We start from the raw sequence: 57,671 nt of genomic DNA on the forward strand, positions 1-57,671 counted from the left end.
TATTATTTAGCCAATAAAAGACAGCTATCCTAACAGTACTTAAAAGCTATTAGCCATATATACTCAGTATGAGGTCGTAGTGTTCAATCGAGAAAAATAGTTCTTGTTTTGTTCAGTAATTAGAAGTTTTAGATTCTATTATTTCGTCGCTGTAATTGTATCTACTAGTGTCTGTACAATTTAGGGTCTATAAACGTTTTGACGTATCCATCCTTATAAAAAATGAAAAAGCCAGCAGTGTAGTGCTGGCCAAGATCTACTTAATAGAAATTTGTATTCACTTACGCTTTCGCAAACAGGTAAGTACGGTAACCACCAAGTAGGTTACGTGCTTTGTAACCGTTGTTTACTAACTGACGATACGCCACGTTTCCGCGCAGACCTACCTGACAGTAGATGATGATCTCTTTGTCTTTTGGCAGCTCATTCATGCGTTGACGAAGTTGGTCAACAGGAATGTTAACTGCACCTGGTAGGTAACCGTTTTGTAGTTCACCTGGGTTGCGAACGTCCAGCAACAATTGGTCTTCTGTAAGGTTATCAATCTCATCAAAGTGAATCGCAGTTGAATCGCCTTTGATTAGGTTGTTTGCCACGAATGCCGCTTGGTTGATGACGTCTTTCGCACTGCCGTATGGTGGAGCATAGGTCAGCTCTAAGTGCTGTAGCTGCTCTACTGTCATACCTGCACGTTGAGCAACAGCCATCACGTCGATACGTTTGTCGATGCCATCTTTACCCACCGCTTGCGCACCGAAGATTTTGCCTGATTTAGGATCGAACAACATTTTGAACGAAACCACTTCAGCACCTGGGTAGTAGCTCGCGTGGCTGGCCGTGTGTACATACACTTTTTCGTATTCAACGCCTTCACGTTTTAGCTGCTTCTCGTTCTTACCGGTTGAAGCGACTGCCAAATCGAAGATCTTACAAATCGCAGTACCTTGAGTACCTTGGTAAGTTTCTTTACGACCTAACATGTTGTCTGCTGCCATACGACCTTGACGGTTTGCAGGTCCTGCAAGAGGAACCATAGTTTGTTTGCCCGTCACAAAGTCTTTCTCTTCGATAGCATCACCCACAGCGTAGATAGATGGGTCGCTGGTTTGCATGTAATCGTTAGTGTAAATACCACCAAGCTCACCGATTTGCAGACCCGCTTCTGACGCCAGTTTGGTTTCAGGACGCACACCAATCGCCATAATTAAGATATCAGTAGTGAGAGTTTCACCATCGCTCAGTGTTAGCTCAAGCGAGCCATTTATGTGTTGGTGTTCTTTCTGACCTGAGTCCATGCTCGCTAGTGAAGTTGTTGGTTTGAATTCAACCGCTTTCAATGCCGTGCCTAAACGTAAATCGATACCTTTAGCGCGGATTTCTGCGTGAGCAAAACCCGCCATTTCACGATCTACAGGTGTCATCACTTGGTCTGCCATTTCTAGCAACGTGGTTTTAATACCAAGCTGATGGAACGCTTCCATCATTTCCAAACCGATAAAACCGCCACCGACAACTGTTGCGTGGTCAACTTGGTTGGTATTAATCGTTTGGATAATTCTATCCATATCTGGAATATTGCGCAGTGAATGCGTCAATGGGTTATCTAACCCCGGAATTGGCGGAACAATCGGACCCGCACCTGGGCTTAGAAGCAGAAAATCATAGCTTTCTGTGTATTCAGTTTGATCGAGAAGATTACGCACAGTAATGGTTTTTTCTGCGCGATTAATGCGGAGCACTTCATTCATTACGCGAACATCAACGTTAAAGCGAGCTAAGAAACTCTCTGGCGTTTGAAGCAGAAGATTGCCGCGTTCTTTGATGTCTCCACCGATGTGATATGGCAATCCGCAGTTGGCGAAAGAGACGAACGGCCCACGTTCAAACATAATAATTTGTGCATCTTCGCTTAAACGACGAGCACGAGCCGCGGCAGAAGCACCACCTGCAACACCACCAATGATCACGATCTTAGTCATAATTTACTCCAAGTTTTGTTCTGGCTCGAAAGGCTAACAAAGCAATTTGTCAGTCTTATGACGAGCAACTAACGTAAGCCTAATTTTTTCAGAAAATAAACTGCTGGACATATCCCTGTGAAGGCACTTTGAATCAGGTTGGCACCAACAAATACCGTCAACCAAACAAAGTTAGGGTGGACGAATGCAGTCAAAATTACTGAGATCAGTATCATACTGCCCGCTAATACTCTTACACCGTTTTCAATAGTCATATTATTACCCTCCGTTGGATTAATGAGCTCACTATAGAATCTTTAATTAGAAATGTCTAATGTTAATTTAACTAATTTTATAATTGCTAAATAAGAATTGACTAATGTAGTTTTGTTAGTAGAATCTAATTCATCGAGTTAAATGAGGGTAAGACGATGGAAGCTGTCAACATTAATACAATGAAGCAAAATGCAGCGGAAGTGTCTGAACTGCTAAGAATTATGGCGCATCCAGAGCGCTTAATGGTTTTATGCCAACTGACGAAAGGTGAAGTCGGTGTGGGTATGTTGCAACAAGGCTCAGCATTGAGTCAGTCTGCTTTTTCTCAACACTTAACCGTGTTACGTAAACATGGTCTTATTAAGGCTCGTAAAGAGTCGCAACAAGTGTTTTATTCGCTCGCAGACAATCGTGTAACACAACTGATTCAAAGTCTACAAACGACATTTTGTGGATAATAATTTTAAATTAAAAACTTTAACTTATAGAGGTAGTTATGGCGTTTTCCATTCCATGGGAATCTTTGGCAGGAGGCATTCTATTAGGTATTTCAGCGACATTGATGTTGCTAATGAACGGGAAAGTAGCAGGTATCAGCGGTATTTTAACTGGCTTGATGACACCAAAAACGAAGGATTTCGCGTGGCGACTATTGTTTGCTTTGGGGATGATTTCTGGTGGTGTACTGGCTGCGTTGATGCTCGGTGGTGAAGCTCCGGTTCAGTTCGAAACAAGTAGTGCGATGCTCGCAATTGCGGGTCTATTAGTTGGCGTTGGTACCCGTTTAGGTAACGGATGTACTAGCGGACATGGTATCTGTGGCATCGGGCGTTTATCTAAACGTTCTATTGTCGCTACCTGCGTATTTATGGCAGTAGCAGCAGCAACGGTGTTTGTCCGTTTCCATGTTCTTTAATTTTAGCTTTTAGAGTTAAAAATAAGCTTAAAACTCAGTGAGTTAAAAACCAGATTGGTTTAAGGACTGGGTTTGTTTAAAACTGATAGGTGCATTCAAATGAATAATATGTTGTTTCGATTAACGTCTCTGTTGGCGGGTGTGTTGTTTGGTATTGGTATGATCATTTCTGGCATGGCAGACCCTGCAAAAGTGTTGGGTTTCCTTGATGTCGCTGGAAATTGGGATCCGAGTTTGATGTTTGTCATGGGTGGCGCACTGATGGTGTTTATGCCTGCTTACTTCTTACTGATTAAACCAAAACAAAAGCCAGTGAATGCTGAAACATTCTGTTTAGCCACGAACAAAACAGTAGATGGTCGTTTACTTAGCGGTGCGGCGATCTTCGGCTTGGGCTGGGGTATTGCGGGTATTTGTCCGGGACCTGTGGTTTCAAGCCTAGCACTGGGTAACTCTGGTGCTTGGATTTTCTTCGCTTGCATGATGGTTGGTCTAGGTGCAACGAACTTATTGATCTGTATTAATAATAGTAAACATGCTGAATCACAAACAGCTTAATCACACTATGCTATTAGTGGTATAGGAATCGAGTATAGGTAGCGACTTATACAAACGAAACTTAGATAAATGAAATAGTAGCGAGCGGTATCTAAGCACTAAGGAGAGTGACTTATGAGATGGTTAACTTTGAGTATTGCTGCGGCACTCGCAAGCACTGGCTATGCGAACGCAGAACAAGCCAGTGAACGTTACATCGTAAAGAGTGAGTCACTCGCGCAAGTTGTGCAACTTGATGGCGTGGTTCAGCCCATTAATCAGGGTACGGTAGCTTCACAAACATCGGGCCGCATTGTTGGCTTAAATGTCGATGTGAATGACTATGTGAAAAAAGGAACAGTGCTGTTGGAAATCAGCGCTGTTCAGCAATCCGCTTCTTTAGATGCTGCTCAGGCTCAGTTGGCAAGTGCGATTGCACAAGACAGGGAAGCTCAAGCGCAAGTGAAACGCTATCGTCAACTTTTCCCCAAAGGTGCTATTTCACAAGACGTGATGGATTCTGCTGAAGCAAGAGCTCGCAGTGCATCTGCAGCGGTGAAGTCTGCTCAAGCAGCGGTTGCTCAGGCCAAAGAATCTCTTGGTTATACCAGTGTGACCGCGCCTTATGACGGTGTCGTAACTCAAAGACACGTTGAACTGGGTGAAACCGTCGCTCCGGGAACCCCGCTTGTCAGTGGCTTCTCGATTGACAAACTTCGTGTTGAGACTGAAATTCCTCAACGCTATCAACCCGCAGTGTCTGACGTTGCTCAATTTGAAGTCGTTTCGCCTCAAGGTGAACGTATACTTCCAACGCAGTACAGCTTGTTCAGCTATGCGGACCCGCAATCTCACACCTTTAAAATCCGTCTGAATTTACCCGAAGATATCTCGACTTTTGTTCCGGGCATGTGGGTGAAGACTGAATTCCATTACGGCAACAGAGACACGATTCTGATTCCGAACAGTTCAGTGGTTCGCAGAGCCGAGCTGAGTTCTGTATACCGAATTCAGGATGACAGCCGAGTGCTTAATCCAGTGCGATTAGGACAAACCTATGGCGATTACACCGAAGTGTTGTCTGGCCTTGAAGAAGGCGATGTCATTTCGACTACCGCTCTAAACGCAGAAGGTAAGTAATTATGGACAAACGACTCGGCATTTCGGGTCGCATTGCCGCGGCCTTCCAAAATTCTGCTATGACACCTTTGCTCGCTTTAGTCGGGCTGTTGATGGGGCTTTTCGCGGTCATTGTGACGCCGAAAGAAGAAGAGCCTCAAATAGATGTAACATTTGCAGACGTTTATATTCCATTCCCCGGCGCTTCTCCTGCTGAGGTTGAAAGCTTAGTAACCACGCCTGCGGAGCAAGTGATCTCTGAAATTCAGGGTATAGACAAGATTTATTCGTTCTCTCAGCCTGACGGCACGATGATTGTTGCCATATTTGATGTTGGTGTAACGCGCAATGACGCTGTGGTTCGTATCTACAATAAACTGTATTCCAACAAGGATTGGATGCCTCAAGGTGTTGGGGTAGGTGAACCTATTATTAAACCCAAGGGCATTGAAGATGTGCCTATTGTGACCATCACTTTGGCGGATAAGAGCGGTGAGTTTGATCAGCAACAGCTGACTCAAGTCGCCCACGGTTTAGAAACCGAACTGAAGCGCATTGATGGTACTCGCGATATTTACACTGTGGGTGGGCACAACACCATCGTTGATGTGCGTCTTGACCCGGTGAAAATGAACAGCTTTGGTATCACGCTTGATCAACTGAATCAGCATCTGCCTTCAGCGAATTCAAGTTCGACCATGCTGTCACTCACTCATGATAACCAACAATTTCCGGTTCAAGTCGGTCAGTTTCTCACTCGTGTGGAAGAAGTCAAACAACTGGTTGTTGGCTTACACAACAATACTCCTGTGTATCTGGAAGATATCGCGACTGTGAAATTTGGGGTCAACACACCAACGCAAAATGTTTGGACCAGTGATAAGCAAGGTATTTATCCAGCGGTGACGTTGGCGATCGCCAAAAAAGGTGGTGAAAACGCGGTAAATGTAGCGAACGCTATCGAGTCTCGCTTGGTTGAGTTAGAAAACCAACTTATTCCTCAAGGTATTGATGTTGATATTACCCGTGACTACGGTAAAACCGCCGCGGATAAAAGTAACACTCTGATTGGTAAACTTGCGTTTGCGACCACTGCGGTGGTTATCTTGGTGGTACTAACCATGGGTTGGCGCGAAGCAGCAGTTGTAGGCTTAGCAATTGTGGTTACTTTGATGATCACGCTATTTGCTTCATGGGCATGGGGTTTTACACTCAACCGAGTCTCATTGTTCGCTCTGATATTCTCAATCGGTATTCTGGTCGATGATGCGATTGTGGTGGTGGAAAACATTCACCGACATATGGCAATGGGTAAGCAAAAGCTGAGCGAGTTGATCCCACCAGCGGTTGATGAAGTTGGTGGGCCAACCATTCTCGCGACATTAACGGTCATCGCGGCACTCTTACCTATGGCATTTGTGTCTGGCTTGATGGGGCCATATATGAGCCCAATTCCAATTAATGCATCAATGGGCATGCTGATTTCATTAGCGGTGGCATTTATTGTTTCGCCATGGCTGGCTGGGCATTTCTTAAAACCCGCGGCGCATGGTCATCAAGAAGGTGGCGCAACCAACTCTATATTCCATCGCATCATGACTCCGTTTGTGACGGCGAAAAATCAGGGTCGTAATCGTTTTATGCTGCTGTTGGCTATTCTGGCTTTGATTGCGGGATCTATTCTGCTACCTGTGTTCCAAGCGGTTGTACTGAAGATGCTGCCGTTTGATAACAAATCAGAGTTTCAAGTTGTGCTGGATATGCCGGAAGGTACGTCTCTGGAGAGAACTCAGCGCGTATTGTTCGAAATGGGAGCAGAGCTGAACAAAGTGCCAGAGATGGAAAGCTACCAAATCTATGCAGGTACTGCCGCGCCGATCAACTTCAACGGTTTGGTTCGTCACTACTTTATGCGCAATCAGGCGAATCAGGGCGATATTCAGGTTAACCTTGCCGGACGCAAAGAGCGTGATCGAGACAGTCATGAAATCGCCAGCTCCATTCGCCCTGTATTAAAAGCTGTTGCAGATAAATTTGGTGGTAAGGTGAAAGTGGTTGAAGTACCACCGGGTCCTCCTGTCTGGTCTCCGATATTGGCGGAAGTTTATGGCCCAACACCGGAGATTCGTAATGCAGCCGCAAGACAAGTCAGAGAAGTGTTCCGCACTACTCAAGATATTGTCGATGTTGACATGTACCTGCCAGAGCTGCATCAGAAATGGCAAGTAGTGATCGACAGAAGCAAAGCGTCTCACTACCAAGTGCCTTATGCTTCGATTGTTGATGCCTTGGCAACGTCGATTGGCGGAAAACCTGTGACTTATCTGCACAGTGAGCACAGCAAGTACCCGATTCCAATTCAGATTCAGGCGAGTGAAACAGCAAAAGTGCGTTTAGAACAAGTGCTGAATATGAAAGTGGGCAGCATGACGGGTAGCGCTTATCCACTGTCTGATTTGGTAACGGTTCGTCAAACGCCTATGGAAGATTACATTGTGCATAAGAACTTAGTGCCTATGGTCATGGTTGTTGGTGATATGGCGGGAAGCGTAGATAGCCCACTGTACGGTATGTTTAACGTGGGCAGTGAACTGGACAAAGCAATGGCTGTTGATCAGTACTACATCAATCAGCCAGATGGTTTAAACGGCATTTCTATTCTGTGGGATGGTGAGTGGACAATCACTTATGAAACCTTCCGCGATATGGGTATCGCTTACGCTGTCGGTATGATTTTGATTTACCTATTAGTTGTAGCGCAGTTTAAGTCGTATTTAGTGCCGTTGATCATCATGGCGCCAATCCCGCTAACCATTATTGGTGTGATGCCGGGGCACGCCCTATTAGGCGCACAGTTCACGGCAACTTCAATGATCGGCATGATTGCCTTAGCCGGTATTATCGTGCGTAACTCGATTTTGCTGGTGGACTTTATCAATCAACAAGTGGAAGAGGGTATCGAGTTCTCAGAAGCGGTGATTCAGTCGGCGGCGGTACGTGCCAAACCTATTATGTTGACGGCGCTGGCTGCGATGATAGGCGCGGTATTTATTCTAGATGACCCGATCTTTAACGGCTTGGCTATTAGTTTGATTTTCGGGATATTTGTATCAACAATTTTGACCTTGTTGGTTATCCCTGTCCTATACTACGTAGTGATGAGAAAACGCTTCGAAAAAAGTCCTGTTTAGGTATAGGGATTTGTAGTCAGTAAGCTTGTGTTAATGCCTCACAATGTAAGCCAATACAGAGTGAGGCATTTTTGTGTTTATCACTTTTGAATCGCCGTATCTGCTATTACTGTCTCTGTCATCACCAGTTATCCATTACCAGTTGAGCTGAGACACAATAGGGCAGTGATCACTTAAGTGGTAGTTGAGCGCATCTTGGTCTTTATAGACCATTTGTTTGGGCGGCGTTGCGTTCAGTTTAGGGCTGACAATCATGTGGTCAATCACCGAGCGAAACTGATGCAGCTGTGAAGCATCATTACGTTTGCGAACCTTGCATGAAGCCTGAGTATTGAGGGTTGCCAGTTCAGGTTTCTGTTTCAAACCCTGAGTAAACTCTTGCCACAACCAGTCGCCTTTAAAGCTCAGGTTGTGATTGAAATCCCCCATAATCACATATTCCTGTCCCTGTTTTTCACGCTCTTTAATCCAACGGTTCAGACTTTTTCCTTGTGCTAACAGAGTCTGACAAGTCTCTTTCTGAGAATAGAATTTCCCTACACAACCCGCTTTGAGGTGTAATGAAAGCGCATGAACAGGTGTGGCACTATCGGGGTAGAGAATGACATAAGAAGCAAATCTTAGTTTGTGATTCGCTTTGCCGTACAAGTCTATGTCTTTGGGATCAGAAAAAGGCACGTTATTACGAATGGCAAAGCCCGTGTATTGATTGATGTCTGAAAACTGGTGGCTAGCATATTTCGGCATCTTTCTGTCAGACAGAACGATAGTGTATTCGGGTTGGCTTACTCGCTTAAAAGCGTCGATGCTATCGACTTCCTGAAAAGCAATTACATCCGCATTGAGTTTCTCAAAATAGCCTTTCAGAGCAGAAAAATCGTCACTGTTTCGCTTCCCTTCATAGACATTATGGTTTGGATTGACGGTGAGCCATTCCATATTCCAAGTGCTCATGGTTAATTTTTCAGCATGCGCAGTGAGTGGTATCACTAAGGAAATCACACTTACAAATAGAGCATAAAATAGGCGCATTTTTTCAATCCTTGTGTCGTGTCTTTTATCGAGATTTTGGCAGCGCTTAATCTATCAGGCTTCCTAAAAAATCAACAACGGATATCACAATTTTTGCGGTTTGCAGCATTTCTTACAAGTTTGAGATCTTGAGCTGTAAGTTTGAATCAATTCTGCTCGGTGGTCCAAATCCATTGATCTATATCAATACTCCAACTTGATGTCGGAGGTTAAATACGCCACAACATATAGTGTCAGTTGGATAATAAAAAGCCCTATATAGTGTGTTTGTGGATAAGTCTGTGAGTATGCTGGGGTAAGGAGAAATTTTGAAACCTATCGTGATCAAACGTGATGGCTCTAAAGCCCCGTTTAACAGGGATCGTATTCAATCTGCAGTTGAAAGTGCCGCAGATCATGTGGATAAAGAGTTGGCTATTTACGCTCTTAATGTAGCACTTGCTGTTGAACTGAAATTGAAAGATTACGAAGAAGTTCACATCGCCGAAATTCAGACGATGGTAGAGAACGAGCTAATGCAAGGTCCGTACAAAGCATTAGCTCGTTCATACATTGAGTATCGCCATGACCGCGATATTTCTCGTGAAAAGCAAAGCGCATTGACCAGAGAAATTGAAGGCTTAATTCAAGAAAGCAACGCCGATCTGCTAAACGAAAATGCCAACAAAGATGGCAAAGTGATTCCAACACAGCGTGACCTGTTAGCAGGTATCGTTGCTAAGCACTATGCGAAAACTCGCATCCTGCCTCGTGACATCGTTCAGGCTCATGAAGAAGGTGATATTCACTATCATGACCTTGACTACGCACCATTCTTCCCGATGTTTAACTGTATGCTGATAGATTTGCAGGGCATGCTGACACACGGCTTTAAAATGGGTAATGCGGAAATTGATACACCAAAATCAATTTCGACTGCGACAGCGGTAACGGCTCAAATCATCGCTCAGGTTGCAAGCCATATCTACGGTGGTACTACAATCAACCGTATCGATGAAATTCTTGCGCCTTACGTAGCCGCGAGCTACGAGAAACATTTAGAAATCGCTAAAGAGTGGGACATTCACAGCCCTGAAGAGTTTGCTAAAGCTCGTACCGAGAAAGAGTGTTATGACGCATTCCAGTCTCTCGAATACGAAGTAAACACACTTCACACGGCGAATGGACAAACACCATTTGTAACGTTTGGTTTTGGCTTAGGCACTTGTTGGGAATCGCGTTTAATTCAGAAGTCTATTTTGAAAAACCGTATAGCGGGCTTGGGTAAAAACCGCAAAACAGCGGTGTTCCCTAAACTGGTATTCGCGATTAAAGACGGCTTGAACCACAAGAAAGCCGATCCAAACTACGACATCAAACAGCTTGCGCTGGAATGTGCGTCTAAACGTATGTACCCAGACATTCTCAACTACGACAAAGTAGTAGAGGTTACGGGATCATTTAAAACTCCAATGGGCTGCCGTAGCTTCCTGAATACATACGAAGAAAATGGTGAGCTTGTTCACGAAGGTCGTAACAACCTTGGTGTAGTGAGCTTGAACCTGCCTCGTATTGCTTTGAAAGCGAATGGTGACTTAGATAAGTTCTACGAACTGTTGGACGGTAAACTGAAACTGGCTCGCCGTGCGCTTGAAACTCGTATCAGCCGTTTAGAGAAAGTGAAAGCTCGTGTTGCTCCAATTCTGTATATGGAAGGCGCGTGTGGTGTTCGTCTAAAAGCTAACGACTCCATTACTGAGATTTTCAAAAACGGTCGCGCATCCATCTCTCTTGGTTATATCGGTGTGCATGAAACGATCACTGCACTGTTTGGTGCGGACGAGCATGTGTATGACGATGCAACTCTGCGTCAACACGCAATTGATATTATCCAACGCTTGCGTGAAGCCGTTGACCAATGGAAAGAAGAAACAGGTTATGCATTTAGTCTGTACGGTACACCTAGCGAAAACTTATGTAGCCGCTTCTGCCGTATCGATGCAAAAGAGTTTGGTGTTATTGAAGGTGTCACTGACAAAGGTTATTACACCAACAGCTTCCACTTGGATGTGCAAAAAACAGTAAACCCATACGATAAGATCGATTTTGAGATGCCTTACCCAGAAATTTCGAGCGGTGGCTTTATCTGTTACGGTGAGTTCCCGAACATGCAACGCAATATTGAAGCGTTAGAAAACGTCTGGGATTACAGCTACTCTCGAGTGCCTTATTACGGCACAAACACACCGATTGATGAGTGTTACGACTGTGGCTTTAATGGCGAATTTGAATGTACCAGCAAGGGCTTTGTATGTCCGAAGTGCGGCAACCATGATTCGTCTAAAGTATCAGTCACTCGTCGTGTATGTGGTTATTTGGGTAGCCCTGATGCTCGTCCGTTCAACTTCGGTAAACAAGAAGAAGTTAAACGTCGCGTTAAGCACCTATAAACGAAATACGATTGAGCAATGAACTACCACCAATATCATCCTATTGATGTGGTCAACGGACCGGGGACACGCAGTACACTGTTTGTCTCCGGCTGCGAACACAACTGTAAAGGTTGCTATAACCAGAGCACATGGTCTTTGCGCTCTGGTCATCCCTATACTCAAGATTTAGAAGATCGCATCATTGCGGACTTGAACGATACCCGCATACCGAAACGTGGTTTGTCGTTGTCCGGTGGTGATCCTCTGCATCCGCAAAACGTTTCTGCCATTCTTCATTTGGTGAAACGTGTTAAGCAAGAATGCAGCGGTAAAGATATCTGGCTATGGACGGGTTATCTGCTCTCGGAACTGAGCGAAGCGCAAAAACAGGTATTGGAATACATTGATGTGCTGATAGATGGCAAATTTATCAAAGATCTTGCCGACCCGAGCCTAGATTGGCGAGGCAGCAGTAATCAAGTTATCCACTACCTCAAATCTTAAGCATAGTTTTAATGATTAGCTCCGGTTTAGGAGCTAATAACTTGCCAATAAACAAGTATCTTGAGCCGTTTCAGCGATAGTGTTACTTTGAAACTCATCACTTGAATTTCAAAAGGCTGTGACTTTCATGTTCTCTCATTTAACTGCTCCAACTCTTGACCCAATCATTTCTCTGTCGGCGGCTTTCCGCGAAGATCCTCGCGCTGAAAAAGTCGATTTAGGCATTGGTGTTTATAAAAATAGCTCGGGCGAAACGCCAATCATGCAAGCAATTTTGCAAGCTCAAGATATTGTGGCGAAAACACAGAAGTCAAAGTCGTACGTTGGCCTTGCAGGATGCGAAGAGTTCAACCAGTGCATGGTTGATTTGGTGTTGGGTGATACGCCTGTGCGTGATCGACTCTCTGTAATTCAGACTCCGGGTGCCAGTGGGGCATTGCGTATGCTTGCTGATCTCATGCATTTTGCTCAGCCAGAAACAACGGTTTGGCTAACAGACCCTAGCTATGTCAACCACAAACCAATCATGGAAGCTGCAGGGCTTAAAGTGAAGTTTTACAGCTACTTTAGCCAAAAGACCAAAATGGTGAACGCTGATCGCATGCTTGCGGACTTGGCGCATGCTGGGCCAAAAGATGTAGTTGTTGTGCATGGTTGTTGTCACAACCCAACGGGAGCCGATATTGATTTTTCGGCTTGGCAGGCGATAACGGAACTGGCACAGAAAAATGGTTTTATGCCTTTTGTAGACATTGCCTATCAAGGCTTTGGTGATGGTCTACAGGAAGATGCAAAAGGTATTCGCTACATGGCAGAGCGTGTAGAAGAGATGCTGATTACGACCTCATGTTCAAAAAACTTTGGCCTTTATCGCGAACGTACTGGGGCTGCAATGGTGCTGGGAAAAAATGCGACAGAAGCAACCAATGCTAGGGGGAAACTGCTGACTTTAGCGCGCACCACCTACACGATGCCGCCTGACCACGGTGCAGCTTTAGTAAAAACTGTATTACAAAGCGATTCATTAACCATAATTTGGAAGAATGAGTTGGTTGAAATGCAACAGCGTCTGTTAAGTCTTCGTAAAAGTTTATGTAACCAGTTGAGAAATCAACACAATACTTCACAATTTGATTTCATAGAAAGCCACAAAGGTATGTTTACTATGCTAGGCTTAACAGCAGAGCAAATGTTACGACTACGCGAAGACTTCGGTATCTATGGGGTTGCTGATAGTCGTATTAACATTGCTGGTTTAACAGAAAAAGACATCCCTTATGTGGCGGATGCGATAATGAAAGTTTTATAGATATTTTTCAGTTTGAGTAGGTGAACGAATGAAACAACAGTGGAAATTTTTAATTCCTTTGATGCTGAGTGGCGGATTAATGGCTTGCTCTACAACGCCTAACGAAGGTGATGCAAAGGATCAAGCTGTTCAAGTTGAAGAACCTAAACAAGAGGTTTCTCAACCAGAAAGAGACCTTAGTAAATATGAAACCGTAACGCCAAAGGTTGAGCCTATTGCTGAACCTAAGCCGGAAGTAAGACCTGAACAACAACCAAAGCCGGATCCTAAGCCACCGGTAGTGGTTGACGCCAAGAAGACAGCGGATGGTCGTTTGATTCTTGGGGAGCAAGAGTGGGTTTATGTTACGGGCTTAAAAGAGAACTTCCGTGCACGTATTGATACAGGTGCGACAACTTCTTCAGTGAGTGCTGTCGACGTTGTACCATTCGAGCGTGACGGCAAAGACTGGGTAAAATTCAAGATTGCACACGACGATGTGATGAGCAAAGAGTTTGCTTTACCTGTTGAGCGTTGGGTTGATATCCGTCAGTCAAGTGCAGAAGGCACACAACGTCGTGCTGTTGTTATGGCGTGGATCCAAATCGGTGATTTGAAAGAATATACTGAATTTACTCTTACAGACAGAAGCCACCTGACTTTCCCTGTGTTGCTAGGTCGCAGCTTCTTTAAAGATGTTGCGCTGGTGGATGTAAGCCGTAAGTACATTCAGCCAAAACATAAGTAAGTTTTCGTATAACTTTTAACTTTTGAAGAGCCAGCGAAAGCTGGCTTTTTTGTGAATCACTGAAAGGGTATAGCTGGAGTTAATATCCTTTTCAGCTCGGTCACTTTTATTTCAGTAATGATGGTTACTAGAGAGCCTAATATTGTTAAACCTGAGAATAAAACAGCACTAACCAGTTCGCCATTTGTGATGTTATACATGGAAATCATTGCCCAAAGCATGGTCAGTGAAGGTGTAAGTATTTGTCCATATGAGTAGTTGAGGCACTCGCGACTTAAGTCCCAGGATACAGTCACTTTATTGGCTATACCGCCTAGCTTCACTTTGTACTTACCTTGATCAAATTGAAAATTGTATCCATGAATGGTTAATATTTCAGTAAGCGAAGAGATTTGCATTGTTACATCCTTGGTTAGTCGGGGTGGGTAAAACCATAATTGCTTGAGCACCACTCTTCCCAGCTTATAGCTCCTAGCTTCTTATGTGCCATATGTATCCGGCAAGGGTGATACAGTCCCAATATTGCTCCAAATAGCAAAGAACTGACAATATAGGTTATCCATTCTTCAGGGGAATTAGACCATGAGGTAAACCACATTAGTGAGCCCCACGTTAGACTATAAAGGGGCATCTGTTTAAAGAAGGTTTTGATTGGTGACTGGAAAACTAATGGTTTACTTGAATTGGCGAACCATCGAGAAAAAATATCGATATGTGGTTTGGTGAGATCCCGAGGAACACCTTTCTCTATTAAATACAGTTTAATAAATTCTGAAATTTCCATATTTACCTCTTCAAGTAGGTACTTATTTAGGCAGATTGGATGAGCATTGATTAAAAAGAAACGTCCAATCCTTTGGCGCTATTTCGTGTTGTTTGATATTAAGTCTGTGATACCCCGATTCCGTGAGTGAGGTAATCTGGATGTAGGGCTTGCCAAATATAGAGCTTTTGTATTTTAACGTTGCGGGAAGTTGATAAAGATATACTTGTCTATCGGAAACGGATAAATGGCTTTTTCTGAATCTTGCTGAAATGCTATAAACCGCGATCATAATGACTGAGGTGATGACTAATGATTCTATCGACGTGTAAGTATCAAAAATAAAGTTAAGAACAACAGTGAGCGTAATATATCCAGCTAGCATAGTTAATATATCTTTCAAACTCCATACGTCATTGGAAAACGGTATTTCTCGTTTCATTTTGGGTTCCTACTGTTGAGTGAATAGATAAACAACCTGAAATGACAAACAACCATGTTATTTCTATGGACTGACGGTAGGTTCGCTGGATTCAATATGCCGTTCAAGAGACGATTTCGTTTTCAAAAGAAATGTCCGATGCATCTCCCGAATATATGTAGAGTTACTTAGGTTGGTTATTACTAATTGCTGTTGTAAGGGAAACTATCTTGAAAACAAAAAAGCCAGTGAACAATGTCACTGGCAATAGCCTTCGGGGGGCAAAGACTTGGATACTTATAAGAAGCTAAGCTTAGAGCTTAGCTTCGAGTTTTCGCTTAAGAAGCAGTTACCGCAGTTTTGTCAGTAGCGCGAGCCTTAAAGAAAGCGTAGCCAAAGCCAGTTACTGCTGTACCTGCTGCGATAGCGACTAGGTACATAAACACAGGAGTAATAGCACCAGGAATTGCTAGTACGAATAAACCGCCGTGTGGAGCCATCAGTTTTGCACCGAACAGCATTGATAGAGCACCAGTCAACGCACCACCTGCCATACAAGCCGGGATAACACGCATTGGGTCTTTCGCTGCGAATGGAATAGCACCTTCAGAGATGAAACATAGGCCAAGTACGAATGATGCTTTACCTGCTTCACGCTCACTAGGTTCAAATTTGTTCTTAGCAAGGAAAGTCGCTAAGCCCATGCCTAGAGCTGGTACCATACCTGCTGCCATGATAGCTGCCATTGGTGCGTAAGTTTGTGAAGCCAACAGACCAACACCAAATGTGTAAGCCGCTTTGTTGACAGGACCACCAAGGTCGAAACACATCATTGCGCCAAGAATAATACCAAGCAGTACTGCGTTTGCTGAACCCATGTCGTTAAGGAAGGTTGTCATCGCAGTCATGATGCCCGATACAGGTCCACCAACGATGTAGATCATGATCAAACCAGTTACTAAGCTAGCAATAAATGGAATGATAAGAATTGGTTTCAATGCTTCCATTGACTGAGGAAGAGAAACTTTGTCAGCAATGAACTTCGCAGAGTAACCCGCTATGAAACCAGCAGCGATACCACCTAGGAAACCTGCGCCAGTAGAGCTTGCTAACATACCGCCAATCAAGCCCGGTGCAAGTCCAGGACGGTCAGCAATTGAAAACGCGATGAAACCAGCAAGTACAGGGATCATAAGAGCAAATGCTGAACCACCACCGATAGTCATCAATGCCGCAGCCAGAGTGCCTTCTTCTTTAAACGCTTCGATACCGAATACGAAAGAAAGCGCGATGATCAAACCACCTGCAACTACCACTGGTAGCATGTGAGAAACACCTGTCATTAAGTGTTTGTACACACCTTTCTTCTCACCAGTGCTTTCAGCATTTTTTGAAGCTTCAGCTTGGGTATAAACCGTTGCCTTTTCGAATGCGTTGTTGATCTCTTGTTCTGTTTTCTTCAGAGCAAGACCCGTACTGGTTTTGTAAAGTTTTTTGCCGTTGAAGCGGTCAAGCGGAACGTCGATGTCTGCAGCAATGATAACAAGATCAGCTTCAGCAATCTCTTGAGCAGTCAGTTGGTTTTTCGCACCAACAGAACCGCGAGTTTCTACTTTGACTTTGTGGCCAAGACGAGAACCCGTCTCTTCCAACGCTTCAGCAGCCATGAAAGTGTGTGCAACACCAGTAGGGCATGCAGTGATAGCAACAATTTTCTTCGCGCTTGCAGCAGGAGCAGCAGGTGCTTGGTAAGTGGTTGCCGCGCTTGCGCTAAGCTCAGACGCTTGCTCAACCGCTGTTTTTAAGTAAGCCGCTGGGTTACTTGTGCATGCAGAGATATCACTTTGGTAGACTTTTTTACCAACAAAGCGAGTAGTATCAACAGGTGTATTGGCTGCGATAATTACGACTTCAGCGTTGCTGATGTCTGAATCGGTAAGCTTGTAGCCTTCAATCACAGAAGAGTGACATTCCACAACGGAAGTCCAGTTTAGTGATTTTGCGGCTTGTTCAAGCAGTCCTGCAGCAATAATGCTGTTTGCAACGCCGCTAGGGCATGCAGTGATAATAGCAATATTCATAGTACGACCTTCTGTCCTTAATCGTTAGATACTGTAAAAGTATCAACTGGTTGTAATTGGATTTCTTTTTGTAGGGTGATTAGTTGAGTTTCTGAAGTCACACCCACACCTACCTGCGTAACTGCAAGGGCAGATAATGCTGTAGCGAATGTGATTAAAGATTCTTTGTCCATATTTTGCATATGACCCCAGCAAAGACCGGCAACTAGGGTGTCACCAGCACCGACCGTGCTGACAACCTCCATACGCGGTGGTTTTGCATGAAGCCATTGGCCTTGGTTTAGCCACATGGTTCCGTTGGCTCCCATTGAGACAACAATGTTTTCGATACCTTTTTCTGCTAGTTCAGCCGCCGCTGTACGGCACTCTTCAGGCGTCACCAACTCACGACCAACAAATTGAGACAGCTCTTCATCGTTTGGCTTAATCAGCCAAGGGTGAGCGTTCAAGCCTGCTGCCAATGCATCACGACTGCTATCGAACAGAACGCGTTTGCCTAGTGAGTGAAGTTTTTCAATCCAAGAAGCACATAAGCTTGGCGAAACACCAGCAGGCAGACTGCCTGCAAGAACGAAATAATCATGGTCTTGCGCAAGGCGAAGCAGAGTCGCTTCAAAAGCCGCGATATCTTCGTTGGTTACCTTGATGCCTGGGAAGTTGATGTCGCTCACTTCACCGTTCGCTTCAACGAGTTTGACGTTGATGCGAGTTGAGCCCTGAATGCGGATGAATTCGTCATGCGCACCCATCTCTTCAAACAGCTGGCAGAACATCTCTTGATTGTCTCTGCCGAGAAAGCCCGTCACAGTAACATCTGCACCGAGGTCACTCAGTACTTTCGCTACATTCACACCTTTGCCTGCCGCGTGCAGTGAACCTTTGTTTACAAGGCTTACTGTGCCCACGTTGAGCGTGTCCAAGCTACCAGTAAGATCCAGCGCTGGATTTAGGGTGATGGTGACGACTTTCGTTGTTATGGCGTTATTCTGCATAAGTCGCCCCTTAACCTTCACCTAGGCCAGCGTTAATAGCAGCACCGATAGACTCCAGCGCTTTAGCCGCATCTGGACCTTCAGCAGTGAACTGAAGTTGGTGACCGTGTTTAACACCCAGAGCAATCACTTTCATCAAGCTCTTAGCATTAACAACTTTGCCATCGCCGTCTAAGTTAGACACTTTGATTGAAGATTCGAATTTCTTCGCTTCAGCAACCAGCATCGCGCCCGGACGAGCATGAAGACCGTGTGAGTTCTTAATCTTGAATACAGCAACATTGTCGCCAGAAGCTTCTGTTGGTTTGTCTTCTTCCGCTTCGTTGCTGAATATAGCCAGCAGTTGTTCAGTGTTTGCTTTCAGGAATACATCTTGTTCGCCAGCAAAGACTTTTTGCGACAGTGTGTTAAGCATGTTTTCGTGTGCGTTGTTGCATGCAGCGAACGCGACAAGTGCTTTAACTGGTAAAGCGTCACATTCACAATGATTAGCAGTGGAAACGAAAGACATACCTGTGCGTTTTACGGCTTTGTCACTGCTCACAACCCATAGACCTTTACCAAGGTGAGTTGGTTTCTTAGTCACTAAGTCAGCAACGAATTCAGCGTCAGCGCAGCCACTGTTTTTTAACAGACCGCCTGCCACAGCGCTCATTTGCACCATGTCGCTTGCCGGGAAAAGAAGTTGAATCAGTGATGCGTCGAAATCGGCTTCAAACTGAACTTCACCATTAAGCAGAGCAATGATGTCATTTGCAGATTTTGCATTTTTCAGTTTCTCTTCCACGCCGTCAGCTGAAAGCACTTTAGTTAACTGTTTCAAGATACCTAAGTGCTCATCTGACTTCGCAGCGATACCTATAGCAACATAAACCGTATTGTCGTCACCCCAGTTCACACCGTTAGGGAAGTGGTGAACAGCAACACCTGTTTGTTTCACTAAATCACGTGTGTCAGTTGTACCGTGTGGAATAGCAATACCGTTACCTAGGAACGTAGAGTTCTGAGCTTCACGGTTTAACATGCCTTCAACATAGCCACTGTCGACTAAACCTTTTTGAGTGAGGTCGGCAGCGATAGCGCGAATAGCGTCCAACTTGTTCGCGTGAGCTTGAGCAAGTTGAATGTTTTGAGTAGTTAATTGCAGCATTGTTTGCCCCTTCTTCTGTCGTAGTTCGACAGGATGATTTTTTAATTCTTTTTTATTGTAGTAACGTTTACTTAACCTTGGCTGAAACGATTCAGCATTTGGTCCAAAAAAATTCAGCAAAGTTGCCAAATAGCTTTCAAATAGTCACTTGGCACATCTACCGATTATTAAGAATTTACCGTAAACATTGACATTGGTATCAATTCCTAACTTTGCTGAATCCTTTCAGCTTTTATACTGAATCGATTCAGCGTATAATTCAACACCAATGAGGATCGAAAAATTGTTTCTATGATCCGACGCACATAAATAGAGCAGTTGATATGACACTAGATGAAATAGCAAAATTAGCTGGAGTTTCGAAAACGACTGCAAGCTATGTGATCAATGGAAAAGCCCAGAAGTATCGTATTAGTGAAAAGACGCAGCAAAAAGTGATGGCTGTGGTCAATGAATACAACTATCGACCTGACCATGCTGCCTCTGCTTTACGAGCAGGGAACAGCCGTTCATTTGGTTTGATTATTCCGGATCTAGAGAACACCAGTTACGCAAGACTGGCAAAACTGATTGAGCAAAACTCTCGTCAAGCGGGTTACCAAATTCTGATCGCCTGTTCCGATGATGATCCGGAAACCGAAATCAGTGCAGCAGAAGCGTTGGTATCAAGACGAATTGATGCACTTTTTGTCGCAAGTTCAATTCCAAACGCCAGTGACTACTATCTAAAAATGCAAAACATGGGTACGCCAGTTATTGCGATTGACCGTCCGTTGGATGACGAATACTTCGCCTGTGTGATCAGTGAAGATTACGGCGCAGCTTACGACTTAACCTCTTCACTTTTGACGGACAATGTAAAAACGGTCGGCTTAATTGGCGCGTTACCCGAGCTGAATATTTCTCAAGAGCGTCAGCTTGGTTTTGAGTCTGCTGTTAAATCAAACCAGCGCGAATTTATGCTCGGTTATGGAGAGCACTTTAACCGTGAAGAAGGGCGCCGAGTGTTTGAACAGTGGGTGAAAAAGGAACGTCTGCCAGATGCGATTGTGACGACGTCGTATACTCTTCTGGAAGGCATATTAGATGTGCTGATGGAGCATCCAGACCTGTTGAAAAAAATTCGTTTAGCAACGTTTGGTGACAACCGCTTATTGGATTTTCTTCCAGTGAAAATCAATTCGCTGCCGCAACAGTTTGAAGTGATTGCCGACAGTGCGTTGGCGCTTGCGCTCAATGCTTCAGCAAAACGCTATCAATCCGGTGTTGAGTTGGTTCCACGCCGTTTGAAAGTGAGAGCGTAAGTTACGCGCGCAAAGAATTATCGATCCTGATTGCCCTTTGATTTCATTGATGAAATACAAAGGGTAATCATTCCTGCATCATCACTCACTCTTTGCCTTTTCAGCGTCGCATTTGCTCGTAAAACGGGTATCATATTCGGCAACTATTTTAAAAAGTGTTCGTTGCACAGGAAAGGCATGAAGTTTCTTCACACCTCAGATTGGCACTTAGGCCGTCAGTTTCATAACGTGTCGCTACTTGAAGATCAAAGGCACGTATTATCTCAAATCGTTGATTACATTAAACACAACTCGGTTGATGCTTTAGTGCTCGCCGGTGATGTGTATGATCGCTCTGTTCCTCCAACACTTGCCATTGAGTTGTTGGATGACTTTGTCACTAAGATTTGTGGTGAGCTTGGCGTACCTATGCTTGTCATACCGGGCAACCATGACGGAGCAAAGCGATTAGGCTTTGCGGCGAAGCAGATGAAGCAATCCGGTTTGCACATCATTGCAGATTTCGAACATATGCTTGAGCCAGTGGTTCTTAACAGTGAACAAGCCGGTGAAGTTGCTTTTTACGGCATGCCTTATAACGATCCTGAGCTGGTGCGTCACTACTATCAAACTGCGGTTAGCACTCATGATGAAGCGCATCAGCATCTTTGCGGGTTAATTGCCGAGCAGTTTAAGCCTTCTCAGAAGAACGTATTGATCAGCCACTGTTTTGTTGATGGCGCTATTGAGTCTGAATCAGAACGTCCGTTATCCATCGGAGGTTCTGACAGAGTCAGTCACGAACACTTTTTAGCCTTTGATTATGTGGCTCTTGGTCATTTGCATCAGCCGCAAATGAAAGGCAGTGATTATATTCGCTATTCCGGTTCACCTATGAAGTACAGCTTCAGTGAGCAGCACCACAAGAAAGCGATGACTTTGGTTGAGCTTAATAAAGAAGGTTTTGTCTCTGCCAACCAAATTCCACTCAATGCGCCTCATAACATGCGAATTGTTGAAGGTGAGTTAGACCAGATTTTAGAGCAAGGCCGAACGGACCCCAATAGCCATGACTACCTGCTGGTGCGTCTGCAAGACAAACATGCCATTCTCGACCCAATGGAAAAGCTGCGTAAGGTCTACCCAAATGTGTTGCACCTTGAAAAGCCGGGAATGTTAATTGGTGTCGATCAGGAAATGGGCAAAGCTCGTCTTGCTCGCGGAGAAATGGAGATGTTTAAAGACTTCTTCTTAGAAGCCAAGCAGGAAGCATTAACAGAAGCTCAGGAGCAAGCTGTTAGCGCTGTTATCCAGTCATTGAAGCAAGGGGAATAGAATGCGCCCGCTAAGATTATCGATTCAAGCATTTGGTCCTTTTGCTGGCAAAGAGGTGGTGGATTTCACCAGCCTTGGTGCATCTCCGCTGTTTCTGATTAATGGTCCTACGGGAGCTGGAAAAAGCTCAATCTTAGATGCGATCTGTTTTGCGCTTTATGGTGAAACCACTGGCAGCGAACGCACCGGCGATCAGATGCGCTGCGATTATGCAGACACTGAACTTGTAACGGAAATTGAGTTTGAGTTTGAACTTGCAGGCCGAGTGTACCTTGTGACTCGCAGCCCAGATCAGGAAACACCGAAAAAGCGGGGCGAGGGCACAACCAAAAAAGCTCACTCCGCTACCTTGGTGGAAATCGTAGACGGTGAACATAAGCTACTGGCAAACCGTCCCAATCCCGTTGCAAAAGCGATGGTGGATTTAATCGGCCTAGATGTGAAGCAGTTCCGTCAGGTGATGGTGATTCCACAAGGTAAGTTTCGGGAGCTTTTAGTCGCTAACTCAAAAGAACGTGAACAAATCTTTGGTCAGTTATTTCAAACACAAATTTATACTCAGATAGAGCGCGCTCTGTTTGAAAAAGCAGCGGGAATTCGTAAAGAAAAAGATGAGTTCGATAACCAGATCAAAGGTGCGCTGAATGTTGTTTCTGTGGCTTCGGAAGATGAGTTGAAAGAAGAACAGGAAAAACTTCAGCCTGAACTAAAGCAAAGCGAACAGAGCTATCAATCACTACAACAGCAACTGGATGAAGCGAAAAAACAACGCAGCGCAGCTCAGGATCTGAAGCATAAATTTGTACAAAAGGCTGAGATTGAGAAAGCGGTAACCGAGCATCAATCTGAGTTGCCGGATATTGAACAACTGCGCCAGAAAAGAGCCAAAGCAAGGCAAGCGCTGACGCTCGATCTGCCATTTAACCAATGGGTCAGTGCCACGAAGCAATCTGAACAGACAGAAAAAAGCGTTATCGAAAAACAACAGCTGGTAGTGCAAACTAAAGCAAAAGTTGTACAAGCGGAATCCTTGTGGCAGCAAGCGGTTAAGAACGTGCAAGTGGTTCCTGAGTTGTCACAACAGCTTTATCAACTCGAAGAGATAGGTAAAAAATACCGCATACTCGACGACAAACAAAAAGCGCTTGAGACGGCTAAGCAAGCCTTCGCCAAAGCGAAAGTGGAAGAAGAGTCGTTTGAGAAACAGCTAAAAGAGCTGGATACAGAAATTCAAAGCAAACGAGCTGAATACGAACAAACTACTCATGCAGTATCGAGTTTAGATGCTAAACGTTTGTCGCTCGCGAATGTGGTTGAACAGATCAAAGTTCGTCAAAGCAGTGAACAGCTAACCGAACAACAAAGCAAACTTAAGCAAGCCGTGGCTCAGGCGGAAAAAAGATATGCCGACGCACAAGCCGCCACCGCTAATGCTAAGAAAGATGCTGACAGACTGGAAATGATCTGGCACACCAACCAAGCGGCTGAATTGGCGAAGTCGCTGAGCGAGGGTGATGCTTGTCCTGTCTGTGGCAGTTTGGAACATCCTCAGTTAGCAAGTTTTACCGGTGACGTGGTTACGCGTGCGGAAGTGAAAGTTGCCCGAGATGCGCAGCAGTTGTGCGCGTCAAATGAGTTGGAAGCGCTGAAAAATCATCAGTCTGTGGTATCAAATCTAGGTCAAATTGAACGTGAACTGAACCAGTTGTTAGCCAAAATTGCAGAGCAATCGATAGCCGAACTCGCGGTGCTTGGGCAAAGCAAAGAAACGTTAGAGAAAGAGATTCAAACTCTGGCATCAATGCAGCCTCAAGTATTGAAAGCTCAGTTGGAAGCTCTGGAAGGTCGTCATTTACAAACCAAGGCTAATCTTGAAAAGTCTATTGCAGGCACAGCGGACAGCAAACATGCAATGACGGTTTTAGAAACGGAAGTGGCTTCACTATTCGAAGGTGTTTCATCTGGTTTCGATAATGTTGAGCAGGTAAGAGCCCAATATGTTGCGGTTAAAAAGCAGATCGAAGAGCTGCAAAAAACCGAGCAGCAAATGCAGCAACAGTTTGCTGAAACGCAGAAGCAGCTTTCCGCGATAGAATCATCATTAAATGATGCTCTGGTGCTACAAAAGCAGTGGTCTGATGAAAAGCAGAGCACCGAAAAAGCTTGGTTAGAAGCGCTGTCTGAAAGCTCGTTTGAAAACCAAGACGCCTATTTAAGCGCCAAACTGGCAGAAGCGGCGATAGCCGAACTGGAATCGTCAATTCGCCAATACGAAGATAAAGGGGCATCACTGAAAACTCAACTTGAATCAATTAATGGTGAGTTGAAAGACAAACAACAACCCGAGTTAGAGCCTTTAGAACAAGCCTTGACGGCAAAACAGCAACAAGTCGAACAAGCGTTGCAAAGCTATACGCAACTTCGTTCGAGGATGGATAGCCTTAATCAGGTTCAACAGAAACTCAGCGCTCTTTATGCGAAGAATGAAGAGTTGGAAAAAGCCTATCAGGTGTTTGGTACATTAAGTGATATTGCTAACGGAAGAACGGGAGCAAAAGTCAGCTTGCATCGTTTTGTACTTGGCGTGCTACTGGATGATGTTTTGATTCAGGCATCCCAGCGTTTGCAATTGATGAGCAAAGGCCGTTATCTGCTGAAACGTAAAGAAGAGCGTGCAAAGGGTAACAGTGGTTCAGGCTTAGATTTGATGGTTGAAGACGGCTACACAGGAAAATGGCGTGATGTCGCGACCCTTTCCGGTGGTGAATCGTTTATGGCTGCGCTCTCTCTGGCGCTTGGTTTGTCGGATGTCGTTCAGTCATACAGTGGTGGCATCCGTCTCGATACTCTGTTTATTGATGAAGGTTTTGGTAGCTTAGATCCAGAGTCACTCGATTTGGCAATTCAAACCTTAATTGATTTACAGCAGGGGGGCAGAACGATTGGCATTATTTCACACGTCAGTGAGCTCAAAGAACAGATTTCGCTAAGGCTGGATGTTGAAGCTGCGAGAACTGGCAGTTCAATTAAACTGGTTGCTTAACAATCTGAAAATTCGTCTTAAAGAGGGCGGTTTGATAAACGGCTCGCTTTTCTGTTGCGTGTAAAAATCTTCAAAATCATTAAACAGTTCTCTATTTTGCTCGAACTATCAGTTTAGCTCTTTCATTACTTGTAACTAGTTAAAATTGACTATTCTTAATGAGTAACCACATCCTTAAGTAGGCAGCGATGACTCCATTAAATGATAGAAAATTGCTGAATATTATCCGATATGCACCAGCAGTGTTCATCACAATATTTGCTGTCGTGGTTAACGTTATTCTGATTCAAAGCAATCAGGTGGAATCGGAAGAGAAGATAGAATTCATTCGCGAAAACCTTATCGAACAACAAAAGCAGGCAGTTCGAGAACAAATCCAACAAGTCTCCAATCAAATTGAAAAACAAAAGAGCCTCACAGTTAAAACTCTGGAAGATCAGTTGCGAAGCCGTGTGTATGAAGCGTACAACATAGCCACCAATATTTATCAGCAGCACAGAGACAAACCGAAAGAAGATGTTGTTCGTATGATAAGAGAAGCTCTGCGCCCCATTCGTTTCAACTCTGGGCGTGGTTACTTCTTTATATTCGATCGTGAAGGCATGAATGTCCTGCACAGTTATATCCCACAGTTAGAAGGGCAGTCAGTCTGGGAAACCAAAGACGTTAAAGGTTCCTTGATTGTTCAGGAGCACATTGAGAAAGTGAACAACTCTGGTGGTGAAGCTTTTTATCGCTGGTGGTACAGCAAGTCTGATGAAGCTCCTGATAAACATTTCGAAAAAATAGGTTTTGGTAAATATTTTGAGCCATATGGCTGGTATATCGGCACGGGTGAGTACATTGTTGACGTACAAGCTGACATACAAAAACAGGTTATAGATTGGCTGAGTGATTACCGATATGGCAACAACGATTATGTGTTTGTGATTGATAACCAAGGGATAATTATCTCACACCCTGAAGCGTCAATGGTGAATACAGCCGTCTCTGACGAGCTTGGCGTACAGATAGACGAAATTCGAGCAAAAGATAGCGATCGTTCCGGCTTTACTCATTACATGGCCAAGTACATGCCCGGTGCGCTTAACGGTGGAGAAAAAATCAGCTATCTCAAAATGATTGATGGCTGGGATTGGACAATCGGCACCGGCTTTTATGTACAGCGTTTTGAAGCTTATCTGGCCGAAAATATTCGTGCTCTGGAGGCCAGTAACAATGACGAGCTAAAACGCGTCTTGTATGCAAGTTTGATTTCCACGCTCATTATCATTGCGCTTTCACTGAAACTTGGGCGAGTGATTGGTGAGCGATTCAACCGTTTTCAGGAGCGGATAACTAAAGATTTTAATGAACTCAACCAAGTCAAAGACAAGCTTAAATATTTGGCGGAGCATGACTCTTTAACCGACTTACCCAATCGACTTCTTCTCAACGGCATTATCCACACTGGGGTTGATTATGCTCATCACAACCAAAGTTGTGGCGCGGTAATACTGCTGGATGTGGATGATTTTAAGAAGATCAATGATCTTCACGGTCACTCTTCAGGGGATAAACTTCTCAAGACCATCAGCCGAAAATTTGAAAGCATTCTTGGCCCTCACGATACCGTGTCACGTTTTGGCGGCGATGAGTTTATTTTCTGTTTCCCTGCTCTGACGGATGAAGTGGCTGCCCAAGAAAAAGTGATGCTGATACAGCAAGTCTTTGAAGATAAGTTCATCATTGATGGCAAGGTATTGACCACCAATTGCAGTATCGGTGTGGCTATGTTCCCGCGTGATGACACTGAACCAGAAGCCTTGATTCGCAAGGCGGATGTGGTTTTGTATAAATCAAAAGCGCAGCGAAAAGGCAGCGCCATGTTTTATAACTCTGACGTCAATGAAGAAATACAGCTTGATTACATGATAGAGGAAGAGCTGCGAAAAGCCCTCAAAGGTGATGAGTTCAAAGTGCTTTACCAACCACAAGTTAACGTAGAGAGTGGCAAAATCATGGGTGTTGAAGCTTTGGCTCGATGGAACAGTCCACGATTAGGTCCAATATCGCCTGTGAAATTTATCGCTTTGGCAGAAGACATAGGGGTGATACATGAGCTGGGTAGCTTTGTCTTTCGTAAAGCTTGTGAAGACATTCTTTCGATCAGCCCTAATGGCCCTGAGGCTTTGGGTGTTTCAATCAATATATCGCCTAAACAACTCATGGAACCAAGCTTTCCTGAAACCTTAGTTGCAATTACCCAAGAAGTGGAGATTGATATTTCTCGCGTAATACTAGAGATCACCGAGAACGTTTTATTGGAAGATTTAGATACCGTTGCCGAACGTCTCAATAGCATGAAAAGTTTTGGCTTTGGACTCTCGTTAGACGACTTCGGTACGGGATATTCTTCACTGAGCTACCTCAATACCCTTCCAATTACTGAGATTAAAATCGATCGCTCTTTTATTGAGAAGCTGTTAATCAGTGAGCAGACCAAGACTTTGGTAAAAGCGATCATTGCCATCGGTGAATCGTGTCAAATGACCGTGGTTGCTGAAGGGGTGGAGACGATGGAACAGTATAATGAATTGGCTGAATATGGTTGTAATGCCGTTCAGGGCTACTATTTTGCGCCGCCTTTGACCATCAATTCTATCGGTGAGCTTTTGTGTTCTAAGCTTCAGTCGGGTTCAGAGTCGAGCTAGTCTTAAACATAGAATTCATAGCGGAACTTCTCTAAAATGGTGGCTCATTCTTTACCTTTGAACATAATGTCATGCTTAAAATATCAAACACTGTAGAACTGGCGGACTGGGAAATCGAGTTGTCAGCCATTCGCGCGATGGGCAGTGGCGGGCAGAATGTGAACAAAGTATCGAGTGCGATTCATTTGCGATTTGATGTCCAACGCTCCACCTTACCTCCCGTCTATAAAGAAAAACTGCTTGCGCTTTCAGACAGCAGAATCACCAAAGAAGGGGTGATTATCATTAAAGCGCAAACATATCGAACCCAAGAGCAAAACCGAGAAGATGCGTTGAATCGTCTGCGCGAGATGATTGTTGCAGCTATGGTGGTGGTGAAAAAACGCCGACCAACCAAGCCCACCAAAGCATCGCAACATCGCCGAGTCGAGGCAAAGAAACGCAATGGAGCGAACAAGTCTTTACGAGGGAAAGTTACCTATTAAGCTTTTGAAGTTTCAGGGGTAACTGTTCTTTTCATCATGTGATCTCAGTGACACCTTTTTTCTGCATAAAGACTATGCTCTCAACAGTCATATTGGCATGAGGGCAGAGTGATGAAATACCAACATATTTTGGTCGCGTTAGAGCTGACCGAAGAAAACAAAGTTTTGATCAATAAAGCGATCGCAATGGCGGAGACGTTTAACGCTGATGTCTCATTGATCCATGTTGATGGTGCGGTTGGTGAGGTTTATACCCAGTTAATTGATATTCAACAGGACCCAACGCAAAAGCCGCTCAACCAGCATGCCAACGAGCTTCTTCTTAAGTTCCAGAACTATACCAAAGAACAGTTTCCTGATTTTCCAATCAAGCATTTCTGGGTTGGGACGGGCAGTTTGGGTAGCAAACTTAAAAAAGTTATCGAGCAACATGAGTACGACCTGCTGATCTGTGGTCATCATCATGACTTCTGGAGCAATATGGTTTCCTACTCAAGAGATCTGATTAACAAGTCACCGATTGATATTTTGGTTGTGCCTATCGAATCGTAACGGTTCAAGTTAGTGTCAACTCAAGTGGTATGGTGAGGACGAGAAGACAGGATTGAAGAGTAAGGATGCGGAATGAAGCGGAATGAAAAAGAGTGTGGCTTTGGGACCACACTCTTTTTTAGGAATCGATATTATGCCGATGGCTTAGTATTGTTTTGATTGCGGTTTTGGTTTGAACCGCGATTCGGCTTTCTGTTTCCGCTTGGTTTGCCGTTTGCACTTGGCTTACCGTTTGTCGCTGGTTTGCCATTTGAGCCAGGTTTACCATTTCTGTTTGGTTTACCGTTGCCACTCGGTTTGTTGGCATTTGGCTTGTTATCCGAACTTGGTTTGTCACCAAATCCCTTGCTGCGATGTTTATTCTCGCCATTTGCTTTCGGCTTACCATGTTGATTGCCATCACGACGTCCTTCACCACTTGGTTTAGCACGCTTAGGTTTTGAGGTGTTTTTAGCCGCAGGTTTGCCATCTTTTGAAGCCCCTTGAGCCGATGGATTACCCTCTGCGTTAGGCGCTTTTGGCTTTTTCGGTTTTTTAGGCTTCTTCGCTTTAATAGGGCGAGTATCTAAAACAGATTCAGGAACTTTGTTGCTTGGTGCAAATCCTTGCAGTTCCATGCGTGGAAGCACTTGCTGAATAAGACGCTCAATAGCAAAAAGTTCAGGTGCTTCAATCGCTGACACCAAAGTAATCGCTTTACCCACTTCGCCAGCACGACCTGTGCGACCAATACGGTGCACATAATCTTCAGCAACTTTAGGCAGTTCAAAGTTCACCACTTGTGGTAGCTGAGGGATATCAATACCACGAGCAGCAATATCTGTTGCAACTAGAACGCGAACTTCACCAGATTTAAAATCGGCCAACGCTTTGGTACGTGCGCCTTGGCTCTTGTTGCCATGAATCGGTGCTGAGCTGATCCCTTCCTCATTCAGAAACGCTGAAAGCTTGTTTGCACCGTGTTTAGTTTTGGTGAAAACCAATACTTGTTGCCAGTTACCATCTTTGATCAGCTTCACCAGCATCGGTGCTTTCTTTTTCACATCCGCTGGGTAAATGCATTGCTCTACGGTTCTTGCTGTTGAGTTAGCAGGACTTACTGATATCTCAACTGGGTTGTTGACCATCGTTTTGGCTAAGGCTCGAATTTCGTCAGAAAACGTTGCTGAGAACAGCAAGTTCTGGCGTTTCTTCGGTAACAAATCAAGGATCTTACGGATGTCTCGAATGAAGCCCATATCAAGCATGCGGTCTGCTTCATCAAGAACCAGAACTTCCAGTTGGTTAAACTTAACGGCATTTTGGTTGTACAGATCCAACAGACGGCCCGGTGTTGCTACCAGCACGTCTGCGCCTTTACGTAAACGCAGCATTTGTGGGTTTATCTTCACACCACCAAAAACCACAGCACTTGTCAGAGGTAAGTGACTGCCATAAGTGTTGACATTGTCTTCAACCTGAGCGGCAAGCTCACGGGTTGGAGTGAGGACCAGAGCACGAACCTGATTGCCACGAACTTTTGGACCGCGTGACAGAAGCTCCAAAATAGGCAGAGTAAAGCCAGCAGTTTTACCTGTACCAGTCTGTGCCGCTGCCATTACATCTTTGCCTTCTAATACAGCCGGAATCGCCTGCATCTGAATAGGTGAAGGAGTGGTATATCCTTTTTCTTCGATGGCTTTAAGGATTGGAGCAGATAGACCTAACGAGGTAAAACCCATATTTAATTCTCAATTTTGTACTTAATTAATACTCGCCAAAGAGAAAAGATTCTTGATGGCGAAAAGTGCGACATTCTGAGGCTTTAGCCCCACAGTAGCAACAGATAATTTCTTTTCGGCGCTTTTGATTGATGGACTGAAGTTGCGTTTTGCAAGCAAATCATAATTTAAGTCTATTGATATGGTGCTAAACTATATGCTTTCAAATGTTAGACGCACTACAAGTACTGGAACTCATGGACGATTATTTAAAACGAATTAATCAGCTAGAGCAGCAGGTAGAAAAACTGACTCGTGAAAACCAACGTTTGGAAGAAAAGCTTAATGTCGCGCTCGATGGCAACGGTTTGTGTTTGTGGGAGAATCATTTACCCACTGGCAAACTCACCATATTTAATATGGAGTGGGGCAAGATGCTGGGCTTTCAGCCTCAGGAGCTGGAAGCAAATGTCGAGATTTGGAAAAGCCGACTTCATCCGGATGATTATGATTTGGCCGTCGGTGCGTTCGAAGACCACATCAATGGCAAAGTCGATACTTATCAGGTGATTCATCGCATGATTCACAATGACGGCAGCTCGAGTTGGGTATCTGATCGGGGCCGGATTGTCGAATATGACCAAGATGGTAAACCGCTGCGAATGATGGGTACTCACATCGATATCACTAAAGAGAAGCGATATGAACTCGAACTTGCAAGGCTGGCAACGTTAGATCCTTTAACCAATCTACTTAACCGTAAAGTGCTGGTCGAAAAGTGCAATGAAATTTGTCGCGGTTTATTGAACCAACCTGCCTCTCTAATATTTATCGACCTTGATAACTTCAAAACAGTGAATGATCACTCGGGTCATAAAGCGGGTGACTCAGTATTGATAAAGGTTGCAGAATGGCTCAACCAGTACGCTCCGAGCGAGTCGATTATTGCGCGCTTAGGTGGTGACGAATTTGTTGTGCTGTGTGTTGATCACCCGAGAGAAGTCATCAGCCGTTATATCGATCAGTTGCTGACGAATGTCAGTGAACCGATGAAAGTGGATAACGGTTCGGCTCAAATCGGTTTTAGTATTGGCGTGTGTGAGTTCACCACTTCCAATTACACGTTCGAAGAGCTGTATGAACTGGCGGATAAGGCAATGTACCAAGTAAAACACAGCGGCAAAAACGGTGTGGCCTACATCAATGCCGACGAAAATTAATGGTTACCACTCTTTTTAGGGAAAAATTCTGGCCAGTACATTTTGATATAACCGGCTGAAACCCATATCACCAATACGGTTGCAATGGTGAGTTCAAGAAATCCGAAATTGTGTAACCAGTGCCAGTGCGGAAAATCTGACTCAAAAAAGGTGGTCAGTCTGTGCATTGCGATAGCGCTGATCACGGATGGGAAAGTGACAGCCGCGATCGAAGGCTGAAATTTCAACTGCAATAAGCGTAAATAGCAAAGGTAGATCAGCAATGTCATGGTGATAGCAATACCCGCCAGTGCTCCGGTTAGTATTGGGTCTGGGTCAGGAAAATTGACCAGATAGGTGGCGAGAGTTAAGTTAATCGGTGCCGCCATAATAGCCAGAGTTGGTCTTGCTCTGCGTGGCAACGAGCCAAAGAATACCAAGCGATAAAGCACCACTGGCAACATAATAAAGTAGATAGCGACACAAACTTGTACGAGTGTTTCTGAAAACAAGTTGTGCCCAAACTGCGTTCCCGCCAACGAGCTACTGATCATTCCCACCGGATATAAAAACCAGCTAGGTACGATGTTCGACATCTTGAAATTCATGAGTTGAAAGCCAAAGAACAATATCATCATCGTAAAATGCAGCATGAGCGCTAATGCCCACAGCGGGTAGGCAATCAGTGGCGAGATCACCACTAGATAATCACAAAGAATCAACAATGCCATGCTCATAGGAGCCATAAGGCTGCCAGAAAGCGGGTGTTTAATATCAGCAATAAAGGTTTTGTAACTGGTGAGGTACTTTGCCAGAACTGGCAACAACAATATCGCGCCCATCGCAACCAGATAAGGACGTACAGCGAGGCCAAACGTTGGCAGATACAGCGCCCACGCTTGACCTAAGCCAATCATGCCTAATGCAAGGGCTGCCTGAGAAGGTGGCACAGCTTGTACTTGAAGAAACCTTTTCCAGTTCAACGAAAACTCCGCATTCCATCGCCATACAGTGGTGTTATGCAGTTTTGGTGTCCGAGATAAGGCACATCGCTACCACTGTCTTTTGGGTGGCGATATTAACAAGTTTCGCTACTTTCTGTACGACAATAATGTGTGCGATTGTCACAAAATACGTAGCAAATTCATAACATTTAGGAGGAAGACTAAATATTAATCCTCTTTTTACTCCTGCTGCGGCAGATCTTGCTGACGAAGTTTCTCGTTCTTCAATGTACGGTTTAGAAGCTGACTGTAGATAGGTTGTCCGCCAAACATCTGCGCAAATATCACTGCGCCTAAGCCTGTGATGATCAGTGGCAGAATCAGGTTGTAGTTCCCCGTCATTTCAATAACCAGCAGGATGCCCGTAATCGGTGCCCGTACTGTGGCACAAAACAGAGCGCCCATTCCCGCAATCGCAAACATGCCCGGTTCGATATCCAGCTCAGGGAACAGGCTTTTCGCGATCAGGCCAAAGGCATAACCAAACAGTGTACCCAGAGCCAGCATTGGGGCGAAGATGCCGCCCGGAGCACCTGAACCAAAACAGATCACTGTGGTAAAGATGCGTCCAATAAACAACATCAGCAAGATCGTAGCGCTATAACCGCCATTTGTGACGTCTGGGATAAAGTTGATACCACCACCCGTCAGTTCAGGAACATAAAGCAGAGTCAAACCAAAAAAGCCACCAAGCAATGAGCCAGTGATCAAATAGCGTTTACGTTGGTTCTTGTGAATACGTACGAAGATGTCTTGAGACAAGGTGATCAGGCGATTGAATATCACGCCGAAAATGCCGAATAACATACCCAAAAACAGGAATAAGCCGAGAGCTTTCAGTTCAGGCGCATCATATTCCGGCATGGTGATAACGGCTTCCTGACCATTAATCATACGGAACACGATATTGGCGGATACCGCAGAAATAATGACCGCACGAATAGAGATAAGCGAGTAACGAAACTGAGGGCGCATTTCCTCTACAACAAACATGATGCCAGCAAGAGGCGCATTAAACGCCGCTGCCAAACCACCCGCTGCACCTGATGCAAGCAGAGAGTGACGAGTGTCCTCATTCTTAACTCGAAACACATCTGAAATCATGCGGCCGATAGCGCCGCCCATTTGTACGGTTGGTCCTTCACGTCCTAGCACCATACCTGAACCCAATGCACCCATGCCGCCAAAAAACTTCACTGGAATCACTCGCCACCAACGAACAGGTCGAATTCCGTCCATGGCACCTTCAATTTCAGGAATACCAGAGCCTGCCGCTTCAGGTGCAAAACGGTGAACAAGGTAGTAACCCACAAACGCCAGTGCCGCACTGATAATAAACGCCGCCAGCCACAGTGGGAGTAAATTACCAATCTCACTTCTCAGCCATTCTGTACGGGTTTCTGAGACGAAATGAACGGCTTTTTCAAAGTAAGTCCCAACAATGCCAGCCAATATACCCACAGCAAGGGAGAGGAAGAGAACAGAGATGGGCGTTTTGTCTTTAGAGAGAAATTGGTTGATAGCATCTTTTGGAACTTTTGCTAGAAGACTGTGCGTAAACTTCTCTCTGTTGGTCATTTAAAACGGGTCTCATGGTTGGCGTTATGTGAGGAATGTCAGATTATACTTACCATTACCATCAACTATAGCTGCAAAGTTGCAAATTAGATTTTCATATATGACTTTGATAAGAAAACAGATGTGTTTTTACCACTTTTCAAAAAGGTGATTTAGCTAAAAATTTTGTAAGTAAAATTGGCTGGGAAACTTGTATTTCAAGGGATATGAGCCATATTTAAATCGTAAGGCGTTTATCGATATTTCTTACGGAGGATGTGAAAAGAGCCTTACTTACAATTTGGAAGGAATCAAAATTCTATTCGATTGACCTCGTATTTGATTCAATAACATCTATCTACAGATGACAGAATCCGCCCACTCACGATTGAGTAACGAGGAATAAGGCGCGCTCCCGCAGTGCGCCTTTATACTGTCTGCTTTCTGCTCATTGTATTTATTCTGCATCCTCGCTTACCTAGCCAATTGAACTGTAGAAAGTGATCATATAGAAAGCTTTTAACCTCCTATGTATACTCCTTGCAAAAGGAGTATGACCATGACGAATAAAGTCCCAACCAATATCATCACGGGTTTCCTCGGGGTAGGGAAAACGACAACGATATTGAATCTGCTAAAGAACAAGCCTGAAAACGAAAAGTGGGCGGTACTTGTTAATGAGTTCGGTGAAATTGGCATTGATGGCGCGATGATGACTGACCAAGGGGCTTTGATTAAAGAAGTTCCGGGTGGTTGTATGTGTTGTACGGCAGGCGTGCCAATGTCTGTGGGTATTAATGCCTTGTTACGCCAGAAACCTGACCGTTTGATCATCGAACCAACAGGGCTTGGACATCCTAAACAAGTGATTGCCACGTTAACTTCTGACCAATACACGCCGTATGTTGACCTTAAAGCGACGATTGGTCTGGTTGATCCGCGAAACTTGAGTAATGAAAAATACACCAGCAACCAAAATTTCAACGACCAATTGCAAACGGCAGATGTGATCATTGGCAACAAGGTGGATGAGTGTACCGCTCATGATATCGATGTATTCAACGACTGGGTAACGGACCAAACGCCAGCAAAAGTGTTTCATAAACTGGTCACACGCGGTCAACTACCGATTGAAGTATTAGATATTGAACGTGTCCACGGTGGTGCGTCGTCGCATATTGAATCTCACCATCATCACCATGCGGAGATGGAACCTGAGTTTCAGTTAAATCCAAACCAAGCTTTTGCTCGTAAAGAGAACAAAGGGCAGGGTTATTACAGCTGTGGTTGGTTATTTGGTGCTGAGTACCGTTTTAACTTCGATGAGCTTTTCTCAGTGATCAGCGATTTAACCGCAGAGCGTGTAAAAGCGGTAGTGAACACAGACCGTGGCTGCTATGCGTTTAACTCAGCTAATGGTGTGGTTTCCGTGAATGAGTTGAGTCTTGAAGGTTTTGAGTCGCGACTTGAAGTGATTGATTCTCAGCTAATGCCGTGGGATCAGCTGGAAAGCATTCTGTTAAAACTGGCTGGAATTTCCAAGTAACTTCTAAGTTGCTGAAGAAGTCATAAACAGTGGATACGACAAGGGCGACATCAGTCGCCCTTAATTTTATATTTGTAACGAGAAGATTAACGCTTGTTACGCAGGTAGCGCTTACGGCGCTCTTCTTTGTTTTTCGCTTTCTCTTCCGCTTTACGCGCTTCTTCGATTTCCACTTCAATCAGCTCCTGAGTAATCATCTCAGGGTGCTCAAGGGTAATTTGCCCCAGAATACCTTGACGCAATTCATGCAGAAGAATCTCAGACGCTTTGTGCAAATCAACACGACCACCGGCACGCAGCGCACCACGTTTGCGACCAATCTCTTCCATCCACTCAAGATCAGATTCAGGTGATTCGTCGATGTTGTAACGTGCTTTCAATAGGTCTGGGTAACGCTCTGCGAGGTATTCTACGGTATAGAATGCCACTTCCTCATATTCCATTGCCGTATCTTTGATAGCGCCTGTTGCCGCTAAACGGAAACCACTGTGCGGGTTTTCCACTTTCGGCCATAAGATCCCCGGCGTATCGGAAAGCACAATACCATTTTGTAGGTTGATACGTTGCTGACGGCGAGTAACCGCAGGCTGGTTGCCCGTCTGAGCAATCGCACGACCCGCTAAACAGTTGATAATGGTTGACTTACCAACGTTTGGAATACCCATGATCATGGTGCGAACGTTCTTGCCCAAAGCTTCGCGGTTTGGCGCTAACTTGCGGCATAACTCCATGATTTGCATCACTTCATTCTGGTTAGAAGTGGTAATGGCAATCGCCTTTACACCTTGTTCTTTCTCTAAGTGCTCAATCCAAAGCTGAGTCATTTCAGGATCAGCCAGATCGCGCTTGTTCAGCACTTTTACACAAGGCTTTTCTTTGCGAAGTTTCGAAATAATCGGGTTTTCACTACTGAAAGGAATACGCGCATCCAACACCTCGATGATCACATCAACTTGTGGGATGACTTCTTCGATCTCCTTGCGAGCTTTATGCATATGCCCAGGAAACCACTGAATATTGTTGTTAACCATTTGAATTTATTGCCTTAGTCTTCATCTGAAATGTGCGTTGCTATACAGCAAATCTAAGAAGTCAGATGATCATTGGTTAATTTGAATGGCGGCTATTGTACGCGAGATTGTTCGATGTATCCAACTCACCATTCAGGGTCTGACTGAGTGCTTATGTGGTCGTTTAATCAAACACACTTGAGAATGAATAAATTCCACTCAATCTATTGATAAAACGCATACCACTTTAGGGTAGTTTAAAAACTCAATTGACCTACATCATGTATTAATTTACTCAGAAAAATAAAACTTCGCTTAGTTAAGAACCTAACCCTTAGGAATTACAATGAGCAAGTTGAAGCTAGTCGTTATCGGTAACGGGATGGTAGGTCACCGTTACATCGAAGATTTAGTCGAGAAAACCGATGTCTCTCAAATGGATATCACGGTTTTCTGTGAAGAACCTCGCGCCGCATACGACCGTGTGCATTTGTCCTCGTACTTTTCACATCACACTGCGGATGAGCTTTCTTTAGTTAAAGAAGGTTTTTATGAAAAGCACGGCATCAACATCCTTCTTGGCGAACGTGCAATTAACGTTAACCGTGAAAATCACGTTGTGTATTCAAGCACAGGTCGTGAGATTCAATACGACAAGCTGATCCTTGCTACTGGCTCATTCCCATTTGTTCCTCCTATTAAAGGTCATGAAAGCAAAGACTGCTTTGTTTACCGCACCATTGAAGATTTGAAAGCAATCGAAGCTTGCGCGAAGAAAAGTAAGTCAGGTGTTGTTATCGGTGGCGGCTTGCTAGGTCTTGAAGCTGCGGGCGCTCTAAAGGCGTTGGGTGTGCAAACTCACGTAGTGGAGTTCGCACCTAAATTGATGGCAGAACAATTAGATTTGGCTGGTGGTAATCAGTTACGTCAGAAAATCGAACGCATGGGCGTGAATGTTCACACCAGCAAAAACACGCTTGAGATTGTTCCAGAAGGGACAACTGCTCGCAACGTGATGCGTTTTGCTGACGGTACAGAGCTAGAAACCGACTTCATTGTGTTCTCTGCGGGTATTCGCCCTCAGGACAAACTTGCGCGTCAAATGAATCTGGATATCGCGCCTCGTGGTGGTGTAGCGATTAATGACCACTGTCAAACCTCAGATGAGAACATTTACGCGATTGGTGAATGTGCTTCTTGGAACCAAATGTTCTTTGGTCTTGTGGCTCCGGGCTACAAGATGGCAACAGTCGCCGTTGACCACCTGCTTGGTAAAACGGAAAGCAAATTCGAAGGAGCAGACATGTCTGCAAAACTGAAATTGCTTGGCGTGAAAGTGGGTTCAATCGGTGATGCGAATGGTCGTACGGAAGGTTGTAAGAGCTACGTTTACCAAAACGAAGAGCAAGAAGTTTACAAACGTCTGATTGTATCGAATGACAATAAGAAACTGCTTGGCGCAGTGCTTGTGGGAGATACCTCTGACTACGGTGATCTGCTTCAGTTAATGCTCAATGAAATTGACCTTCCTGAACATCCAGACGCACTGATTCTGCCTGCGCATGCCGGTGCAGAAAAACCGGCTCTTGGTGCCGATGCGCTGCCTGAAAGCGCAGTGATCTGTTCATGTTTTGATGTGACTAAAGGCAAGATCGCACAAGCGGTTGCTGATGGTCATCATACTCTTGCAGATATCAAAGCGGTAACAGGAGCGGGTACAGGCTGTGGTGGTTGTGTTCCATTAGTGACATCTGTTTTGAATGCGGAACTTGCTAAGTCTGGTATCGAAGTGAAAAGCGATGTGTGTGAGCACTTTGCTTACTCTCGCCAAGAGCTATTCCATCTTATCCGAATTGAAGAGATCAAAACTTTCGATGAGCTACTAGCAAAATACGGCAAAGGTTACGGCTGTGAAGTGTGTAAACCGCTGGCAGGTTCTATTTTGGCTTCATGCTGGGGTGAACATATTCTGAAACCTCAGTTAGTGAAACTGCATGACACCAATGACAACTTCCTAGGCAATATCCAGAAAGACGGTACTTACTCTGTTATTCCGCGTATGGCGGGTGGTGAAGTAACACCACAAGCGTTAGGCGCTCTGGCTGCGGTAGCTGAAGAGTACAAGCTATACACCAAAGTAACTGGTGCTCAACGTATTGGTCTGTTTGGCGCGCAAAAAGATGATTTACCTGAAATCTGGCGCAAGCTGATTAACGCTGGTTTTGAAACTGGTCAAGCGTATGCCAAAGCACTGCGTATGGCGAAGACTTGTGTGGGTTCTACTTGGTGTCGTTACGGTGTTCAGGATTCTGTTGGTTTAGGTTCATTGATTGAAAACCGCTACAAAGGCATTCGTACTCCTCACAAGATGAAGTTTGGTGTATCTGGCTGTACTCGTGAATGTGCGGAAGCTCAAGGTAAAGACTTAGGCATTATCGCAACAGATGCAGGCTGGAACATGTACGTGTGTGGTAACGGTGGTATGAAGCCTCGCCATGCGGATCTTCTTGCAAGCGATCTAGACAAAGAAACACTGCTCAAATACATCGACCGTTTCATGATGTTCTACATCCGTACTGCTGCGCCACTGCAACGCACATCGGTTTGGTTAGATAACATGGAAGGTGGTGTGGACTACCTGCGTAAAGTGATTGTTGAAGACAAGCTAGGCATTAATGCTCAACTTGAAGCTGACTTAGCGAAGTTAGTGGATGAGTATGAGTGTGAATGGAGTGCGACCATCAATGACGAATCACAACTGACTCGTTTTGCTCATTTCATTAACTCAGACAAACGTGATGAAAACGTCGTGTTTGTATCTGAGCGAGCACAACACCGCCCAGCAACGTTCACGGAAAAACATCCTGAAGCGAAAGGCGACATTTTGCACGTAGCTGCGACAGAAGCATAAGGGAAGGTTAGATATGTCATTTGAAAAAATTTGCCAAATCAGCGACATCATTCCAGGTACTGGCGTTTGTGCGCTGGTGAACGGTGAGCAAGTAGCGGTATTTCGTCCTACTGATGCGGAAGAAGTGTTTGCTATCAGCAACACAGATCCGTTTTACCAATCGAACGTGCTGTCTCGCGGTTTGATTTGTCAGCACAAAGGCGAGCTTTGGGTAGCAAGCCCACTGAAAAAGCAGCGCTTCAATTTGGCGACAGGTAAATGCATGGAAGATGAACGTTTTAGCGTGAAGTCTTACCAAGCGCGAGTCACCAAAGGCGAAGTTGAAATCGCAGCCTAACTGATTGATGCCCCTCTCAATGGGAGGGGCAGATTCAATAGGCAAAGGCTTTAGTCGAGAACGAATTTGAAAGCCTTTCTCTATTTAATCTTCCGTTTTACACATTTTTATTTTTACATTTTAGGAGATCCACATGTCTGCATTAAAACCTGTAGAGTTTGTCCAAACCATGATCGACATTGGTGAGGCAAAAGTGAAAACCAGCACTCGTGATCTAGTATTGCGCGGAATGATGGCTGGTGTGATTTTGTCGTTAGCCGTAGTAGTGGCGATTACGACTATAGTTCAAACAGGCATGGGCGTTGTTGGCGCACTCGTGTTCCCTGTTGGCTTTTGTATTCTAAGCTTAATGGGTTATGACCTAGTTACTGGTGTGTTTGGCATTGCGCCACTGGCTAAATTTGAAAATCGTCCGGGTATCACTTGGGGTCGAGTGCTTCGTTGTTGGGGGCTTGTTGGTTTCGGTAACCTTGTTGGTTCACTGATCGTGGCTGGTTTGATCGCACTCTCTTTAACTATGAACTTTAGCGTTGAGCCAAATGCCGTTGGTCAAAAATTTATTGCTGTTGCAACGGCTCGTACTGTGGGTTTTGAAAACCTAGGTGCTGATGGTTGGATTACCTGTTTTGTGCGCGGCATTCTATGTAACCTAATGGTGTGTCTAGGTGTCATCGGTAATATGACTGCTCGTTCTGTGGCTGGCAAAATCGCAGCAATGTGGCTTCCAATCTTCATCTTCTTCGCATTGGTATTTGAACACGCAGTAGTAAACATGTTCCTATTCCCGCTAGGTATGATGCTAGGCGCAGATTTTGGCGTGGCAACTTGGTTGAACTTCAACCTAATCCCAACCATTCTTGGCAACATCGTGGGCGGTCTAGTATTTACTTGTATCCCTCTATACCTAACTCACGCGAAAACAGCGCCAGCGTTAAGTGCAGAAACTGAAGTAAACGCTGAAGTAGCACTAAGCAAATAATCAATTAAGGCTCCATCATGCAGGTGATGGAGCCTTATTAAGTCTGAATAGTTTTGGCTATAAAAAGCAGTGACTTGCATAACCGACGAGTACTTCTTCTTATATCCAAATTTGAAACGGCAGGCGTTGCTATGAATACAGATATCACTGTGAACAACCTTGATTTAAAAACGGGTTTTGTCTCTCTTGTCGGTGCAGGGCCAGGTGACCCAGATTTGTTGGCCGTGAAAGGATATCGAGTCATTCAACAGGCGGAAGTTGTCGTGTATGACCGTTTGGTATCAGAGCAAATCCTAGCCTTAGCAGATGAAAGTGCAGAGCTAATCTATGTTGGCAAAAAGCTCGACTATCACTGTGTGCCTCAAGATCAAATTAATCAGATTCTGGTGCAGAAAGCACAAGAAGGTAAGCGTGTTGTGCGTTTAAAGGGCGGTGACTCGTTTATCTTTGGTCGTGGCGGTGAAGAGTTAGAAGAGCTTGCTGAATATGGCATTGCCTATGAGGTGGTTCCGGGCATTACCGCAGCGGCTGGCGCAACCGCTTATGCAGGAATTCCGCTCACTCACAGAGACCATGCGCAAAGTGTTCAGTTCATTACTGGTCATGTGCAAAAAGACGGCCGTGAAATTGAATGGCAATCTCTGGCGCAATCAAATAACACACTTGTGTTCTACATGGGTTTGAAGCAAAGCGGTCACATCATGGATAACCTGATTGCTCATGGCTTAGATCCACAGATATCGTGTGCAATTATTGAAAACGGTACACGACCAGAGCAGCGTGTATTCCAAGGTAAGTTAAGCGAACTGGCACTGCTCGCGGAACAAGCACAAAGCCCAGCTCTGATTGTGGTCGGGAGCGTTACTGAGCTGCACAACAAATTGGATTGGTTTAACAAATAAATAAAACTTTAGTGTTTTATATCCAGAGAAATCTATATATTCTCGACACTTTTGGTTAATAGTTTCACTTTTACCTGTAAGAAAGCTCGCTAATTTCTTACAGGTATCAATACCTAGCATTTTGCATTATTTTCCCGTCTATTTAGTTCACATTTCATAAAGTAGTAAAACTTATTTGCGCACTAAAATCGTGGCGTACTTCCATAGCTTTTATGCCTGTTGATTATTTGTTTCCTAATAAATCTGAGAATTAGTTCAAATGAGTGTGAAACTTAGATGATATACGACTTGTTACACTATTTTTCAATTAATTGTTTTGTATGAATTTTTGTACTTAAGTCTGAGCTATAGTTTAGACAAAGCTGAGCGTGATATAGCTTGGTCACGTTTTTTTTGCGGGTTTCGAAAACAACACCTGTAGGTGGCTGTGAAATCGCTTGTAGGAATTGCCTTAATTTCATTCGCATTGACATGTCCATACGAATTGAAGACCTAGTTAATGATAAATTCTCCCACCATTAGAAATTCTTTATTAACCAGAGTTTAAATATCCGGATGAGATATTATTTTACTTTATTAATCTTAACATTATTTTCTTTTGACGTTATTGCTGCTGATATATCGGTGCAATTAGAGGCTGATAAATCGGTTTATGAAAATAATGGTTTTGTTACTTATACAGTGACGGTGTCTAACTTGACCGATAGTGTTATTGATGTTTCATCGGTTTCTGCAGATTTCTCTGCCTATTCCATAACACAGATAAGTGCCTCATCCAGTTTTTTATCTGAGAGCGGAGATTTTAGCTCAAGCGGCAATTTGCAAGTAACTGACGCAAGAATCCACGCTGGTGGACACATTAAATATGTAGTTCAAGCTTTGGTTGCAAATGACACAACCGCAGACATTATCATTCAGGCTTCAGCTCTTGCTAGTACCAGCCCAGATGCTGTGACTTCGGAGTTGGTTACGGTTACTCCGGTCCCTTATAAGTACTCTTTAACCCTATCTTCAGATACGAGTGAGTACCCAGTATCTGGTCTTCTGACATACACATTAGTAGCAGAAAACATAGGTGCCTACCGAGTTCAAAATCTCGATATCGAGCAGATATTTAGCACGTTATTGGTTGAAAATATTGATGGAACCAATACCGCGCCTTTCACTAAGATCGTCAACAGTGCCGTAAAAGAAGGTACTGAAAGTGATGTCGGTACCTTTGAACCTCTTGGGGATTTAAAGGTCACTGGCGCAAGCATTGCTGTGGGTGGCAAGCTCACATATACAATGCAAGCCACTCTAACGGAGCGACTAGCCGGAGACATTGTTGTCTCCGCTACTTCACAAACTAAAGATGGAATTGTTGCAAGTGATGAATTAACTACGCCTCCGAAGGCTGGCACGTTAGAGATCATCAGACATGAGTTTGTGAACAGTTCTCCTTATTTAGTCAATGGTGAGATGAAACTTCATCTGGCGGTAGAAAATACTGGGGAAGGTATCGTTCATAATTTTAGGGTTCAGCATAATATCAGAGATATTTTGACGACCTTAGGGAATGACTTAGTTGATTCCAAGGTCACCTTCGATCATACCGATATCAGTGGGCATCCTTATAAAACGTGGTCAATTGCTATAGATAGTATTGGGGACAACTCGGTTTCTAAGTTGGGTAGCAGCACGGTGACGGATGATTCTCTTGATGATGTAGTTTCTGTTTATCCGGGTGAAACGATTGATTATCTGATTACTGCTGCCATCTCTCCAGTTGCTATTGGCGACATCAAAAACTTAACTGCGAAAGTCATCAATGATCAAGGCTTATTGGCGTCAGCGGCGAATACGATTTCGACGCCGATTGGGACGGAACGAGTATTACAAGTCGGCGACCCAGAAATTCATATAAGTAAAATAACGTCTCAGCCACAATATAGTCCAGGTAAAAGCATTGAATATAGCATTATCGTTGAGAACTCATCCGATAAGTACTTTGCTAATAACCTTATCATTGTCGATAAGTTGTCTTGTATTCAAACTGAGCAAGCGGCTGGGCACGGTAATGGTGCAGCTTTTAAGTCTTGGAAGCTGGAGGTTGTTAATGGCTCAGACAGTGAGGGTACAGATGTAGGTAAGTTTGATTATGGTACGACTAAAACTGGCGATTTAACAATTTCTCCGGACATAGCTCCGGGTAAAAAAGTGGAATATAAACTTACTGCAACAACAACGGACAGTAGTATTGGCCTGATTCTTGATGATACGAGTTGTGCTGATGATGTAGTAGAAAGTGGCACTGGTATTGAGATGCCTGCCAACGCTTTATCAGTGACGAAAGATGTCGACACCTCAAAATACTCTGCTGGTCAGGAGATGACGTACACCATTAAAGTTACTAACACTAGTGATGCTATTGCGAATATGGTCCCCGTCGTTGACGACCTTACTTCTATAATGGTGACGGATGTTTATGGCAACTCTATTCCCGCTTTCTCTTCATGGGAAATTACCGCCGACTATGGAAAAGATATTAGTGGAGTAGATGGGACGGTCACCTCACCAGACATTTTAGATGTTCAAGCTACGATTCCTCCTCATACAGTTGTTACTTACACGATCAAAGTTCATGTTGCACCGACCGCAAATAGTAAGATCAGCAACATAGTGACTGTAGACGGCAAAGCGATAGCTGATAGGGGATCTGTTCCTAAAGAGTTCTCGCTTGCAATGAACAAGTCAGTCAAAGTTGATGATGAATCTTCTTTTCAATCCCTTTACAGTCATTACTCCAAGCAAAGTAATGTTGTTACCTATCAGATAGTTGTTGAAAATGATAACACTAACGGCTTTGCTACCGATGTGGAGATAAAAGACCCTATCAGTGCGATTGAAGCTGATATGTTGGAACCAGACAATACAACAATGCCAGTGTTCAGTTCCTGGACCATTAGCTCTACTAAGCAAGTTATGGATATTTCGGGGTTAAGCGCCGATGACCAGAAGCAACTGTTGAATGCCACTGATGTAGGAACATTTTCTGACAATACAGACCTTGATACTACTGCACAGATCCCACCTAATGTACGAGTTATATACACCATTGTGGGACAAATTGATCGCTCATCGAGTAGCAAAATTGTATGGGGCAGTTTCACTAATACTGCCACGGTGTACTCACCGGACAACGGACAAACCCTTAGTGATGGTGCGGCGGTTCAACCCGAAACTCCTGATGTGCAAGTACTGAAATTAACTCCAAATGATATTTTTCAACTGGGGAGTGAAGTTTCTTTCGACATTTTTGTATTTAACAAAGGTTCTGGTTATGCCAATGATGTAGATGTTTCGGATGATATTAATGGATTAGGTGTATTCGAACCTGGCTGGACTATAGAAGCAACTACGGATGATCACATAAGTAGCGGGAGTTACGCTGACGAAAAGTCCACTTGGCCTGATGGTGGCAATATAGCCTCAAAAGTGGATATCGATCCTAAGTCTGATTCCGGTAAATGGAATGGTATGGGTTACGTTAAATACACGGTTAAAGGTATTGTGAGAGCTGATTATGAGAAACAGGACATCTCTAATACAGCGAACATTCACGATCCTGCAACAAACACTAATCATTCATCAACCGCTGAAATTGGTAAAGATGGTGATGCCGATCAACTTAATGTTTCTATTATAAAAACCTCAGATAAAATACAAGTCGCTCCCGGCGGGTATATTACCTATACCATTACCTTGATTAACAACAGTACTAATACCATTGCGAACAATCTGACAGTTGTTGACCTGATGTCAGAGATAAAGTCTGTGCTTGCCAATGACAACAATGATAGTGGAATAAATGATGGCAAAATGGATAACGTTTCAGATTATCTGGATCAGTCCCCATTTGTACACTGGCAGTTCAAATTACCTGGTGACGCTAGCTTTGGCCCTGAAACCACAGAAGATTTCATTTATCCAGCAGCAGACTCTACAGATGTACTGTCGCTAGCTCCTCAATCAACAATAGAATTCCAGATTAAAGCGTTGGTGAAAGACAACTATGTCAGTCAAGTGCTTAAGAATGATGCGTATGTTTATCGCGACTTTGGTGAAGTATCGTCACTGAATCATGTTTCCCACCATGAAAATCGATTGGCATCTACTGGCGCCGGTACACAACGACAGCTATTGGTAAACGGTGTACCTAGCAAATATTACTCCCCAGGTGATGAACTGACCTATACGGTGAAAATTTATTCCAATACAGGGTATTTGAACAACCGTCATGTTGCTGAAGATATTCTTGGAGTAGATGTTTTGTTGATGGATGGTACATCGGCAAATCCGTTTAAAAATGCTTTTTCTGTAGATGTTGTGAAAGATGATAGCAATGGTAGCAATGGTACGACGACTGGCGAATCTGAAGGGGTTGTTGAGGACAACCAAAATATTGATACCTACATTGATGTTGCAGGTGGGGATTACGTTTTATATACCGTCAAAGGAACTGTACGTGATGATGCTGTTGGCAGTATTGCTATCGGTGGCATTACGGTTAAACCCAATGATTATCATCTGGATTTTTACAAAACCACTGACGAAGTGAACTATCACCCAGGAAAAACAGCGACTTACCATTTACATATTACCAATAACGGGTTGGCTAACGCCTACAACATTCCTGTGGTAGATGAGTTATCAAAGGTACAAGTTAGCTTGGTTGATGGCTCAACTGGACCAGCTTATACCTCTTGGACTATTGCGCCGCAAGTGACACTTGATCCTTCTTTACCAGGCGGTAATGCTCAAGTTGGAGACTATGCAGATAATCAAGATATCAATACGTTAGCTTCAATACCAATGGGAGCGACGATTGACTATGTGGTTACTGCTACGATAAACCCTAACGCCATCGGCGAAATTACCAACGTTCTTTCTGTGAACGGCGATAGAGTCAGCTCTTCTCTTACGCCTGATGCCAATAAATTTAACTATAGCAAAGCGATTAAAGCCTATTACGACACAGATGGTACAACTTCACTAGGTTTAGAAGGGTATAAGCCGGATGGCTATATCGAATACGAAATTGCTATTGGCAATGAAAACGAAGTCCATCTCAACGATATTGCCGTGCTTGATGATATCCAAGGGGTCATGACTTCTTGTTACAACATCACGACTGGCACAACTTATAGTTGCCCAGCTTTTGATAGCTGGACAGTTTCATCAGAAGTCGATTCTAGTGGTATCACTGATGCAGGAAACATTTCAAATAACACCAACATCGATACCACATTTGATTTAGCTGCTGCTAACTATGGTTCTTATATTAAGTACACGGTTAAAGCTCATATTGTCGAAAATGCAGTTGGTGAGTTTAAGAACACCGTATTAGTCAATGGTCGTTATCAGGCTTCTTCTGATCGTTCAACAATGTTGCCGCCAAATTTAGTAAAAGCGCACAGAGCTTTTACCGATACGTCTCTAGCTACCGTTAAGAAAACTTACAATCATCAGACAGATGATCAACAAGTGGCTTATCACCTTCGAATCGATAATAACGGTAATGGACTTGAGTATGGCAAAGCCCTGATTGAAAAATTCTCAGAGTTGCAAGTTCGCTTAGCGCAAAAATCTGATAGTGCTGGAGACAGTGATAAGGCTCCGGCATACCTACCTAAAGGATGGTTGATTACGGCAAACACTTCTGGTGAGCCTATGACCTCTATTGGCGGTTTTACCCGAGGAAACAATGTCGATATTGATATCCCTCATGTATCAATAGCTCCGGGTGGTTACATAGAATTTGTCATGGAATCAAAGATTCGCGAAGACGCTATAGATGCCATAGATATAACGCCAACATACGGTGGTAGTAATCTTCCACGGGCAAATATTACCCCAGACGCTGCATTATTGAATGTCACTAAAGAGATTGTTTCTCTTGGTGGTAACAACTACACCAGCGGTGATAAATATAAACCGGGCGACAGCATTGAATATCGGTTTGTGGTCGAAAATACAGAGCCTGTTTGGTACGACAACACAGTCATTAAAGACTTGATTTCTAATATTAAAGTTGAAGTGATCGGTGGAAAAACCGAATCAGCATTGATTGATACAAATATTAGTCATGTTGTATCAACGGGATTAAACAGTGTTGTTGATACCAAACCGTTAAGTTACGAAGCCAATGGTGATTTGAATATTGCGGCATCGGACGGTTTGGATATTGCACCCAATGAGACTATTACGTTTACCATCACAGGTAAAATTCGTGAAGATGCTGTAGGCGTTGTCGATGCAAACAGTGCGACAGGCGGGGATAACACAGTAACGACCGATGCTATTCCACCCCACGACGCAAGTTTAACGTATGAGAAATTGGTAACGAATACCACCGCAGACGGGAATGCGTGTTCGTTTCCTTCAAACTCTGGTTCTGGTTGTCTGTATAACCCTGATGGCCAAGTTGTATACCAAATTCACATAACGAACGAGGGTGAGGGTACTGCGAATGATGTCGTGATTCAGGATCTGGTTAATTCAATTGCGACCTCAGATAGCGGTATTGCATTTTCTTCCAGCAGCGTTCGTATCGTGGAACAGCCAGACAGCTCACGTTTCTCTATCTCGGGTCAATATTCGGGAGTCGGAGATTTGGACGCTAAGTTTGATTTGATGGCTGGGGATACAGTGGTATTTGAAATCACCGCTACTGTTTCTAATAGTGCCACCGGCACGATATCTAATGTCGCAACAATTAATGGTAACAATACCAATACTATTGTTCTTGACCCAGGTATTGCCCAAATATTGGCGACAAAAGAAACGGACATTAACACTTACATTCCCGGTCAAACGATAAATTACACCATCCATGTGGTGAACAAAGGGCAGAAAAACAGTTTTGTCTATGTTACGGATATTGTTTCTGATTTCCTTGTAGAAACAGCGGATGGTTCTTCCAAGCCAGCGTTAGAAAATTGGAGCATTAAGTCTCAAGTGCTGGCCGACTCTTCTCCAACAGTGACAGATATCTCTGGTTTAACCGCCTTAGAGTCAGGCACTAACATTGATATTAATGATGTGGAAATTGAGTTAGCAGGAGAACACAGTGGTGTTGAAACACACGTAGCCATTACTATTACAGGTAACATCCGCAAAGATGCTGTAGGAGCTTTCCATAATATTGCTACTGTTGCGACGCTAACAGAGTCTAATAGCTATCGTGTTGACGTCTCGCCTGAAAACGGTGTCCTCGAACTGTCGAAAGTCGCTTCAAAAACACCCGCTACTTATGTTCCTGGTGAGACTATTGGTTTTGATGTTGAAGTTAAAAACAGTGGTTTGGGCTATCTGACCAACGTCAATATTTCTGATTTGTCTGCGGACATCAAAACGGATTTCGCTGGTCAGGCTCGTGAAGGCCAAGTATTCGAACAGTGGACAATAACAAACGTCAGTGTCACGGGCGTGGAGCCTACCCTCAGTCAGCAAATCTCCGGGAGCGAAGTCACTGGTGCGAATGGTTATTCTGTTAACTACAATATTGCGCCGTCTCACTCGGTCGTGATGCATTTTGAAGGTGTCGTGAATGATAAGGCAATGGGAGATATTACGAATACCGTTGTTGTGTCAGATGAAGAGGGTAACAGTCGTACAGCACAAGCGACTTATACACCTGAAAAGGCGAATTTAACGGTAACGAAAACCGTGGATAAACCGCTATATGAAGCTGGCGATACCTTGACTTACACCATAGTCGTCGCCAACACCACAGGGGCTTGGGCTAAGGATGTTCATATCACGGATATGCTTTCTTCCATCGAAACGACGACGATCGACGGCTATACGGTTTCTGCGTTTAACCCTGATTCTATCGCAATAAATGCAACGTCATCGACAGGTGCTACGACTATCCCTGTAGTAAATTCGGGCGATATTGATGGAAGCATAGAGATTGCACCTAATGACACCTTGACCATCACTGTTCGCGGAACGCTCGATTCAACAATTCATGGTCAAGTGAAAAATACAGTCACAGTTGAATTGGACGGTGCTACTCAGACTGCCGAAGCGGTCAGCGAGCCAGTCATTCCAGAAGTGAAACTGACGAAAGTTGCACCGGTGGAGAATTATGTTCCGGGCGAGGTTTCTGACTTTGTCATTACCGTTGTTAATGAAACAAATGGATTTGCAGACAACATTCAGGTTGAAGACCTTATCTCTGGTTTAACCGTCGATACCATCGACGGTACAACAGAAGCGGCATTCAGTTACTGGGTACTGGATATTGAGAACAGTAACTCGAACACGGTCATAACCTCTCGAGCCTCATTGAACGAAGATATTAAGTACAACATTGATCTTGCCCCTTTAGACACGGTCACTTTTAAAGTGCATGGCACAGTGAATCAAAAGGCTGTTGGAGTGATCACTAACACGGCGACAATGATATTCGACGGTAAGACCCAAACTGCATCGGCACAGTTAAAACCGTTTGAGCAGGATATCAGCTTTATTAAAACGTTAGCGGATGGCTCTCAGGAAGGAGAGTACAAAACGGATGAAGAGACCGAATTTCATATTACGTTAGTCAATAACGCACAAAGTTTCGCTCAGAGCATCAAGATTACCGACATCATTAGTGACTTGACTGTCGTTAACTTGTTGGGGAATACGGTTCCGGCACTGACGTCGTGGGATATCAACTATGAAATCAAAAATGATAAATACAATACGACGACAGTCGATCCTTTACCGCTAGGGGATGATCTCGACGTTACAGTAAATCTAGCTCCAAGCGCAACAGTCGACTTTATTGTTAAGGGTATCGTCAATCCTATGGCATTAGGGGTAATCACCAATACCGCAACTATGGATGACGGTAGATCAACGTCAGAGTCTACAGTTACTTTGAGGCCGGGTGGTGTGGTTCTTATTGCGACAAAAGTTGCTGATAAAGCCGAATACACTAACGATGATGATCAGATTACCTACACTCTTGCAGTGACTAACCGAGGCTCTTCTGATGCACTGAATGTTCATCTGGTTGATGAAATATCAAAGCTCCAAGGAGTGAACGGAAGCCCACTGTTTACAGAGTGGAAGACCACAATTAGTGAGTACGATACAGCTACTTCAACTACTACTGTACTGGATACTCAAAACTCGGTTGACCTTGACTATACCTACACTCTCAAGGCTTATGAGGGGAATATTATATGGGTGACTATTGTCGGCCAAATCGGTAAAGGACTGGATGATGACATCACCAATACGTTTAGTGCTACAACGATTGGAGGTGACACCGAGCAAGCGAGTGTCACTGTGCATGTTAAAAAATACTCTGATAACGAAGGTGAGTTGGTTGTCACCAAGAAAGCACTGCAACAGACCGCTCAGGTTGGGGATGTCGTTGAATACGAAGTCACTATTGTCAATAACAACGAGTCAGAATTCAAAAACGTTCATCTGACTGATCGATATCCTTCTGGTTTCCAATATGTTGAAGGTTCTGCTGAGATCACGAATAGTGGCCCTGACGGGGAATTTGATACTGCTGATGATGTATTCAACACCAATGAACCAACGCTAGCGAATGTGATGTCGTTCAGTGTGGGTGACATGCTGGCGTATGGTTCGAGTGGTTCTACTGTTCAAGAGAAGATTCGTATTCGTTACTTGATGCGCGTTACTGTCGGCGCAACCTTTGGTAACTATACCAATACGGCTTATGCCATGACGCCAGCGGAAGGAATGACGAGCGGAGCGCTAGAAATTAAGTCAAACATGAGTAGCGCTACCGTTGAAGTGACACCAGATAAGCTTTTTGATACTGCATCAATAATCGGAAAAGTATTTGAAGATAATAATGGTGATGGCTATCAAGCAAGTGCAACGGCTTATGATATCGAGGTCTCGATTGATATTGATCCTTCTCTTATTGTTACTGGCTCTGCGACGCTAAAAGTCGAAGGGGAGAAGAAGAAAGACGTTTCTATTAATGGCAATAACATTGTGATTCATAAGCTGATTGGTCAGTCTCGAAATCGAACGCTATCTGGTAGCCACAAGGCGACCATACAGTTTATTTCCAAGACGGTTGATTCCTTCGCTTTCACCGTCAAAACAAAAGACGGGACTCACATCATCGCGCATGAAGATGATTCATTTACCACTGAACATTCAGGCAATAAGTCACAGAGTTTAACGGCTGAGAATCTTCAAATCACTCGTAATGTCTACCAATTTGGTAATCAATATTTGCGAGAAATCGTCATCGAAAATATGGGGATTTATGAAGAAGGTATTCCGGGAGTTAAGCTGCTAACTGTCGAGGGCATTGTGATAGAGACAGATCAATATGGTCGTTATCACGTGCCAGATCAATGGGTACTGAATAAGAAAGGTCAGCAGTTTCTTGTCAAACTGGATACAGATTCACTGCCGACGGGTATGAAAGTTGTCAGTGAGAATCCTAAGGTCAGACGTATCACACCAAATGCTCTGAGCAAGTTTAACTTTAGCGTACAGAGCATCAGTGATGAGTAAGTATCGATCGAACCCTCTCAATAAAATCCGTATGAGTTTATTAAAAAAACACTATTTAACGGCTTGCATTATGGCAAGCCTGCCAACAGTTTCTGTCGCAAAGGATCCCGACGAGTTAAAGCAGCTTCGCTCCACTAGAATGTCGGAGAAGATCAATGTTCATGAGCAAACAGATAGCTCGCGTATCTACCTAGAACAAGGCGCGATTTGGGCAAGCCGAGATATAACAAAATTTAACCCCGTTTTAGCCGTTAGCGTAACTGACGAGGTTGAAGTTGAAAACGGCAAGTTTGTCAGTCCTATGAGTTTTTCCGTCGACACTAACTATGGCTATTACATTAAGTCATGGCAGTTAGAAGTCTATCGTGGTGGAGACCGACATCTATCACAGCCGTTAGTCGTTCAGAAAGGCCAACAGTTGGCAAATAGCACCAGTATTGAATGGGATGGGACTACGGATGCCGAGCATAAGTTTAAGCTAGGTCAACAATTGATTTTCCGCCTGAAAGCTTGGGATGAAGAGGGGAATATGGATACCACCACATTGGGTGTGGTTGACCTTGTTCGACCTGATAAAGAAGTATCGATAGATAAAAATACGGGTCAGTCAGATAAAGGGCGTCAACTTGGTCGGGCGAACCTGATGCGCCATAACATTCCGACTTCATCAGGGTTGGCTAAATTTATGGGTACGGGGCTCCATGGTGTCGACAAAGTTGTTATCGGTGAGGATGAATTTGACGTTGTCGAAGGCGAGCTTTATGCAGAAATATTCTTACCAACAGACGCTTATAACTTCCCGACAACCGTAGTATTTGATGACGGAGAAGAACGTCGCTTTTCCCTTTATGCTCGTATTCCCGACACATACTACGCACAAGCAGGCTTAGCGGATTTTTATATTGGTTCTAACCGTGTAAGTGGTAGCACTGGGGCATTAGATGTAAATGACCAGTATGAAAAAGACATCTATAGCCAAGGGCGATTAGCCTATTTTGGGCAGGGAAAATTTGGCGATAAGCTGAGAGTTACTGCCCATGTTGATACACAAGAACATGCCATCAAAGACATGTTTAAGCATCCTTTCGCCTCGAATGATAATTCTACGGTATTTGATATCGTCGATGGTGATGACGAGATGATGTATGGTCACTACGGTGATGGTTCCAACATCCGTAAAGTGGTGAATACACAAGGAAAGGTGTATTTAGACGTCGAGTACGACAAATCACAGTACTTGTGGGGTAACTTCAACACTGGAATTGCAGGGACGGATAATAGCGATTACAACCGCAGTTTGTACGGTTTTAAAGGTGATTATCGTACCCGTTCAACGACCAAATATGGTGAAGATCGATTAAACATTGTTGGTTTTGCTTCTCAAAGTGAATCTTTGTTTGCTCATGACGAATTTCTTGGAACGGGAGGCTCCCTTTACTTTCTGCAACACGGAGAAGTGATCCCCGGTAGTGATAAGGTCATGGTCAAAGTCACCAACAAGGATAGCGGTATTGTTGAGAAAGAGATCGTACTGACAGAAGGCGTTGATTATGAGATCGATGATTACCAAGGTCGCATCATTCTAACCAAACCACTGTCTGACATTGTTTCGAGTAGCTTTGGTGATGTGATAAGCGATTCACCTCGCGGTGGCTATGAAAACTATTTAGCGGTGGACTATGAATACGTTCCTACTGGAAGCAGTGCTAAAGAAGCGATGGTTTTAGGTGGTCGAATAAAGGGATGGGTTAATGACTATGTTGGGCTGGGCGCTACCTACGCAAGTGAGGAAAAAGATGCGCAAGATTATGAGCTTTACTCTGCCGATTTAACCTTAAGAGCGACAGAAGGTACTTATTTGAAGACCGAGCTTGGTCAAACAAAAGGTACTCAGACCGATAGTAACTTTATTTCGTTTGATGGTGGTTTGACTTTTACACCTATTACCTCGGCAACAGAAGGCGACAGACAAGGCAATAACCTGCAAGTACTTGGTGTTGCAAGCTTATATGATTTAGCTCCGAGCATTTTTGGTGCTGTGGGAAATGACATCAAAGCTTGGTATAAATCGAAAGATGCGGATTATTCTTATGCCAGTCAAAATGACAATTTAGAACAAGAGTCATATGGAGCAGAATTCCGATTCCAACTTAGCGACTCTATTCAATTTGCTACTCGCTTTACTTCGATGGAAGAAAAAGAAGTGGATGGCAGATTAGAAACTGACAGTGAACAAGTAGAAGCCGAAACACAGTTCCTAATCGCCGACAATTTCAAGTTATCTGTTGCTGGTAAACAAATTAAAGAGCTAAACCAAGAAAAAGAGTCTGGCACAGGCACGCTCTTGGGAGCGAAAGCGGAATATTTTTGGGATAGCGAGAACAGTGTTTATATCAAAGGTCAAACTACCGTAGATAATACCGATAGCTACGATGAAAACGACAGTGTCACAGTGGGTGGCGAGACTCGTGTTTTTGACGATATTACCCTAGGAGCCTCTTATACTGCGGGTGACAGAGGCGAGGCGACAGAAGGGACAATCAACTATGACGTGAATCGAGACTATTCGACTTATGTCACTTACGTTGATGACAACTATGAAGACCAAAATAACGTTATTTTGGGGCAAAGGGCTGCTTTGACTCAAACCGTCGATTTTTATCAGGAAAACCAGTTCGTTAAAGAAAATAATGGCAAAGGTCGTATCGATTCTTTTGGTTTTGATAACGAAGTAAATGATGACGTCGATGTGGGCGTTTCCTATCAACAGGGCGAAATAGACTACGGGGTTAACCCAGAAAACGCCATAGTGGGCGTCGTACAACGCAAAGCCGTAAGCTTCAATGTCGCTGCTGATTTGTATGATGTGATACTCAAACACAAACTAGAGTACCGAGTTGACGAAGCACAACAAACGAATGAAAAAGTCATTCAGTGGGTGACGACAAATAGTTACACCCATCATCTGACGGAAGAATACACACTATATGGAAAGTTCAACTATTCACGTTCAGAAGATGATACGAATAACGAGCTACTGGCTCGCTTTATTGAGTCAACAATAAGTTTGGCATATCGCCCAGTATATAACGACAATCTTAACTTGTTGTCGCGCTACACCTACCTCGTTGACTTTGACAATCTGAGCCGAGATGCCACTTATTCAGATGAAGTCAGTCATATCATAGAAACGGAAGCTCTCTATCAATGGGATGCGAACTGGGAGTTTGGAACCAAACTTGCCTACAAAGACAAAAACCAGATATTTAGCCGTGCATCTGGCGCAGATGTTGATGTTGATACAGACATCTATCTGGCAGGGCTAAGTGCCTCATATTTAATTATGAAAGGTTGGGACATTACTGGTCAGTATCACTGGAAGATCGATACACAGTTCGATGAAGTAGAAGATGGCGCGCTCGTTTCGTTCAATAAATATGTTAGTGATAACTTTAAAATAGGTGTGGGATACAACTTCTCCCGCTTTGATGACAACTTAACTAATGATGATGACTATGATGCACAAGGTCTCTTCATTAACTTAATCGGCAAGATCTAGAGGAAGGCGCAATGAGTGGTTTGAGCCGTAAAGTTAAATTAACGATAGCTTCAGGTTTCAGTGTTTTGGCATTAGCTGCATGCAGTACCGACACATATGTTAGCCAAGAAAATGTCGATAAATACGATCATCGAGTCAGTAAGTTCCTTATTGCAGAGTGTCTATCCCCTCAGAGAGAAATAAAAATTGCAGTTGCTGAACATTTTGATTTTGATAGGTATGAGTTAAAACAAGAAGATAGCGCAGCGTTGGATCAGTTTGTGCGCGATATCAGGAAACTGAAAGGTCGTATATCCATAGCGGCACATACAGATTACCAAGGTTCAGAGACCTACAATGAGCAGTTGTCGCTACGTCGTGCAAACTCGGTCAAAGAGTACCTACTAAAAAATCTGCCTAATAATGAATATCAATGGGAACTCAAACACTTCGGAGAGAAGGTGCCGCTATTTAAGGAAAAAACATTAGAGGCTAATGCTGCCAACCGTCGTGCGTATGTGATGTTTGAGCAAATGTTGGAAACGGAAACTCATGCTTCGTGTTTACCACCTAAGCCAAAACGCAAAGTTTTTGTCGCTTTAACCTCTCACTTTGAGTTTGATGATGCAACCTTGAGAGAGGAAGATAAGCAAGAACTGGATACGATTGCTTTAAAGCTAGAAGAGTTGCAAGGGCATATATTGATCGCTGGGCATACTGATTATCAAGGTTCTGTTAGCTATAACAAAAAGCTAGCGTTAAATAGAGCCGAAGCGGTAAAGGCGTACTTGGAAACCAAGGTTGCGAACACTGATTCGTTTATATGGGAAGTGAAATCGTTTGGCGAAAGTGAGCCCCTTGTGCATGAGAAATCATTGGTGGCCAACAAAAAAAATCGCCGTGTTTTTGTTGTCTTTAGAGAAGAAACCGTTCAACAAAGTAAGAAATAAGTTAAAACATGATGTTATGACTCTAGTTTTATTAACGAGTATTGAAACGCACATTGGCTAGAGAAAATATTAAAAATTACGAACAACAGAGACGTTGATTACAGAAGTCAGACAACAAGGAAGCAGTATGAATTCACCAAAAGTTGCGATTATCACCGGCGGTGGGCGAGGTATTGGCGCAGAGACAGCAAAACTCTTTGCTCGCCAAGGTTATGCGGTGTGTATCAACTACAAATCAAATGCCGATGCGGCGGCAAGCGTTGTGGAAGAGATTGTGGTAATGGGTGGTCAATGTATTGCGGTACAGGCTGATGCCTCCCAAGAAGCAGATGTCATGCGACTGTTTGAAACCGTGGATAAGCAGTTGGGTACTCTTACAGTGCTTGTTAACAATGCTGGGATCTTGAAAAAGCAGATGCGTCTGGATGAGATGGGTGCTGAGAGAATCAATACTATCCTCAGTAATAATGTCACCAGTTATTTTCTCTGTTGCCGAGAAGCAGTTAAACGCATGTCTACCCGTCATGGTGGGCAGGGAGGTGTGATTGTGAATGTATCATCAACCGCTTCTCGTTCTGGTTCTCCAAACGAATATATCGATTACGCTGCATCGAAAGGCGCGATAGATACTCTTACGAAAGGTTTGTCTCTTGAGGTAGCAGCAGAGGGCATTCGCGTTAACTGCGTCCGTCCCGGATTAATTCATACT

Annotated in this window: 37 protein-coding genes (1 of these 37 running past the window's edge); 25 read left to right on the top strand and 12 right to left on the bottom strand. The window is 44.0% G+C overall.

Features of this window, described 5'->3' with window-relative positions:
* Nucleotides 1-281 precede the first annotated feature (281 nt).
* Both HKI82_RS16060 and HKI82_RS16065 read right to left on the bottom strand, forming a co-directional pair.
* Nucleotides 282-1,979 carry an FAD-dependent oxidoreductase gene (locus HKI82_RS16060; protein WP_102942179.1) on the bottom strand — a complete coding sequence of 566 codons (1,698 nt, stop codon included), beginning with the start codon at nt 1,977-1,979 and terminating at the stop codon, nt 282-284.
* Between the two features lie 68 nt (nt 1,980-2,047).
* Nucleotides 2,048-2,233 (bottom strand): YgaP family membrane protein, encoded by a 186-nt coding sequence (locus HKI82_RS16065; RefSeq protein ID WP_102942180.1) that lies wholly within the window; start codon nt 2,231-2,233, stop codon nt 2,048-2,050.
* Nucleotides 2,234-2,389: 156 nt separating this feature from the next.
* Between HKI82_RS16065 and HKI82_RS16070 the strand changes: the two genes are divergently transcribed.
* From HKI82_RS16070 to HKI82_RS16090, 5 genes are all read left to right on the top strand, one after another.
* The gene (locus HKI82_RS16070; RefSeq protein ID WP_102942181.1) at nt 2,390-2,692 is read left to right on the top strand and encodes an ArsR/SmtB family transcription factor; all 303 of its coding nucleotides are present in this window, start codon (nt 2,390-2,392) and stop codon (nt 2,690-2,692) included.
* Nucleotides 2,693-2,730: 38 nt separating this feature from the next.
* Nucleotides 2,731-3,150, top strand: a complete 420-nt coding sequence (locus HKI82_RS16075; protein ID WP_102942182.1) for a YeeE/YedE family protein — start codon at nt 2,731-2,733, stop codon at nt 3,148-3,150.
* A gap of 99 nt (nt 3,151-3,249) precedes the next feature.
* Nucleotides 3,250-3,708, top strand: a complete 459-nt coding sequence (locus HKI82_RS16080; RefSeq protein ID WP_171138542.1) for a YeeE/YedE family protein — start codon at nt 3,250-3,252, stop codon at nt 3,706-3,708.
* A gap of 114 nt (nt 3,709-3,822) precedes the next feature.
* A complete protein-coding gene (locus HKI82_RS16085; protein ID WP_102942183.1) occupies nt 3,823-4,827 on the top strand; it encodes an efflux RND transporter periplasmic adaptor subunit in 1,005 nt (334 codons plus the stop codon).
* Nucleotides 4,828-4,829: 2 nt separating this feature from the next.
* Nucleotides 4,830-7,997 carry an efflux RND transporter permease subunit gene (locus tag HKI82_RS16090; protein ID WP_171138543.1) on the top strand — a complete coding sequence of 1,056 codons (3,168 nt, stop codon included), beginning with the start codon at nt 4,830-4,832 and terminating at the stop codon, nt 7,995-7,997.
* A gap of 135 nt (nt 7,998-8,132) precedes the next feature.
* Here the strand turns inward: HKI82_RS16090 and HKI82_RS16095 are convergent, their stop codons facing one another.
* Complete coding sequence (locus tag HKI82_RS16095) at nt 8,133-9,029, bottom strand: endonuclease/exonuclease/phosphatase family protein (RefSeq protein ID WP_240956739.1); 897 nt, start codon at nt 9,027-9,029, stop codon at nt 8,133-8,135.
* Between the two features lie 308 nt (nt 9,030-9,337).
* On the opposite strand from HKI82_RS16095, the gene nrdD reads away from it, so the two are divergent.
* From nrdD to HKI82_RS16115, 4 genes are all read left to right on the top strand, one after another.
* Complete coding sequence (gene nrdD, locus HKI82_RS16100) at nt 9,338-11,458, top strand: anaerobic ribonucleoside-triphosphate reductase (RefSeq protein ID WP_171138544.1); 2,121 nt, start codon at nt 9,338-9,340, stop codon at nt 11,456-11,458.
* Between the two features lie 18 nt (nt 11,459-11,476).
* Nucleotides 11,477-11,944: an anaerobic ribonucleoside-triphosphate reductase-activating protein gene (nrdG, locus tag HKI82_RS16105; RefSeq protein WP_171138545.1), complete on the top strand. Its 468-nt coding sequence runs from the start codon at nt 11,477-11,479 to the stop codon at nt 11,942-11,944.
* Nucleotides 11,945-12,071: 127 nt separating this feature from the next.
* Complete coding sequence (locus tag HKI82_RS16110; protein ID WP_171138546.1) at nt 12,072-13,253, top strand: amino acid aminotransferase; 1,182 nt, start codon at nt 12,072-12,074, stop codon at nt 13,251-13,253.
* A 28-nt stretch (nt 13,254-13,281) separates the two neighbouring features.
* Complete coding sequence (locus HKI82_RS16115; RefSeq protein WP_102942188.1) at nt 13,282-13,980, top strand: ATP-dependent zinc protease family protein; 699 nt, start codon at nt 13,282-13,284, stop codon at nt 13,978-13,980.
* A 56-nt stretch (nt 13,981-14,036) separates the two neighbouring features.
* On the opposite strand, the gene HKI82_RS16120 is transcribed toward HKI82_RS16115, so the two are convergent.
* The 5 genes from HKI82_RS16120 to fruB all read right to left on the bottom strand — a co-directional run bounded on the left by HKI82_RS16120 (nt 14,037) and on the right by fruB (nt 19,387).
* Nucleotides 14,037-14,378 carry a hypothetical protein gene (locus HKI82_RS16120; protein WP_102969586.1) on the bottom strand — a complete coding sequence of 114 codons (342 nt, stop codon included), beginning with the start codon at nt 14,376-14,378 and terminating at the stop codon, nt 14,037-14,039.
* A gap of 14 nt (nt 14,379-14,392) precedes the next feature.
* Entirely contained in the window at nt 14,393-14,764 is a 372-nt protein-coding gene (locus HKI82_RS20545; RefSeq protein WP_240956740.1) for a DUF6404 family protein, read from the bottom strand.
* A 738-nt stretch (nt 14,765-15,502) separates the two neighbouring features.
* Nucleotides 15,503-17,245 (bottom strand): PTS fructose transporter subunit IIBC, encoded by a 1,743-nt coding sequence (fruA, locus tag HKI82_RS16125; RefSeq protein WP_102942190.1) that lies wholly within the window; start codon nt 17,243-17,245, stop codon nt 15,503-15,505.
* A gap of 17 nt (nt 17,246-17,262) precedes the next feature.
* Complete coding sequence (gene pfkB, locus HKI82_RS16130; protein WP_171138616.1) at nt 17,263-18,222, bottom strand: 1-phosphofructokinase; 960 nt, start codon at nt 18,220-18,222, stop codon at nt 17,263-17,265.
* Nucleotides 18,223-18,247: 25 nt separating this feature from the next.
* Nucleotides 18,248-19,387: a fused PTS fructose transporter subunit IIA/HPr protein gene (fruB, locus tag HKI82_RS16135; RefSeq protein ID WP_171138547.1), complete on the bottom strand. Its 1,140-nt coding sequence runs from the start codon at nt 19,385-19,387 to the stop codon at nt 18,248-18,250.
* Between the two features lie 323 nt (nt 19,388-19,710).
* On the opposite strand from fruB, the gene cra reads away from it, so the two are divergent.
* The 6 genes from cra to HKI82_RS16165 all read left to right on the top strand — a co-directional run bounded on the left by cra (nt 19,711) and on the right by HKI82_RS16165 (nt 28,778).
* Complete coding sequence (gene cra, locus HKI82_RS16140) at nt 19,711-20,691, top strand: catabolite repressor/activator (RefSeq protein WP_171138548.1); 981 nt, start codon at nt 19,711-19,713, stop codon at nt 20,689-20,691.
* Nucleotides 20,692-20,868: 177 nt separating this feature from the next.
* Nucleotides 20,869-22,005 (top strand): exonuclease SbcCD subunit D, encoded by a 1,137-nt coding sequence (locus tag HKI82_RS16145; RefSeq protein WP_171138549.1) that lies wholly within the window; start codon nt 20,869-20,871, stop codon nt 22,003-22,005.
* Between the two features lies 1 nt (nt 22,006).
* The gene (locus tag HKI82_RS16150; RefSeq protein WP_171138550.1) at nt 22,007-25,048 is read left to right on the top strand and encodes an AAA family ATPase; all 3,042 of its coding nucleotides are present in this window, start codon (nt 22,007-22,009) and stop codon (nt 25,046-25,048) included.
* 188 nt (nt 25,049-25,236) lie between these two features.
* Complete coding sequence (locus HKI82_RS16155; RefSeq protein WP_171138551.1) at nt 25,237-27,741, top strand: bifunctional diguanylate cyclase/phosphodiesterase; 2,505 nt, start codon at nt 25,237-25,239, stop codon at nt 27,739-27,741.
* Between the two features lie 71 nt (nt 27,742-27,812).
* Nucleotides 27,813-28,226 (top strand): alternative ribosome rescue aminoacyl-tRNA hydrolase ArfB, encoded by a 414-nt coding sequence (gene arfB, locus HKI82_RS16160; protein ID WP_102942196.1) that lies wholly within the window; start codon nt 27,813-27,815, stop codon nt 28,224-28,226.
* Between the two features lie 111 nt (nt 28,227-28,337).
* Nucleotides 28,338-28,778, top strand: coding sequence for a universal stress protein (locus tag HKI82_RS16165; protein ID WP_171138552.1), 441 nt, complete (start codon nt 28,338-28,340; stop codon nt 28,776-28,778).
* A 131-nt stretch (nt 28,779-28,909) separates the two neighbouring features.
* Here the strand turns inward: HKI82_RS16165 and HKI82_RS16170 are convergent, their stop codons facing one another.
* Nucleotides 28,910-30,499: a DEAD/DEAH box helicase gene (locus tag HKI82_RS16170; RefSeq protein WP_171138553.1), complete on the bottom strand. Its 1,590-nt coding sequence runs from the start codon at nt 30,497-30,499 to the stop codon at nt 28,910-28,912.
* Between the two features lie 236 nt (nt 30,500-30,735).
* Between HKI82_RS16170 and HKI82_RS16175 the strand changes: the two genes are divergently transcribed.
* The gene (locus HKI82_RS16175) at nt 30,736-31,698 is read left to right on the top strand and encodes a sensor domain-containing diguanylate cyclase (RefSeq protein WP_102942269.1); all 963 of its coding nucleotides are present in this window, start codon (nt 30,736-30,738) and stop codon (nt 31,696-31,698) included.
* Here HKI82_RS16175 and HKI82_RS16180 read toward each other — a convergent pair.
* Both HKI82_RS16180 and clcA read right to left on the bottom strand, forming a co-directional pair.
* On the bottom strand, nt 31,695-32,660 hold the full coding sequence (locus HKI82_RS16180; RefSeq protein WP_102942199.1) for a TDT family transporter: 966 nt from the start codon (nt 32,658-32,660) through the stop codon (nt 31,695-31,697). The genes HKI82_RS16175 and HKI82_RS16180 overlap by 4 nt on opposite strands.
* A gap of 201 nt (nt 32,661-32,861) precedes the next feature.
* Nucleotides 32,862-34,259, bottom strand: a complete 1,398-nt coding sequence (gene clcA, locus HKI82_RS16185) for a H(+)/Cl(-) exchange transporter ClcA (RefSeq protein WP_171138554.1) — start codon at nt 34,257-34,259, stop codon at nt 32,862-32,864.
* Between the two features lie 538 nt (nt 34,260-34,797).
* Here clcA and HKI82_RS16190 point away from each other — a divergent pair.
* Entirely contained in the window at nt 34,798-35,784 is a 987-nt protein-coding gene (locus HKI82_RS16190; protein ID WP_171138555.1) for a CobW family GTP-binding protein, read from the top strand.
* A gap of 86 nt (nt 35,785-35,870) precedes the next feature.
* Here HKI82_RS16190 and ylqF read toward each other — a convergent pair whose 3' ends face one another.
* Nucleotides 35,871-36,815 carry a ribosome biogenesis GTPase YlqF gene (ylqF, locus tag HKI82_RS16195; protein ID WP_042482908.1) on the bottom strand — a complete coding sequence of 315 codons (945 nt, stop codon included), beginning with the start codon at nt 36,813-36,815 and terminating at the stop codon, nt 35,871-35,873.
* Nucleotides 36,816-37,140: 325 nt separating this feature from the next.
* On the opposite strand from ylqF, the gene nirB reads away from it, so the two are divergent.
* The 8 genes from nirB to HKI82_RS16235 form a co-directional block, all read left to right on the top strand.
* Nucleotides 37,141-39,705, top strand: a complete 2,565-nt coding sequence (gene nirB / locus HKI82_RS16200) for a nitrite reductase large subunit NirB (RefSeq protein ID WP_171138556.1) — start codon at nt 37,141-37,143, stop codon at nt 39,703-39,705.
* 13 nt (nt 39,706-39,718) lie between these two features.
* Nucleotides 39,719-40,042 carry a nitrite reductase small subunit NirD gene (gene nirD / locus HKI82_RS16205; RefSeq protein WP_171138557.1) on the top strand — a complete coding sequence of 108 codons (324 nt, stop codon included), beginning with the start codon at nt 39,719-39,721 and terminating at the stop codon, nt 40,040-40,042.
* A 133-nt stretch (nt 40,043-40,175) separates the two neighbouring features.
* Nucleotides 40,176-41,021, top strand: coding sequence for a formate/nitrite transporter family protein (locus HKI82_RS16210; protein WP_042482916.1), 846 nt, complete (start codon nt 40,176-40,178; stop codon nt 41,019-41,021).
* A gap of 131 nt (nt 41,022-41,152) precedes the next feature.
* Nucleotides 41,153-41,923, top strand: a complete 771-nt coding sequence (gene cobA, locus HKI82_RS16215) for a uroporphyrinogen-III C-methyltransferase (protein WP_171138558.1) — start codon at nt 41,153-41,155, stop codon at nt 41,921-41,923.
* A gap of 555 nt (nt 41,924-42,478) precedes the next feature.
* Nucleotides 42,479-52,474 carry a DUF11 domain-containing protein gene (locus tag HKI82_RS16220; RefSeq protein ID WP_171138559.1) on the top strand — a complete coding sequence of 3,332 codons (9,996 nt, stop codon included), beginning with the start codon at nt 42,479-42,481 and terminating at the stop codon, nt 52,472-52,474.
* Nucleotides 52,475-52,505: 31 nt separating this feature from the next.
* Nucleotides 52,506-56,033: a TonB-dependent receptor gene (locus tag HKI82_RS16225; RefSeq protein ID WP_171138560.1), complete on the top strand. Its 3,528-nt coding sequence runs from the start codon at nt 52,506-52,508 to the stop codon at nt 56,031-56,033.
* An 11-nt stretch (nt 56,034-56,044) separates the two neighbouring features.
* Complete coding sequence (locus tag HKI82_RS16230; RefSeq protein WP_171138561.1) at nt 56,045-56,962, top strand: OmpA family protein; 918 nt, start codon at nt 56,045-56,047, stop codon at nt 56,960-56,962.
* 127 nt (nt 56,963-57,089) lie between these two features.
* Nucleotides 57,090-57,671 carry the 5' portion of an SDR family oxidoreductase gene (locus HKI82_RS16235; protein WP_171138562.1) on the top strand. 171 nt of this gene lie beyond the right edge of the window, so 582 of the gene's 753 nt are visible here — the first part of the coding sequence; its start codon is at nt 57,090-57,092; its stop codon lies beyond the right edge, outside the window.

Origin of the sequence: Vibrio plantisponsor (assembly GCF_013041605.1) — a bacterium.
Lineage (GTDB): Bacteria > Pseudomonadota > Gammaproteobacteria > Enterobacterales > Vibrionaceae > Vibrio > Vibrio plantisponsor.

Bases quoted from the DNA above. Each gene is read 5' to 3' on its own strand.
- HKI82_RS16060 (WP_102942179.1), bottom strand. From the start codon at position 1,979: ATGACTAAGATCGTGATCATTGGTGGTGTTGCAGGTGGTGCTTCTGCC.
- HKI82_RS16065 (WP_102942180.1), bottom strand. From the start codon at position 2,233: ATGACTATTGAAAACGGTGTAAGAGTATTAGCGGGCAGTATGATACTG.
- HKI82_RS16070 (WP_102942181.1), top strand. From the start codon at position 2,390: ATGGAAGCTGTCAACATTAATACAATGAAGCAAAATGCAGCGGAAGTG.
- HKI82_RS16075 (WP_102942182.1), top strand. From the start codon at position 2,731: ATGGCGTTTTCCATTCCATGGGAATCTTTGGCAGGAGGCATTCTATTA.
- HKI82_RS16080 (WP_171138542.1), top strand. From the start codon at position 3,250: ATGAATAATATGTTGTTTCGATTAACGTCTCTGTTGGCGGGTGTGTTG.
- HKI82_RS16085 (WP_102942183.1), top strand. From the start codon at position 3,823: ATGAGATGGTTAACTTTGAGTATTGCTGCGGCACTCGCAAGCACTGGC.
- HKI82_RS16090 (WP_171138543.1), top strand. From the start codon at position 4,830: ATGGACAAACGACTCGGCATTTCGGGTCGCATTGCCGCGGCCTTCCAA.
- HKI82_RS16095 (WP_240956739.1), bottom strand. From the start codon at position 9,029: ATGCGCCTATTTTATGCTCTATTTGTAAGTGTGATTTCCTTAGTGATA.
- nrdG (WP_171138545.1), top strand. From the start codon at position 11,477: ATGAACTACCACCAATATCATCCTATTGATGTGGTCAACGGACCGGGG.
- HKI82_RS16110 (WP_171138546.1), top strand. From the start codon at position 12,072: ATGTTCTCTCATTTAACTGCTCCAACTCTTGACCCAATCATTTCTCTG.
- HKI82_RS16115 (WP_102942188.1), top strand. From the start codon at position 13,282: ATGAAACAACAGTGGAAATTTTTAATTCCTTTGATGCTGAGTGGCGGA.
- HKI82_RS16120 (WP_102969586.1), bottom strand. From the start codon at position 14,378: ATGCAAATCTCTTCGCTTACTGAAATATTAACCATTCATGGATACAAT.
- HKI82_RS20545 (WP_240956740.1), bottom strand. From the start codon at position 14,764: ATGGAAATTTCAGAATTTATTAAACTGTATTTAATAGAGAAAGGTGTT.
- fruA (WP_102942190.1), bottom strand. From the start codon at position 17,245: ATGAATATTGCTATTATCACTGCATGCCCTAGCGGCGTTGCAAACAGC.
- fruB (WP_171138547.1), bottom strand. From the start codon at position 19,387: ATGCTGCAATTAACTACTCAAAACATTCAACTTGCTCAAGCTCACGCG.
- cra (WP_171138548.1), top strand. From the start codon at position 19,711: ATGACACTAGATGAAATAGCAAAATTAGCTGGAGTTTCGAAAACGACT.
- HKI82_RS16145 (WP_171138549.1), top strand. From the start codon at position 20,869: ATGAAGTTTCTTCACACCTCAGATTGGCACTTAGGCCGTCAGTTTCAT.
- HKI82_RS16150 (WP_171138550.1), top strand. From the start codon at position 22,007: ATGCGCCCGCTAAGATTATCGATTCAAGCATTTGGTCCTTTTGCTGGC.
- HKI82_RS16155 (WP_171138551.1), top strand. From the start codon at position 25,237: ATGACTCCATTAAATGATAGAAAATTGCTGAATATTATCCGATATGCA.
- arfB (WP_102942196.1), top strand. From the start codon at position 27,813: ATGCTTAAAATATCAAACACTGTAGAACTGGCGGACTGGGAAATCGAG.
- HKI82_RS16165 (WP_171138552.1), top strand. From the start codon at position 28,338: ATGAAATACCAACATATTTTGGTCGCGTTAGAGCTGACCGAAGAAAAC.
- HKI82_RS16170 (WP_171138553.1), bottom strand. From the start codon at position 30,499: ATGGGTTTTACCTCGTTAGGTCTATCTGCTCCAATCCTTAAAGCCATC.
- HKI82_RS16175 (WP_102942269.1), top strand. From the start codon at position 30,736: ATGGACGATTATTTAAAACGAATTAATCAGCTAGAGCAGCAGGTAGAA.
- clcA (WP_171138554.1), bottom strand. From the start codon at position 34,259: ATGACCAACAGAGAGAAGTTTACGCACAGTCTTCTAGCAAAAGTTCCA.
- HKI82_RS16190 (WP_171138555.1), top strand. From the start codon at position 34,798: ATGACGAATAAAGTCCCAACCAATATCATCACGGGTTTCCTCGGGGTA.
- ylqF (WP_042482908.1), bottom strand. From the start codon at position 36,815: ATGGTTAACAACAATATTCAGTGGTTTCCTGGGCATATGCATAAAGCT.
- nirB (WP_171138556.1), top strand. From the start codon at position 37,141: ATGAGCAAGTTGAAGCTAGTCGTTATCGGTAACGGGATGGTAGGTCAC.
- nirD (WP_171138557.1), top strand. From the start codon at position 39,719: ATGTCATTTGAAAAAATTTGCCAAATCAGCGACATCATTCCAGGTACT.
- HKI82_RS16210 (WP_042482916.1), top strand. From the start codon at position 40,176: ATGTCTGCATTAAAACCTGTAGAGTTTGTCCAAACCATGATCGACATT.
- cobA (WP_171138558.1), top strand. From the start codon at position 41,153: ATGAATACAGATATCACTGTGAACAACCTTGATTTAAAAACGGGTTTT.
- HKI82_RS16220 (WP_171138559.1), top strand. From the start codon at position 42,479: ATGAGATATTATTTTACTTTATTAATCTTAACATTATTTTCTTTTGAC.
- HKI82_RS16225 (WP_171138560.1), top strand. From the start codon at position 52,506: ATGAGTTTATTAAAAAAACACTATTTAACGGCTTGCATTATGGCAAGC.
- HKI82_RS16230 (WP_171138561.1), top strand. From the start codon at position 56,045: ATGAGTGGTTTGAGCCGTAAAGTTAAATTAACGATAGCTTCAGGTTTC.